Here is a 47864-nt window from a genome sequence, read left to right as displayed (position 1 = left end):
CTCGTACTGGACGTACTTGGGCTTTCGGCCGGTGCGGCGAGAGTGCGTGCCGGGCGTCGCGACGGGGCGAACGTTGCCTGCCGCGGCACTAGCCCCAGATCTTTGGCCATGAATTCCGCCCACGGTCACCGTTACGGAATTCAGTCAATCGGAACCGTAACCCCTGGCTCCCCCATTCGGGACCAGGGGTTTTCGGCGCCTGCTCGGCATCCGAACACCCGTCCTTTAGGGCGAGCTTGTCCGGATTTGTCGACGGGCGTGTAACAGCGGTTATGAGGCCCTCCGAGCGCGGAATCCCCGTTGCATGAACCACAACACCCCGCTCCCCCAGGTCCCCTCGGCGTCCCCCCGCCCGGTCCGTCACCTGTCCGACGTGCAGCGCCGCGTCACCACGGCGGCCCAGCTCCGCGCACAGGGCGTCGCGCCCGCCGAGGCGAACGAGCAGTGCCGGCCCGGCGGCCCCTGGCAGCAGCTCCTCCCCGGCGTGTACCTGCTGCACCCGGGCCCGCCGACCAGCGAGGAGCGGCTGCACGCGGTGCTGATGTACGCGGCCCGCGAGGGGGCGGCGCCCGGGGTGCCGGTCCAGCCGGGCTCCGGGGAGCCGCACCGGCCGGCGTACAGGGGGGCGATGATCACGGGGCTGGCGGCGCTGAACCTGCACGGACTGTCCTGCGCTCCGCCGCTGCTGTCCCTGGAGCACGTCGACGTCCTCGTCCCGCGGCTGCGCCGGCTGCGCTCGACGGGCTGCGCGCACGTCGTCCGCACGGCCGCGCTGCCGGTTCCCGAGCAGGCGACGGGGATTCCGGTGGCGCCGGTGCCGCGCGCGCTGGCCGACGCGGTGGCGCAGCTGACGGACGCGGGGGTGGTGCGCCGGCTGCTGTCGGAGGCGGTGCGCGGGGGGCACTGCGAACCGGCGGCGGTGGTACGGGAGTTGAACGACGCGAAGCTGCTGAGCCGGCCGCACGTGGTGGACGCCGTGGACTCGCTGCTCGCGGAGGGGCGGGCGATCGCGGAGGACCGGCTGTACACGATGGTCGTCGAGCACGGCCTGCCCGACCCGGTGTGGAACGTGGACCTCCGGCTGCCGGGCGGGCCGCACCTGGGCGGTCTGGACGCGTACTGGCCGGAGCAGGCGGTGGCGGTGGAGCTGGACACCCGGGCCCCGCGCCAGGACGAGGACGCGCTGTGGTCCGAGTACGCCCGTAAGCGGGAGCACTTCGAGCGCCTGGGCATCACGGTCGTGTACATCACGCCGAAGAAGCTGCGGGACTCGATCGAGCAGCAGGCGGCGGTGGTCCGCACGGCGCTGATGGCCGCGGGCGACCGCGACCCGGCCGCGTACGTCGTGGTGCTGCCCCGGTAGGAGGGGGACCGGGGAGGCATCAGGAGGGGAGAGGAGGGCCACCGGGCGCCGGTGGCCCTCCTGGGCTCCTGGGCTCCTGGGCTCCTGGGCTCCTGGGCTCCTGGGCTCCTGGGCTCTTAAGGTGAACCGATGAGATTACGCCCGGTGTTGGTCGTGCTGTTCCTGTTGCCGCTGCTGTGGGGGGCGGTGTCGCTGCTGAGAGCCGGTTCGGCCTACGGCATCCCGGACTGCCCGGGGATCCAGCTGGGCCCGGACGGCGAGGAGCACGCCGGCCGTATGCGACGCGCCTACACCTGCTCGATCTACTACAACCACACCGACGACTCGGCCGGCACGGCCACGTACGACCAGCTGAAGGTCGCCCAGGACCACGAACGCGGAGGCCTGTACCGCCAGGGAATCCTGCTCACCCTGTACGGACTGGCGGGCATCGGCGTCGCGACGGTCGCCACCCGCAAGCGCGCACCCGCCCGCCAGGGCCTGCCCTAGCCGAGTCCTAAGGGCTGTCCCGTAATCCCTGGTGGATCAGCGCGCGGCGTCAGATGCGGTGCATCGCAAGGCGGAGGCACGTCCGCATACTGGATGTATTCGGGCGTTCCGACAACGCGGCGAGGTGCCGTAGCTGTCGTCGCGCGCCCGCCAGGGATTGCGGGACAGCCCTTAGCCGTCCTCCCGCTGGGGGATCCGCTGGACGGAGCCCGCGTAGACCCGGTCGATGAGGGCCGCGTACGACGCGATCATGCGGGTTCTGCTGAAACGCTCCCGGGCGGCGGCCGACGCCGGGGCGAACTCGTCGCGCCGGGTCACCGCCTCCGTCCAGGCCGCCGCGACCGCCTGCGGGTCGGGCGAGGTGACGATGCCGTGGCCCGCCACGATCGCCGCGCTGTCGCCGACGTCCGTGGTCACCGGGACCGCGCCGCACATCATGCCCTCGACCAGGCACAGGGGGGCCGCCTCGCCCCAGGCGGAGGTCAGCGCGACCACGTCGGAGGCGGCGTAGACCGTCTCCATGTCGTGCCGCACCCCGAGGAGGTGAAGGCGGGCCGCACGGTCCGGCGCGCCGGCGAAGGCGTCCGCGATGTCGCCCGCGAGGCCGGGGTTGGCCGTCGTCATGCCCGCCCCGCACATCAGGACGTGCCCGTCCGGCACCGCGTCCAGCCAGGCGGCCGCCGCCGCCAGGAACAGGGGGACGTTCTTCATGCCGTCGTAGCGGGCCGCGAAGACGACGACCGGGGCCGCGGGGTCCACGTCGAGCGCCGTGCGCACCGCCAGGCGTCGCGCCGCGTCCGGGCGGAAGCGGATCAGGTCGACGCCGTTGGGGATCACGTGCAGCAGGCCCGCCGGGACGCCCGCCGCCTCGTACGCGGCCCGGGTCGACTCGGCGCAGCACACCGCCGCCGCCACCGTGCCGTCGGCGATCGCGGCCTTGAGGTCGCCGAGGGCGCGGCCCTGGTTCTCGGGGTCGGAGCGGTGCAGACAGACCACGACCGGGCGGCGCGGCAGGCCCGCCCGGGTGAGGAGCGCGAGGGGCTGTTCCTTGAGGGAGAGGACGACGTCCGCGTCGGCCGTCGCCCGCGCGGTATCGGCCAGCTCGGGGCCGGTGAAAACGGCTGGATCCACGCCCCCGCCGCCTCCCACGCCTCCCGCGCCGAACGTGCGGCCGAGCGAGGTGACGCCCACCTCGGCCGCCGTCAGCCTCCGGTAGCAGGCGTCGTCCTCCATCCGCTGGCGGGTGGCCTCGCGGTGCACCTCGCCGTGGATGCTCAGTACCCGATGGTGCTGGCCGCCTTCCCGCAGCCCCAGCACCACGTCGCTGTGCACGATCCGGGCTCCCCCGGAGAAGAAGCCCTCGTAGACCGAGAGCACCCGCAGTCCGTTTCCTCTGCGCACACGATCACCCGCCTCGCACCGATATCCAGCCATCCCCGTGAAGTGCGGGTTAGCCGATATGAGGCGGTACAGACGTTACGTCCGGATGAACTGGGCGCTTCGGATCCGGGTCTGGTGCATTACCGCGCACGCCCGTCCGCCGGCCGTTCGCGCCACAGCCCGAGCGCGAGGTCCACCAGGCCCACCCGGACCAGGGCGGGCACCGCGTCCAGGTCGTGCCAGGCGGCCAGGTCGGTGGAGCCGTTCACCTCGTTGCGCAGTTCGCCGCCGACGACCCTGCCCTCGTAGACGATGCGGACGCCGTGGTGGTCCACGGGGCCGCTCAGGCCGTCGCGGCCGAAGACGCGGCGGGAGGAGTCGATGCCGAGGAGGCCCGTCACCTCGACCCGGTAGCCGGTCTCCTCGTCCAGTTCGCGCACGACGGTGTCGAGGGGGTCCTCGCCGTGCTCCATGCCGCCGCCGGGGAGCACCCACTCCGGTGTGCCGTCGGGAGCCGGCGAGCGGGCGAGCAGAACCTGGCCGTCACGGACGCAGACGGCGTAGGCCGCCACTCTCAACTTCTTGCGCATGCAAGGACGTTAGCCGGTGGGGCACATGCCGACACGGGATTTTCCGGGCATGCGGAGCGCAGGGCTCCGGCACAGCGCGGGGACAGTCGCCGCACAGGGGGCTCGTAGAGGGTTTTCCCCATTCATCCATATCGATTCGGTCAACTCTCCCCAAACAGCAGTCCCTTGAGTAAAGCTTTGCGGTCATCCGGGGCCATGCTCCGGACGACCGTGATCAGGGCAGGGAACGGCCCGATCACGTGCCGCTCGCTCCTTTACCTACCAGGTGCCTACAAGGGATGCCGATGACCCTCACCCCCCAGCGCGAACCGATATCGGGTACCAGACGCGTGGCCCGCATAGCCGTGGCCGCCGGCCTGGTGGCCGCGCTGTCCGCGGCCGGGCCGATACCTCTGGCCTTCTCCGCCGACAGCGGGCCGACCCCGGCCGCGGCCGACCCGGGCGTGAAGTCCGCCCACGACAAGCTCGGCTCCGACGACGCCGACCTCCTCGCCGAGGCCAAGGCCGCCGGCGACAAGAACGTCACGCTGATGGTCGCGACCGCCCCCGGCCAGACCGAGCAGGTCGCCAAGGAGCTGGACGCGGTCAAGGGCGGCTCCGTGGGCCAGTCCTACGACAAGGTCGGCTACGTCCGCGCCACCCTCCCGACCGGCAAGGCCGACTCGGCGATCGCCGCCGCCGCCAAGCTGACCTCGGTGCACGCCATCGACCTGCGCCAGGACATCGTCCTCGACGATCCGACGCCGGACGCGGACTCCGCGAAGGGCGCCAAGTCCACCGCGACGAAGACCTACCCGGCGCCGAACGCGAAGACCCCCGCCGAGAACCCGTACAACCCGTCCTTCGAGACGGGCGCCGTCGACTTCGTGAAGAAGAACCCGAAGGCGGACGGCCGCGGCGTCACCATCGGCATCCTCGACTCCGGTGTGGACCTGGCGCACCCCGCGCTGCAGAAGACCACCACCGGCGAGCGCAAGATCGTCGACTGGGTCACCTCGACCGACCCGATCCTCGACGGCGACGCCTCCTGGCGCCCGATGGTGACCGCGGTCTCCGGGCCCAGCTTCACCTACGGCGGCCGCACCTGGGCGGCGAAGCCCGGCTCCTACCAGATCAACCTCTTCCGGGAGTCCGCCACCGCGGGCGGCGACGCCAAGGGCGACGTCAACCGCGACGGCGACACCACCGACGCGTGGGGCGTCCTGTACGACGCGGCCGCCGGCACGGTCACCGTCGACGTGAACAACAACGGCGACTTCACCGACGACACCGCGATGAAGCCGTACAAGGACGGCTACCAGATCGGCTACTTCGGCACCGACAACCCGGCGACCGACGTCGCCGAGCGGCAGCCGTTCGTCGTGGAGGTCCGCAAGGACGTGCCGATGGACCCGTTCGGCGGCGACTGGGTCGGCAAGACCGCCGACTTCGCCAACATCGGTCTCATCGCCAGCGAGCACGGCACGCACGTGGCCGGCATCACCGCCGCGAACAGCCTGTTCGGCGGCAAGATGAACGGCGCCGCGCCCGGCGCCAAGCTCGTCTCCTCCCGCGCCTGCGTCTTCGGCCCGGGCTGCTCCAACGTCGCCCTCACCGAGGGCATGATCGACCTGGTCGTCAACCGCGGCGTCGACATCGTCAACATGTCGATCGGCGGTCTGCCGGGCCTGAACGACGGCAACAACGCGCGCGCCGAGCTGTACACGCGCCTCATCGACACCTACGGCGTGCAGCTCGTGCTCGCCGGCGGCAACGAGGGCCCCGGCGCCAACACCATCGGCGACCCCGGTCTGGCCGACAAGGTGATCTCGGTCGGCGCGGCCATCTCCAAGGAGACCTGGGCGTCCAACTACGGCTCCCAGGTGACGAAGAAGTACGGGCTGCTGAACTTCTCCTCGCGCGGACCGCGTGAGGACGGCGGCTTCACGCCGACGCTCGTCGCCCCCGGCGCCTCGATCAACACCACGCAGACCTGGCTGGAGGGCGCCCCGGTCGCCGAGTCGGGCTACTCGCTGCCGGCCGGCTACTCCATGCTCCAGGGCACCTCGATGGCCTCCCCGCAGGCCGCGGGCGCCTCGGCGCTGCTGCTCTCGGCCGCCAAGCAGCAGAAGGTCGCGCTCACCCCGGCGACCCTGCGCACGGCGCTGACCTCGACCGCCCACCACATCAAGGGTCTCCAGGCGTACGAGGAGGGCGCGGGCGCCATCGACATCGTGGACGCCTGGAAGTCCATCAAGAAGGGCGCCACCGCCCACGACTACACCGTCAAGGCCCCGGTCGACACCGCGCTCGACCAGGCGCTGAAGACGCCGGGCTTCGGCACCGGCATCTACGACCGTGAGGGCGGCCTCAAAGCGGGCCAGAAGAAGACGTACGACGTCACCATCACCCGTACGTCCGGCGCCGACAAGGCGATCCGCCACGAGCTCCACCTCGAGAACAACGCGGCCCACACCTTCAAGATCCTCGGCTCGGACGAGGTCAAGCTGTCGCTGAACAAGCCGGTGACGGTCAGGATCCAGGCCAACCCGAAGGCCGCGGGCATCGCCAGCGCGATCCTGGAGGTCGACGACCCGAAGACCGAGGGCCTCGACAAGCAGATCCTCAACACGGTCGTCGTCTCGACGCCGGTGAAGCACACGTTCCACGTGTCGAACACCGTGCAGCGCAACAGCTTCCAGTCCTACTTCCTGACCGTGCCCGAGGGCGCCAAGTCGCTGGAGGTCGCGATCGGCGGGCTGAAGGACAAGAGCCAGACCCGGTTCATCTCGATCCACCCGTACGGCGTCGCGGTCGAGGACAGCTCCACGATCTACTGCTACAGCAACTACCCGAACACCAACGGCTGCAGGCCGGACGCCCGTTCGTACCCGAACCCGCAGGCCGGGGTCTGGGAGATCGAGGTCGAGTCGCGCCGCACCTCGCCGCTGCTCGACAACCCGTACAAGCTGGACGCCACCGTCTACGGCGCGGCCTTCGACCCGGAGACCGTGACCGTGCCCGAGGCGAAGGTCGGCACCCCGGCCGCCGCCTCCTGGAAGGTCACGAACAACTTCGCGGCCATCGACGGCAAGCTGGCCGGCGGCCCGCTCGGCTCGTCCAAGACGACCCGCCCGACCATCGCGGACCACGAGAACCAGACCACCACGGTCGAGGTCCCGGCCGGCGCCAAGTCGCTCGACGTCTCCATCGGCAACGTCTCCGACGCCTCCGCCGACCTGGACCTGACGGTCTACGACGCGGACGGCAACCAGGTCGCGCAGCAGGCCGACGGCGACTCGGAGGAGGCGGTCTCCATCCCGTCGCCCGCCGCCGGCACCTACACCATCGAGGTCGCGGGCTACTCCGTCCCGGCCGGCACCACGGCGTACGACTACGTGGACGTGTTCTTCTCGTCCGCGCTCGGCACCGTCACCGTCGACGAGTCGACGCCGGTGAAGCTCGCCACGGGCGCCTCGGCGTCGGTCTCCGCGACCGTCACCGCGCTGGCCCCCGCACCGGAGGGCCGGGCCTTCTTCGGCCAGGTCCAGCTGGTGAACGCGCGGGGCACGGTCGCGGGCATCGGCAATGTGGTGATCGAGAAGGTCACTCCGTAGCACCGTGCAGCCGTAGCACCGTGCAGTCAAGTGAGGGGCGGGCGTCCGTGAGGGCGCCCGCCCTTCGGCTGTCACGTCATGTGGCACGTCATGTGGCACGTCATGTGTCACGTCATGTGTCACGTCATGTGTCACGTCATTCGCAGGGGACGCCCTCCGCGTCGGCCAGCGCGCGGACCAGCGCCGCCCGCTCGGGGGCGATGTCGGTCTCGCCGACCGCCCACATGTCGGGGGTGGCGGACGCCTCCCCCAGGGCGACCAGGACGTGGTCGCCCTCGCCCAGCAGCGGGTCCATGTCGTCCTCCACCAGGAACTCGACCTCGGGCCGCGCGGACTTCTCCGGCTTGTAGGAGCGGGTGACGTGCAGGGTGACCCGCTCCCGGGTGGTGCCGGGCACCCGGACGACGTCCGTGACGTCCCCCTCCGCGACGAGCCGGGCGCAGGCCAGGTAGCCCGGATCGCCGAGCAGATCCCCCTTCCCGCTCGCGGACGCCTCGGCCCGCTCCTCCGACGCCGCCGCCCCGCTGTCGTCGGCGCTCTTGCTCGACTGGATGTCGGCCGCCCCCCGGCCGACCTGGACGACGACCCACCCGCCCCCGAGCACGAGGGCGCCGGCGGCCGCGACGCCCACGACGCGCAGGGCGAGCGGACGGAGGCGGCGTACCGGGGCGAGGGCCGGTTTCCCGGCGGGCTCCGGCGCCGGCTCCGTGAGGACGTCGGCGATGAGGCCGAGCTGCTCGCGCAGGAGGGCCACGTCGGCGCGGGCGGCAGGGTGGTCGGGATCGGCGCGGACCTCTTCGGAGAGGTCGCCGACGGGAACGTCCAGGATGGCGGCCAGCAGCGCGTCCATGCCGTCGTGACCGTCGTCGTAGCCGTCGTCGTGACCGTCGTCGTGCGGCTTTTCCACGTCACACCACCTCGTCCTCGTGCAGGCGGGCGCGCAGGGCCCGGACCGCCGTGTGCAGGCGGCTCTTGACCGTGCCCTCCGGGACGCCCAGCTCCCGGGCGATCGAGCGCACCGGAAGGTCGGCGTAGAAACGCAGGACGACGACCTGGCGCAGGGCGTCGGACAGGTCGTCCAGTCCCTGCGCGACGGCGAGGGAGAGCACGCTGGTGTCCTCGCCGGAGGGGTGCTCGTGCTGGCGCAGCGAGGCCAGCCGCTCCCCCAGCCGCTCCTGGCGGCGCTTGGCCCGGTGCCAGTCCATGGCGAGGTTGGACGCGACGACCGCCGCCCACGCGGAGACGTCGCGCGGGGCCTCGTACCCCTTCGCCGCCCGCTCCAGCAGCCGCAGGCGGACCTGCTGTACCCCGTCCAGCAGGTCCGCCTGTGGTACCCCGCCCAACGCGAGCACCGCCCGCACCCGGCGTTCCTGCGCCGCGTCCAGGGGGTCGCCGTGTTCGACCCCCTGGACGCGGCGGGTGATTCTGCGCAGCACAGACACCCCTCCCCTCGCCGCGTTTCCCCTACGACGCCGGTGGGGCCGGAAACGTTCAGAGGCGTACGTCACACCGGCGGGCGGGGCTGGACAGCTTGCGGCACGAGGTGACCGTAGGACGATTTCCTCCAGCTCAACAGGGGTGCGACGGGAGTTCCGGAACCGTTGCTCACCCCCAGGTGTCCCAGTCCTCGGGCATGGGGCGCAAAGAATTGGACAGGTGGACCGGGGTCGGCCGCATGATGGAAAAGCCTCGGTCAAGTGTGAGAGATAGGGAGTCGCCGTGAGGGTCGGAATCGTCGGAGCCACCGGTCAGGTCGGCACGGTCATGCGCAGGATCCTGGTCGAGCGGGACTTTCCGGTCACGGAGCTGCGTCTGTTCGCGTCGGCCCGCTCCGCCGGATCGGTCCTGGACGGCGTGACGGTGGAGGACGCGGCGACGGCCGACTACTCGGGTCTGGACATCGTGCTGTTCTCGGCGGGCGGCGCGACGTCGAAGGCGCTGGCGGAGAAGGTCGCCGCGCAGGGTCCGGTCGTGATCGACAACTCGTCGGCCTGGCGCAAGGACCCGGAGGTCCCCCTGGTCGTCTCCGAGGTGAACCCGCACGCGATCGCGAACCGCCCCAAGGGCATCATCGCCAACCCGAACTGCACGACGATGGCCGCGATGCCGGTCCTGAAGCCGCTGCACGCGGAGGCGGGTCTCGAGGCGCTGGTCGTGGCGACGTACCAGGCGGTGTCCGGCTCGGGCGTCGCGGGCGTGGCCGAGCTGCACGGCCAGGCGCAGAAGGTCGTCGCCGACGCGGACAAGCTCACCCACGACGGCGAGTCGGTCGACTACCCCGAGCCGCAGGTCTACAAGCGCCCGATCGCCTTCAACGTGATCCCGCTCGCGGGCTCGATCGTCGATGACGGGCTGAACGAGACCGACGAGGAGCAGAAGCTCCGCAACGAGTCCCGCAAGATCCTGGAGATCCCGGACCTCAAGGTCTCCGGCACCTGCGTACGCGTCCCGGTCTTCTCCGGGCACTCGCTCCAGGTCAACGCCCGCTTCGCGCGCCCTCTGTCGGCGCAGCGCGCGACGGAGCTGCTGTCCGCCGCGGAGGGCGTCGTCCTCACCGACATCCCGACCCCCCTCCAGGCGGCCGGCAAGGACCCGTCGTTCGTGGGCCGCATCCGCGAGGACGAGACGGTCGAGCACGGTCTCGCCCTCTTCGTCTCCAACGACAACCTGCGCAAGGGCGCGGCGCTGAACGCGGTCCAGATCGCGGAGCTGGTGGCGGCCGAGCTCAAGGGCTAGGGGGCTTCTGATGGATCTCCGTGGGAGAAGGAGCGGCGTTCGGTGCGTGCTCTCGGTGTGCCGGGCGAGAGTCCTCGTGGCGGAGCTACTAGGGCTTTCGCCCGGTGCGGCGAGAGTGCGTGCCGGGCGTCGCGACGCCGCGGAGATCCATCAGAAGCCCCCTAAGCCCTGACCTCGTAGAGAAAACACCCGTACTCGACGGCCCGGACGTGCACGAACGCGACGTCCGGGTCGCCGAACGCCTCCCGGAAGGCGGCGTCGAGCCCGCCGGCGTCGACGAGGGCGCCCCCGAGGATGCGCCCGTCGGCGCAGTAGCGCCGGACGGTGCGATGGGCGCCGGAAAACGGATAACCGTCCTCGCCCGACCCCGGCCCAGGCCCCGCACACCCCTCACCCTCGGCATGAACGAACACGGGCCCCTGCTCGTCGTAGGCCCCGGGCTCGGCCCCCGTCTCGGCCGCCCACCGCCGCAGGGGCGCATACGAGACGAGCGCGATCCTCTCCCCCACGGCGCTGCGCCGCAGACAGCAGCGCAGCGGCGCGCCCCCCTCCCGATCGACGAAGGACGCCACCGGCCGCCCGGCGTCGTCACGGACCCGCAGCCCGTCGAGAACACCGACGGAAATGGCCCGCACGGTGTAGTCCCGGGACGTTGTCGTAGTAGTAGCCATACCCCCACCCTCCGGCCGACCGCCCACCCACACCGGCGGCTTCCGGACGTCAAGCTCCGGCGACAGGGGTGGTGGGGTCAGTCCCGACCGGCCCCCGCCGACGCCAGCAGCGGTACCGCCAGCACCCCCAGGCCCGCAGCCACGCACAGCGCCGCAGTCAGTCCGAAGGCGTCCGAGACGCGGCCGCCGGTGAACGCGCCCAGGGCTATCGCCGTGTTGAAGACTCCGGCGAACATCGCGGACACGGCCTCGCGGGCATGCGGTTCCGCGGCCGACAGCCACGTCTGCGCGGAGACGGACACGCCGCCGTAGACCAGGCCCCACAGGACCACCAACGTGCCGGAAACGGCCGCGGACCCACCCGCGGGGATGAGGAGGGCGATCACCGCGCCCAGGGCCGCCGCGATGACGCCCAGCAGTCGTCGGGCGCTGCGGGTGGCGAACACGCCGGCGGCGAAGGTGCCCATGACGCCCGCGAGGCCGTAGCAGAGGAGCAGCGCACCGACCCGACCGGTGCCGAGACCCGGCGTGCGCTCCAGTATCGGGCGGACGTACGTGTACGCGGCGAAGTGGCCGACGATCAGCAGGGCCACCGCCGACATCCCGCGCCGTATGCGGGGCGCGCCCGCGAGACGGGCCAACTGCCGCAGTCTCAAAGGCTGTTCGGCGGGGAGCGGCGGCAGCCCGAGGGCCAGGGTCAGCGACGCTCCCGCCGCCAGGGCGGCCAGGGCCGCGAAGGACCAGCGCCAGCCGACGGCCGTGGCGAGGAGGGTGCCGGCCGGGACGCCCAGCACCGACGCCACGGCCACTCCGCTGAAGACGACCGACGTGGCCCGCCCGACCGACCGCGCCGGGACCAGCCGTACCGCGAGGCCGGCCGCGAGCGCCCACACCCCGCCGATGCAGACCCCGACCAGTGCGCGGGCGGCGAACAGGACCGGCACGTCGGGCGCGAGGGCGGAGAGGAGGTCGGCCGCGGCGAGCACGAGGAGCAACGCACACAGGACTTGGCGGCGGTCGGCACGGCGTACCGCGACCGGGAGGAGCGGCGCGGCGACGGCGGCGACCAGTCCGGGCAGGGTGAGGGTGAGGCCGGCGGTGCCCGCGGAGACGTCCAGTCCGTCGCGGAGCGGGGTGAGGAGGCCGACGGGCAGCATCTCGGTGGTGACGACGCAGAAGGTGGCTCCGCCGAGGGCGAGCACGGCGGCCCAGGGGCGGACGGGGGCCACGGGGGCGTCCGGGGACACGCTGGTGGGGGTGGTGGAGGCCATGCCTCCACCATTCAGCGCCGGCCCCGCGCTTCCCACCCCGTCCCGCGGGCCGGACACCACGGCTTCCCGCCCCGCCAGGAACGTCGTCGCCCCACGCACCCCTCCCGTGGAAGGATGGCGCAACCCACACATATCGAGGAGATGACCGCGTGCCTGGCACAAACCTGACTCGCGAAGAGGCGCAGCAGCGGGCGAAGCTGCTCACCGTTGACTCGTACGAGATCGATCTCGACCTCTCCGGCGCGCAGGAGGGCGGCACCTACAGGTCCGTGACGACGGTGCGCTTCGACGTCGCCGAAGGGGGCGCGGAGTCCTTCATCGACCTCGTCGCCCCGGCCGTCCGGGAGGTGACCCTCAACGGGGACCCGCTGGACGCGGCCACGGTGTTCAAGGACTCCCGGATCGCGCTGTCGGGGCTGCTGGAGGGCCGTAACGTCCTGCGGGTCGTCGCCGACTGCGCGTACACCAACACCGGTGAGGGGCTGCACCGGTTCGTCGATCCGGTCGACGAACAGGCCTATCTGTACACGCAGTTCGAGGTGCCGGACGCGCGCCGCGTCTTCGCCAGCTTCGAGCAGCCGGATCTCAAGGCGACCTTCCGGTTCACGGTGAAGGCCCCGAGCGGCTGGACCGTCGTCTCCAACTCGCCGACGCCCGAACCCAAGGACGACGTCTGGGAGTTCGAGCCGACGCCGCGGATCTCGTCGTACATCACCGCTCTCGTCGTCGGGCCGTACACCTCGGTCCACAGCGTGTACGAGAAGGACGGGCAGAGCGTCCCGCTCGGCATCTACTGCCGGCCGTCCCTCGCCGAGTTCCTCGACTCGGACGCGATCTTCGAGGTCACGCGGCAGGGCTTCGACTGGTTCCAGGAGAAGTTCGACTACGACTACCCGTTCAAGAAGTACGACCAGCTGTTCGTGCCGGAGTTCAACGCGGGCGCGATGGAGAACGCGGGCGCGGTCACCATCCGCGACCAGTACGTGTTCCGGTCGAAGGTGACGGACGCGGCGTACGAGGTGCGTGCCGAGACGATCCTGCACGAGCTGGCCCACATGTGGTTCGGCGACCTGGTCACCATGGAGTGGTGGAACGACCTGTGGCTGAACGAGTCGTTCGCCACCTACACGTCGATCGCCTGCCAGGCGTACGCCCCCGACTCGCGCTGGCCGCACTCGTGGACGACGTTCGCCAACTCCATGAAGACGTGGGCGTACCGGCAGGACCAGCTGCCCTCGACCCACCCGATCATGGCCGAGATCGGCGACCTGGACGACGTGCTCGTCAACTTCGACGGGATCACCTACGCCAAGGGCGCGTCCGTCCTGAAGCAGCTCGTGGCGTACGTCGGCATGGACGAGTTCTTCGTGGGCGTGCAGGCGTACTTCAAGCGGCACGCGTTCGGCAACACCCGGCTGTCCGACCTGCTCGGCGCGCTGGAGGAGACCTCCGGCCGTGACCTGGGCACCTGGTCGCAGAAGTGGCTGCAGACCGCCGGCATCAACGTCCTGCGTCCGGAGATCGAGACGGACGCCGACGGTGTCGTCACCGCGTTCGCCGTCCGCCAGGAGGCCCCGGCGCTCCCGGCGGGCGCGAAGGGCGAGCCGACGCTGCGCCCGCACCGCATCGCGGTCGGCCTGTACGACCTCGACGGCGACACCGGCAAGCTGGTGCGCCAGGAGCGCGTGGAGCTGGACGTCGACGGCGAGCTGACGGTCGTCCCGCAGCTGGTCGGCAGGCGCCGTCCGGACGTCGTCCTGCTCAACGACGACGACCTGTCGTACGCCAAGGTCCGCCTCGACGAGCAGTCGCTCGCGTTCGTCACCGAGCACCTGGGCGACTTCGAGGCCTCGCTGCCCCGCGCCCTGTGCTGGGCGTCGGCCTGGGACATGACCCGGGACGGCGAACTGCCCACCCGCGACTACCTGTCCCTGGTGCTGTCCGGCATCGGCAAGGAGTCGGACATCGGCGTGGTGCAGTCGCTGCACCGCCAGGTCAAGCTCGCCATCGACCTGTACGGCGCCCCGGCCACCCGCGAGGCCCTGCTGACCCGCTGGACCGACGCCACGCTGGCCCACCTGCGCTCGGCCGAGGCGAGCAGCGACCACCAGCTGGCGTGGGCGCGGGCGTTCGCCGCGACGGCCCGTACGCCGGAGCAGCTGGACCTTCTGGAGGCCCTGCTGGACGGTACGCAGACGATCGAGGGCCTGGCCGTCGACACCGAGCTGCGCTGGGCGTTCGTGCTGCGCCTCGCGGCGGTCGGCCGGTTCGACGAGGCGGAGATCGCCGGGGAGTACGAGCGCGACAGGACGGCGGCCGGTGAGCGGCACGCGGCGAGCGCGCGGGCCGCGCGTCCGACGCCGGAGGCCAAGGCGGAGGCGTGGGCGTCGGTCGTGGAGTCCGACAAGCTGCCCAACGCGCTCCAGGAGGCGGTCATCGGCGGCTTCGTCCAGACCGACCAGCGTGAGCTGCTCGCGTCGTACACGGAGCGGTACTTCGAGGCCGTGAAGGGTGTCTGGGACTCCCGTTCGCACGAGATCGCCCAGCAGATCGCGGTCGGTCTCTACCCGACGATCCAGGTCTCCCGGGAGACCCTGGACCGGACGGACGCCTGGCTGGCCGCGGCCGAGCCGAACGCGGCCCTGCGCCGCCTCGTCTCCGAGTCCCGCTCGGGCGTGGAGCGCGCGCTGCGGGCCCAGGCGGCCGACGCGCGATAGTTTCCGCGAAGGTGACAGCGAGGGCGCCCGGTGTCGCATCGGGTGCCCTCGCCGTCACCCGGACGCCGTCTCGCGCAGTGCCTTGCGGACGGTGCGGGGTGGGCGCGGCGCGGCCGGTCGTCCCGCCCACAGTTGGCCCGCCACCGTCGCACCGAACGCGAGTGCCATTCCCCCCAGTTGGAGCGGCGTCAGGGACTGTCCGAGGGCGGCCCAGCCGACGACGGCCGCGGTCAGCGGGGAGAGCGGGCCGAGGAAGGTGACCCGGGTCGCGCCGAGCCGGCCGATGCCACGGAACCAGAGCCAGTACGAGACGGCCGTGTTCCCGAGCGCGAGGTAGAGGTATCCGCCGATCGCGCTGCCGTCCAGGGCGGGCGGGGCTCCCTCCACGAGGAGGGCGAGCGGGGCGATGAGCAGGCCGCCCGCGGTGAGCTGCCAGCCGGTGAGCGCGAGCGGGCCGACGCCCTCGGGGCTGCCCCACTTCCTGGTGAGCACGGTGCCGGCCGACATCGAGGCGGTGGAGGCGATCGCCGCGAGCACGCCGAGCCCGTCCAGCGCCCCGGCCGACTTCAGCACGACCAGGCTGACGCCGAACGCGGCCACGGCCCCCGCGAGCAGGGTCCGCACGGTCGGCCGCTGCCCCAGCAGCAGCGCGGAGAGGCCCACGACGAACAGCGGTCCGGCCGAGCTGACGACCGCGGCCGTGCCGCCGGGCAGTCGGTAGGCGGCGAGGAAGAGGAGGGGGAAGAAGGCGCCGATGTTCAGCGCGCCGAGTATCGCGGCCTTCCCCCACCAGACGCCCCGGGGCAGCACCCGGCCGAGCGCGAGCAGCAGCAGCCCGGCGGGCAGGGCCCGCATCAGGCCGGTGAACAGGGGGCGGTCGGCGGGGAGGAACTCGGTGGTGACGGCGTAGGTGGTGCCCCAGGAGATCGGGGCGAGGGCGGTGAGCAGGACGGTGGCTGACCTCTTCATGAATGGATAGCTTAGCGCTAAGTAACTTAGCGTCAAGCCGCTTGGCGTCGATCCGCTCAGTCCCCACCCGCTTAGCGTCAAGCCACTTAGCGTCAAGCCACTTTCTTGCGGGCGACCGAACCCCGGCGGGATACTCGCCGCATGAGCAGTCAGCACCCCCCGCGCGAGGACCCCGTCGACGCGATCATCGGGCAGTGGGCGACGGTCCGGCCCGACCTCGACACCGCCGCCATGGAGGTCTTCGGCCGGATCTCCCGGCTCGCGCGCGCGATGACCGACCGCATGGAGACGGCGTACGGCGCCCTCGGCATCGGCCGCGGCGAGTTCGACGTCCTCGCCACCCTGCGCCGCTCCGGCGAGCCCTACACCCTCTCGCCCCGCCAGTTGTCGGCCACCCTGATGCTCACCACCGGCGGGATGACCGGCCGCCTCGACAAGCTGGAGCGGGCCGCCCTGCTGCGCCGCTCCCCCGACCCGCACGACCGGCGCGGCCTCCAGGTCACGCTGACGGAGAAGGGGCTGGACCTGGTGGACCGCGCGGTCGGCGCGGGCCTCGCCGTCCAGACCGAGGCGCTGACCGCCGCCCTGAACGCCGAACAGGCCGGCCGACTGGCCGACCTGTTGCGCGAGTTGCTGGTGGTCACGGAGTCGCCGGGCCGCTGAGCGCGGGGCGGAGCAGGGGGTCGCTCAGCCGTCCTCGGGCGGCCAGGGGAACCCGAGCTCCGCAGCGCGTTCGGGGCTGCCGCCGCACAGCTGTGCGTAGGTCTTCGGGTCGTCGTCGGCCAGCCGGCCCAGGGCGGCGGCGGCCTGTGCCTCGGGTGGGCCGCCGTCGTCCGGGACGGTCCAGCGGAACTGGAGCGGGTCGCCGTCCGCCGCCCCGGCCCCGAGTCCCGGTGCGTACAGGAAGGTCACCACGGTCGTGTCCGGGTCCTCGTGGCCGGTGCTGATCCAGCCCCGGCGCGCGTCCCACCGGGCGAGCAGCTCCGGCCGTTCGACCAGCCCCGCCTTGATCAGCCGGGCCGTCCTGCGGGCCCGCCAGGACCAGGAGTCGTCGGTTTCCGCCCGGGCGATCTCCGCGTCGTAGGCGGCGGCGTCGAACCGGAGCGCGGGGAGTTCGGGCGCGGGCCCTCGCGGGCCGGGGAACGTCGGCCGCTGCCACTCCTCCCACACGACCTCCGCGCCGTCGCGGCGGATGGTGACGTATAGCGCGCCGCAGCATCCCTCGGTGCACCATGCCTCCGCGAGCTGCACCCGGCGGGGCTCGGGCCCGGCCCGCAGCAGACGGTCGTCCAGGAGCCGTTCGGGAGGGTGCACGGGACCGGGCGGGAAGACGTCCGGGACGAGCGGACGCCCGTCGACGAGGATGCGGGCCTCGACGGGCTCCCGGTCCACTGGGTCGCCGGCCACGACCTCGATGCGCAGCCGGCCGACGGCGGTCGTGAACGGACGCCGTCCGGTGCGGCGGATCCAGCCGGCGCGGGCGTCGCCCGGATCCGCCTCGGCCAGGACTGCCCAGGACGGCTCCGCGAGGAGTCGCTCGAGGGATGCGAGGAGCGTCTCGCGGTAGCCGGAGGGCCAGTCCAGCAGCGCTCCCGCGCCGCTGCTCAGATCCTGGGCCAGCGAGAGCAGGGTCGCGTGGTGTTCGAGGGTCGGGGGCAGGAGGCCGGCCCGGTCGACGACCGTCTCGTACACGCTGCGCGCGTCGTGGTAGGCGAGGAGCCTGGTCGGGTCGTCGGACGAGCACGCCATCCGGACGAGGAGGCGGCCCGCCCGGGCGAGCAGGGCCGGGTCGGCGGGGTGCGCGGCGAGCAGATCGGGCAGTCGGACGGCTTCCGCGATGCGGCGGGCGGTCGCGGTGGAGAGGAAGCGGGCGTCGGCGGGGAAGGCCACCAGCTCACCGGGAACGGCCCGGCCGTCCCCCGTCCCCAGCGCCCGGACGAGCGGCAGCAGCTCGGGGCGGCGGACCGCGGAGACGAGCCAGACGACGGCGGCGGCCTGGCGGTCGAGGGCGTCGAGGGCCTGGACGGCCGGACCGGTGAGCGACCGCAGCAGTCCGAGGGCGGAGAGATACGGGACGTCCTCGGGTTCGCCGACGCGGGCGAGGAGGGCAAGGCCCGCGATGACGGCGGGCACGGCGCTGCCGGTGCGGGTCAGCCCCCTGGCCAGGGTGCGGGCCACGGCGTGCTGCTCGGCCGGCAGCGGCAGGGCGGCGACGGCGGACAGGATCAGCTGGCGATGGCGGCCCCGGACGCCCAGTTCGGCGAAACGGCGGTCCAGGGTGGCCGGATCCGTCGGCAACGGCCGCAGCTCTTCAGCGATGACGGCGGCGACGGTCTGGTAGGGCAGCCGGTTCCGGCTGTCTTCGGACTCGGCCGCTGAGGCCGGCGGGTCGGGAAGACAGAAGCCCCGGCCGGGCGGCAGCCCGTCGGGGGACTCGTGCAGCAGACGCAGCACGTGGTCGTAGAGGGCGCTCACCGAGCGCTGGGGAACTCGATTCCGTAGGTCATGCGCGAAGCCTGACAGCCCCTGCCGCGGCCTGTCGAAGGAATTACCCGCCGACAGGCCGGGGGGCTCAGTCGGTGGTCAGGCCTTGGCCTTGGCGGGCTTCGCGACGCGGTGCTCGGTCTTGGACTTGTCCAGGACCATCACCAGCCCGGTGATCACCGCGAACAGCGCCAGCGGCGCCACGACATAGAGGCCCAGCGTGTCGATGACACTCAGGCCCTGACCGGGGTCGTCACCGTCGTCGCGGGTCAGCGCGAGCGCGGGGGACGACATGAGCAGCATCATCAGCGTCGTACCGGCAGCCAGGGCGCCGGCGCGCAGGGCGTTCTTCTTGTCCACGGTGCCCAAGTTAGCGAACGACGTCGGCACGCGCGCGCCCGGGGGTGCGTAAGAGGCGCCCCGAGCGCCCGAGGCGGGCGGGGCCGAACCACCGGCCACGCCGCGCTATTCCTGCCTGCGCTCCCCGCCCGTCCTGTCCTCGTGCTCCTTGCCCTCGTCCTGCCTGAACACCTCCATCAACGCACGCAACCGAGGCGAACCCGCCAGTTCCTCCAGCGTCACCGGCTTCCCCGACGCGTCCGCGACGGGAAGCCGCCAGTTCGGATACTGATCCCAGGTGCCCGGCAGGTTCTGCGGGCGGCGGTCGCCGACGCCGTCCGGCAGCCAGACGCCGATCATGCGGGCCGGCGTGCGCAGCAGAAAGCGGTGGACGGCCTGGATCTCGGCCTCCTCCGAGGAGCGGTCGCTGCCGCCGCCGGTGCCCGCCAGCAGCCCGAGGCGGGTGAGCAGGGCGATCCACTCCCCCGTGTCGTTGGCCGCCGCCGCCCGCTCCTCCGCCAGCGGGCGGGTCAACAGGCCCAGCCGGTCGCGGAGTTCGACGTGTTCGCCGGTGAGCCGGGCGGCGGTGGAGGGCAGGTCGTGGGTGGTGGCGGTGGCCAGGCAGTCGGCGCGCCAGCGGTCGGGGGGCAGTGGGCGGCCGTCGCCGTCCCAGTCCCGTTCGAACCACAGGACCGACGTGCCGAGCACGCCCCGTTCGCGCAGCGCCTCGCGGACGCCCGGCTCGACGGTGCCGAGGTCCTCGCCGATCACCACCGAGCCCGCCCGGGAGGCCTCCAGGACCAGGACGGCGAGCATGGCCTCGGCGTCGTACCGGACGTATGCGCCCTCCGTCGGCAGCTCGCCCTGCGGGACCCACCAGAGGCGGAACAGGCCCATGACGTGGTCGATGCGCAGGGCGCCGGCGTAGCGGAAGAGGGCCCGCAGGAGTCGCCGGTAGGGCTCGTAGCCGGACGCGGCCAGCCGGTCCGGGCGCCAGGGCGGCAGGCCCCAGTCCTGGCCGCGGGCGTTGAAGGCGTCCGGCGGGGCGCCGACCGACATCCCGGCGGCGAAGTACTCCTGCTGGGCCCACGCGTCGGCGCCCCCGGGGTGCACGCCGACCGCGAGGTCGTGCACGATCCCGACCGGCATGCCCGCCTCGCGCGCGGCGCGCTGGGCATCGGTGAGCTGAGTGTCGGTGAGCCAGGCGAGCCGGGAGTGGAAGTCGACGCGGTCCATCAACTCCCCGCGGGCGCGGGCGGTTTCGGCGGACCGGGGGTCGCGGAGGCCGGACGGCCACCGCTGCCACTGCGATCCGTGCGCCTCGGCGAGCGCGCACCAGGTGGCGTGGTCCTCCAGGGCCTGGCCCTGCTCGGCGAGGAAGTCGCAGTAGGCGGCGCGCCGGCCGGGCCCGAGCGGCACCTCGGCGACCAGCTCCAGCGCCTCCCGCTTGAGCTCCCAGACGGCGTCCCGGTCGATCAACTCCCCTTTTTCCAGGACGGCTTCGCGCAGCCGTCCGGCGCGTTCGAACACCGAACGCGGGGCGTCGCCCCGGACGTACGCGAACTCGGGGACGTCCTCGACGCGCAGATGCACCGGGTCGGGGAAGCGGCGGGAGGAGGGCCGGTAGGGGGACGGATCCGTCGGCGCCCCCGACACGGCCGCGTGCAGCGGGTTGACCTGCACGAACCCGGCCCCGAGCACCCGCCCGGCCCAGCCGGCGAGCTCCCCCAGGTCCCCGAGGTCGCCCATGCCCCAGGAGCGCCGGGAGAGGAGGGAGTAGAGCTGGACGAGGAGTCCGTACGAGCGTCCCGGGGGCGTGGGCAGGCGGGGCGGGGCGACGACGAGGTGGGAGCGGCCGGTCCGCCCGTCGGGGGCGACGACCGTCAACTGGTGCACCCCGGCCGGAAGTCGCTCGAAGGAGTCCCGGTTCTCGCCCTGCTCGGTCTCGATGTGCAGCCGCGCGCCCTCGGGCAGGCCGGCGAGGGCCTCGCACGGGCTGCCGCTCCAGCACACGACCGTCGGCGGCAGCAGCCGCTCGCGCAGTTCCCGTTCCCGGACGGCGAGCGCGGCGCGCACGGCCCCCGGGGTGCCCGCGTCGACGTCGAGGGCGGCCAGGGCGCGGGTGACGGCGGCGGCCGAGGCCGTCACCGTGCGGTCCGGGGAGGGCTGGTAGGAGGTGGCGACGCCGTACAGCGCGGCGAGTCGGGCGAGTTCCTCTCCGGGGGGCGCCGTCATCTACGGCCTCGTGGAGTCTGGGTCCGCGGCGAGCGGCGGCTCGCTGGTCAGGGGCTCGGCGTCGGGCAGCGGAGGCTCGCTGGTCAGCGGGGGCTCGGCGACGGGGCTCTCCGCGTTGAAGGCACGGGTTTCTTCGAGCCGGGTGGAACGGTCCACCGGGCGTTTGGAGCGGGCCGGCGCGATCACGGTGGCCTCCTCGTGGGATACGGATCGGATACCGCAGCCCTACCCAGCGGACGCGAGGACAGACGTCCTCACCCCGTCACATCCCCACGCGGCACACCGGCTGCCCGACCCTGCCGTGCGCCCCGAAGGGCCCCGTGGCCTGGCCGGCTGCGCGGCGCCACGGGGCATGAAGAAGCCCGGATCCGTCAGGCGGAGATGCCGTCGATCCGGGCCAGGGCGTCGTCCGCGCCGTACGGCTGCAAGTACGGCAGCCAGCGCGGGTCCCTATGGCCCGTGCCGATGATGCGCCAGGCGAGGCCGGAGGGGGGAGCGGGTTTGTGGCGCAGCCGCCAGCCGATCTCGACGAGATGCCGGTCGGCCTTCACGTGGTTGCAGCGCCGACACGACGCCACGACGTTGTCCCACACGTGCTTGCCCCCACGGCTGCGCGGGATGACGTGGTCGACGCTGGTTGCGACGCCACCGCAGTACATGCACCGGCCCCCGTCGCGCGCGAAGAGCGCCCGGCGGGTAAGAGGAACGGGCCCCCGATAGGGAACCCGGACGAATCGCTTGAGCCGGACCACGCTGGGTGCGGAGACTGTGACGGTCGCGCTGTGCATAAAGGCGCCGGATTCCTCCAGGGAGATTGCCTTGTTCTCCAGGACGAGGACGAGCGCGCGGCGGAGCGGTACGACGCCGAGCGGCTCGTACGACGCGTTGAGGACCAGGACATGCGGCACGGATGCCTCCTTGGGCGTCGGCGGCGCGTGGCTCGCGCCGGGACGATCTGCAGTCAGTCTCTCCTCTTGCCTGGTGGACGCGCCACCATGTCCCGGTAACGGGCTGGGAGTGTTTTCGACCACACCCTGTCTTCTCCCCAGCAACCCGGCCTGTTCAAGCACGGGTGAGGACCGTCTCTCCTTCACGCATCTGGCCGAACCACTCACAATGCCCCGTTAGTGTGGTGGTTCTGTCCGTCCGGTGACCTTTCCGTGACCTTGCAGCGCGTGTCGCCCTTGACCGCCGCGCCGGACGGAGCAGTGCAGCACCTGGAGGTACCTGCCGTGTCCTTGCCCGCCGTCCTACTGGCCGCCGACGCGTCGCCCTCGCCGACTCCCTCGGAGTCGCCGACCGCGGTGACCGTCCCGTCCCTCCAGGACGCCCAGGAGAGCGCGACGAACGCCGCCAGCTGGGTCGAGGAGAACTGGTCGACCTGGCTGGCGATCGGGCTGCGGGTGCTGCTGATCCTGGTGATCGCGGTGGTGCTGAGAGTGGTGGTGCAGCGGGCGATCACCAAGCTGATCGACCGGATGAACCGGACCGTGGAGTCGGTGGACGGCACGGCGCTGGGCGGGCTGCTGGTCAACAACGAGCGGCGGCGTCAGCGCTCGCAGGCGATCGGCTCGGTGCTGCGCTCGGTGGCCAGCTTCCTGATCCTCGGCACGGCCGCCCTGATGGTGCTGGCCACCTTCGAGATCAATCTGGCCCCGCTGCTGGCCTCCGCCGGTGTCGCGGGCGTCGCGATCGGTTTCGGCGCGCGCAACCTGGTCACCGACTTCCTCTCCGGCGTGTTCATGATCCTGGAGGACCAGTACGGCGTCGGCGACCAGATCGACGCGGGCGTGGCCTCCGGCGAGGTCATCGAGGTGGGGCTGCGGGTGACCAAGCTGCGCGGCGACAACGGCGAGATCTGGTACGTCCGCAACGGCGAGGTCAAGCGGATCGGCAACCTCTCGCAGGGCTGGGCGACGGCCGGCGTCGACGTGACCGTCAAGTCGTCCGAGGACCTGGACCGGGTCAAGGCCACGCTGGACGGGGTCGCCGAGAAGATGAGCAAGGAAGAGCCCTGGAACGAGCTCCTGTGGAGCCCGATCGAGGTCCTCGGCCTGGACAGCGTCCTGCTCGACTCGATGGTGGTCCGCGTCTCCGCGAAGACGATGCCGGGCAAGGCCCTCTCGGTCGAGCGCGAGCTGCGCTGGCGGGTCAAGCGCGCCTTCGACGCGGCCGACATCCGCATCGTCGGCGGCGAGACCGCCACCGCCACGGAGGACCCGGCCGACCCGACGGCGGCGGTCGCGGCCCCGTCCGTGTTCTCCAACGCGGACTCTCCGCAGGTGGCGGCGGCCGCCCCGATCACTCCGCAGCGCGCGGCGGCCACGCCTCCCGCGAAGTAGGCCCGCGGGGCCCCCGTGTAACGCCCGCCGACCCCGCACCGCCCCTGCACCGCCCCTGCACCGCCCCCGAGGTAACGACTCTGTTGCCTCGGGGGCGGTTTCCGTTTTCGTGTCTTGACGCCCTCTTCGTGGCGGGTTTACCTTCCCTTCCACCGATAGGAAACTTTCCTAACAGTGGCCCGATGTGGACTTGCACACGGCGTCACTGAAAAGCTGGGCAGTTCAGAAAGGCAGGTGTCGATCCCATGGCAGGAACCGCCGGTACGCCGGGCACCCCGCGCGTCCTGCGCGCCATGAACGACCGCGCCGCGCTCGACCTCCTGCTGGCGCACGGCCCCCTGTCCCGCACCCGCATCGGCAAGCTCACCGGCCTGTCGAAGCCCACCGCCTCCCAGCTCCTGGCCCGCCTCGAAGCGGCGGGACTGGTCCTGGCCACCGGCACCACCGAGGGGCGACCCGGCCCCAACGCCCAGCTCTACGAGGTCAACCCGGCTGCCGCCCACGCCGCCGGGCTCGACGTCACCCCCGAACGCGTCCTCGCCGCCGTCGCCGACATCACCGGCCGGACCCTGGGCACGTTCGAGGTGCCCACCCCCGGCCGGAAGACCGCCGAGGCCGTCGTACGGCAGGTCACCGACGCCCTCGACGGCGCCGTGAAGGCCGCCGGCCTCATCCGGGACGACGTGCGGCGGCTCGTCGTCGCCACCCCCGGCGCCTTCGACCCCACCACCGGCCGACTGCGCTACGCCTCCCACCTGCCCGGCTGGCACTCCCCCGCGCTGCTCGACGAACTCGCCGCAGCCCTGCCGATGCCGGTGGAGTACGAGAACGACGTCAACCTCGCCGCCGTCGCCGAACAACGGCTGGGCGCGGCCCGCGACCACGAGGACTTCGTCCTGCTGTGGAACGAAGGCGGCCTCGGCGCCGCCCTCGTCCTCGGCGGCCGGCTGCACCGCGGCTGGACCGGCGGCGCGGGAGAGGTGGGTTTCCTGCCGGTTCCGGGCGCGCCCCTGGTCCGGCAGGTGACCAAGGCCAACAGCGGCGGCTTCCAGGAGCTCGCGGGCTCCCAGGCCGTCCCCCGGCTCGCCCGGGAACTCGGCATCGGCCAGATCCCGACGGGACCGTACGCCGAGGTCGCCGCCGCTCTCGTGGCGCGGGCCGCCGCCGAGGACACCGTCCTGAACCGGCTGCTGCTCCAGACGTACGCGACCCGGCTCGCGACCGGTCTCGCCTCACTCGTCTCCGTGCTCGACCCCGAACTCGTCGTCCTCAGCGGCGCCTCCCTGACGGCCGGCGGCGAGGTGCTGCGCACCCTCGTCCAGGCCGAACTGGAGGAGCTCGCCGCGTCCCGGCCGAAGCTGGTCATGGGCGACGTCACCGAACGGCCCGTGCTGCGCGGCGCGCTGGAGAGCGCGCTGGCGGCCACCCGCGACGAGGTCTTCGACACCTCGCGCTAGCCCGCGCCCCCTCGTAGATCCCTTCTCCTGCTCACAGATCCCTTCACCTCACCTCACCCTGCCCTGTCCCTGGAAGGCTCCGCCATGCCCACACGCATATCCGAAGTCGTCCGAAAGGCGGCTTTCGCCCTCACCGCCTCGACGGCCCTCCTGCTCAGCAGCACCGCCTGTACCGGCCAGTCCGCGACCGGCACCGACGACGACGCGTCGAAGGAGCAGACCATCACCTTCTGGCACGCCTGGAGCGCGCCGAACGAGGTGAAGGCCGTCAAGGCCCTGGTCGCCGGCTTCGAGAAGGCGCACCCCAACATCCATGTGAACGTCGTCGGCAACATGACCGACGACAAGATCAACCAGGCGCTGCGCGCGGGCGGCAGCAAGGCGCCCGACGTGATCTCCTCGTTCACCACCAACAACGTCGGCAAGTTCTGCTCGTCGGGCGCCCTGGTCGACCTCAACCCCTTCTTCAAGAAGGCGGACATCGACCCGGCCACCACCTTCCCCAAGGCGATGAACGAGTACACCCAGTTCGACGGCAACCGCTGTGCCGTCCCGCTGCTGGGCGACGCCTACGGCCTCTACTACAACAAGACGGCGTTCGAGAAGGCGGGCATCACCACTCCCCCGAAGACCTGGTCCGAGTTCGAGGCCGACGCCAAGAAGCTGACGATCGCCCAGGGGAACACCTTCAAGCAGCTCGGCTTCATGCCGAACTACCACGGCTGGGAGACGACCACCGAGCACTACCTCGGCCAGTTCTCCCCGACGTACTTCGACGCGGCCGGCAAGTCGACCGTCGCCACCGACCCGGCCGTCACGGCCGCCTTCACCCTCCAGAAGAAGCTGGTCGACGACCTCGGCGGCTTCAAGAAGCTGGAGACCTTCCGGTCGACGCTCGGCGACGAGTGGGGCCCGAAGCATCCCTTCCAGACCGGTCAGGTCGCCATGCAGCTCGACGGCGAGTGGCGGCTGGGCATGGCGCTGGACGCCAAGCCCGACTTCGAGATCGGCGTCGCCCCGCTGCCCGTCCCGGACGACCAGGCCGACCAGTACGGCAAGGGCTACATCACCGGCACCATCGCCGGCATCGCCGCCACCAGCAAGAAGCAGAACGCGGCCTGGGAACTCGTGAAGTACATGACCACCGACACGGACGCGGTCGTCGGCTTCTCCAACGCCATCCACAACGTGCCGTCCACGCTGGCCGCCCTGAAGTCCCCGGACCTGAAGTACGACCCGCGCTTCAAGACCTTCCTGGACATCGCCGCGAACCCCAACTCGACGTCCTCCCCGGCCTCGATCAACGGCGGCGTCTACCTCACCACCGTCCAGCAGCTGGGCTACGACTACGAGAGCGGCAAGGTCACCGATCTGAAGTCCGGCCTGGCGAAGGCGGCGGCACAGATCGACACGGACATCGCGCAGGCGAAGTAGCCGTGTCCACCACCCACACCCTGCGGGCGAAGCACCGGCGATCGACGCTGCGCACCCTCGCTTTCCTCTCGCCCTGGCTGATCGGCTTCGCGGTCTTCTTCGCGTACCCGATGATCTCGACGCTCTACTTCTCGTTCATGCACTACGACGGCTTCAAGCCGCCGACCTGGAGCGGAACGAAGAACTGGACGTACGTCTTCGAGTCCTACCCGTTCTTCTGGCCGGCCCTGCGCAACACCCTCTGGCTGGTCGTGATCATGGTGAGCCTGCGGGTCCTCTTCGGACTCGGCGTCGGCCTCCTCATCACGAAGATCAAGACGGGTACGGGCGTCTTCCGCACCCTCTTCTACCTGCCCTACCTGGCCCCTCCGGTGGCGGCCACCATGGCCTTCGCCTTCCTCCTCAACCCCGGTACGGGCCCGGTCAACTCCATCCTGGAGAAGATCGGCGTCCCGGCCCCGGCCTGGTTCAACGACCCCACCTGGTCCAAGCCGGCCCTCACCCTGCTGGCCCTGTGGGGCGTGGGCGACCTGATGGTCATCTTCATGGCCGCGCTGCTCGACGTGCCCAAGGAGCAGTACGAGGCCGCGGAGCTGGACGGGGCCACGCCCTGGCAGCGGTTCCGGTTCGTCACGCTCCCGAACATCTCGCCGATCATCATGTTCGCCGTCGTCACCGGCGTCATCCAGGCGATGCAGTACTACACCCAGCCACTCATCGCCGGAAAGGTCGCCTCGGGCGTGATCCAGGGCGCGGGCACCATGTTCGAGCCCGGCTACCCGGAGCACTCCACGCTCACCCTCCCCCAGCTCGTCTACAACCTCGGCTTCCAGCGCTTCGACTACGGCTCGGCCTGTGTCGTGGCCCTGGTCCTGTTCGCCCTGTCGATGGCGTTCACCGCGCTCCTCATGCGGCGCCGGGGCGGCCTCATCCAGGCAGGTGACTGACCACATGACCCAAGTACTGGACCGCCCGGCGGAGTTGCGGACCCCGTCCGCCTCGCCCGCCGAGCGCACCGCCCGCCGCAAGGCGCTGCTGGAATGGATCGCGATCCACTCCATCGGCGTCGCGACCGCCCTCTTCTTCACGCTCCCCTTCGTGTTCGTGTTCCTGACGTCCCTGATGAGCGACTCGCAGGCACTCAGCCGGGATCTCATCCCGCACACCTGGGAGTGGGCCAACTACAAGAAGGTCTTCGACACCCCGGGCTTCCTCACCTGGTGGAAGAACACGCTCATCTACGCCGGCCTCGGCACCGTGCTGTCCGTCGTCTCGTCGATCCCGGTGGCGTACGCGCTGGCCAAGTTCCGCTTCCGGGGCCGGAACCTGACGCTCATGCTGGTGATCTCGATGATGATGCTGCCCCCGCAGGTCGTCGTCATCCCGATGTACCTGTTCTGGGCCAAGCAGCTGGACCTGTCGGGCACGATGTGGCCGCTGATCATCCCGATGGCGTTCGGCGACGCGTTCTCCATCTTCCTGCTGCGCCAGTTCCTGACGACCATCCCGAACGAGTACGTCGACGCGGCCAAGGTGGACGGCTGCGGCGACCTGCGCACCCTGCTCAAGATCATCATCCCGATGGCCAAGCCCGGCATCGCGGCCGTGGCCCTCTTCCAGTTCTTCTACGCCTGGAACGACTACTTCGGCCCGCAGATCTACACCTCGGAGAACCCGGCCGCCTGGACGCTGTCCTACGGCCTGGAGTCCTTCAAGGGCGCGCACCACACCGACTGGAACCTCACCATGGCGGCCACCGTTCTCGTCATGGCCCCGGTGATCCTCGTGTTCTTCTTCGCGCAGAAGGCGTTCGTCGAGGGCGTCACCCTGACCGGAGTGAAGGGTTGAACCTCGTATGAAACTCACCGTGGTAGGCGGAGGCTCGACCTACACCCCCGAACTCGTCGACGGCTTCGCCCGTCTGAGGGACACCCTCCCCGTGGAGGAGCTGGTCCTCGTCGACCCGGCGGCCGAACGCCTGGAACTGGTCGGCGGCCTGGCCCGTCGCATCTTCGCGCGGCAGGGCCACCCCGGCCGGGTCGTCACCACCTCCGACCTGGACGCGGGGGTGGAGGGCGCCGACGCCGTCCTGCTCCAGCTGCGGGTCGGCGGCCAGGCGGCGCGCGAGCAGGACGAGACCTGGCCGCTGGAGTGCGGCTGCGTCGGACAGGAGACGACCGGCGCGGGCGGCCTGGCGAAGGCGCTGCGCACGGTCCCGCTGGTGCTGGACATCGCCGAACGGGTCCGCCGCACCAACCCGCACGCCTGGATCATCGACTTCACCAACCCGGTCGGCATCGTCACCCGCGCCCTGCTGAAGGAGGGCCACAAGGCGGTCGGCCTGTGCAACGTCGCGATCGGGCTGCAGCGCAAGTTCGCGGCCCTGCTCGACGTCGGCCCGGCCGACCTGCACCTGGACCACGTGGGCCTCAACCACCTCACCTGGGAGACGGGGGTGCGGCTGGGCGGCCCCGAGGGCGACGACGTCCTGCCCCGCCTGCTGACCGACCACGCGGACGCGATCGCCGCCGACCTGCGCCTGCCCCGCCCGCTCCTGGACCGCCTGGGCGTGGTCCCGTCCTACTACCTGCGCTACTACTACGCGCACGACGAGGTCGTACGGGAACTGCGCACCAAGCCGTCCAGGGCGGCGGAAGTGGCGGCGATGGAACGGCAGTTGCTGGAGATGTACGCCGACCCGACGCTCGACGAGAAGCCGGAGCTGCTCGCCAAGCGCGGCGGCGCGTTCTACTCGGAGGCCGCGGTGGACCTGGCCGCGGCGCTGCTGACCGGCACGGGCAACCCGTACCAGGTGGTGAACACCCTCAACAACGGCACCCTCCCCTTCCTCCCGGACGACGCGGTGATCGAGGTCCAGGCGGCGGTGGGCCAGAAGGGCCCGTCCCCGCTGCCCGTACCGTCCCTCGACCCCCTCTACCAGGGCCTGATGGCGAACGTGACGGCCTACGAGGACCTGGCCCTCACGGCAGCCCTGCACGGCGGCCGCGACCGGGTGTTCAAGGCCCTCCTCGCGCACCCCCTGATCGGCCAGTACGAGTACGCCGAGCAGCTGACCGACCGACTGATCGCACACAACCGGGAGCACCTCGCGTGGGCCTGACGGCAAGCGTTCTCGCCATCGACGCGGGCAACAGCAAGACGGACGTCGCCGTCGTGGCGGCCGACGGAGAGATCCTCGGCACCGCCCGCGGCGGCGGCTTCCGCCCGCCCGTGGTGGGCGTGGACGCGGCGATGGACGCGCTGGCGGACACCGTCACGCGCGCGTACCGGGCCGCCGGGGTCACCGCCGCGGCCCATGTCTCGGCCTGCCTGGCCAACGCGGACCTGCCCGTGGAGGAGGAACAACTGGCGGTCGCGCTGCACGCACGCGCGTGGGGCACGACCGTGGACGTCCGCAACGACACCTTCGCGATCCTGCGGGCCGGCGTGGCCGGACCCCGGGGCGTGGCCGTCGTCTGCGGCGCCGGCATCAACTGCGTGGGCATGCGTCCCGACGGCCGCACCGCCCGCTTCCCGGCCCTCGGCCGCCTCTCCGGTGACTGGGGAGGCGGCTGGGGCCTGGCCGAGGAGGCGATCTGGCACGCGGCACGCGCGGAGGACGGCAGGGGCGAGGCGACGACCCTGGCCCACACGCTCCCGGCGCACTTCGGTCTCTCGACCATGTACACCCTCATCGAGTCCCTGCACCTGGAGAACATCGAACCGAACCGCCGCCACGAACTGGCCCCGGTCCTCTTCAGGACGGCAGCCGACGGCGACCGCATCGCGCGCGGGATAGTCGACCGCCTGGCGCAGGAGGTGGTCACGATGGCGGTGGTCGCCCTGACCCGCCTGGAACTCCTGGAGGAGGAGACCCCGGTCCTCCTGGGCGGCGGCGTCCTGGCAGCCGGCCACGACCAACTGGACGACGGCGTACGAGAGCTGCTCGCCGCGCGGGCGCCGAAGGCGGTGCCTCAGGTGGTACGGGCACGCCCCGTGCTGGGAGCGGCGCTGCTGGGTCTGGACAGACTGGGGGCGGAAGCGGGGGTGCACGACCGGGTGCGGGCTCACTTCGAGAAACCCGGCCCGTCCGGCGATTGAGGACGAGGCCCGTCCAGGGCCGAAGCGGGGGTCTGGGGGCGGCGGCCCCCAGGGAACCGAACATCCCCTCACGGCGTATTCATGAACAGGGGTGACTGCGATCTGATCAAGATCCAGTGAAGGCCGGTGCGCAATGTCACTCCCGCCAGCGATACTTGCGGCGAGAGATGACCATGGGGGAGGTCAACAACGTGGCAAACCCGGCAACAACGACACGACCGCCAACGCGCCGCACGGCATTCGCCGAGGGCGTGGACCTGGCGCGCGCCGCGGCGAACACCGAGCCCGGACGGCTCCGGATCATCGGCGCCGTCCTCGCCCTCCTCGTCGTCGCCTTCGGCGCCGTGACGGCCTGGCAGACGGCCGACCGCGCGGCCGCCGCGGACGACGTGCTGCACAAGAGCCAGCCGCTCAGCTCGGCCGCGGCCGACATCTACCGCTCGCTGGCCGACGCCAACACGGCCGCCTCCAGCGGCTTCCTCGCGGGGGGCGAGGAGACTCCGGAGTCCCGAAAGCGGTACGAGGAGGACATCGACACGGCCGCCGCCAAGCTCGTCACCGCGGCCAACAACGCCGAACCCGGCTCGCCCTCCACGGCGTCCATCACCAAGCTGAACAAGCTGCTGCCCGAGTACATGGGCCTGGTGGAGCGCGCGCGGGCGAACAACCGGCAGGGGTACCCGGTCGGCGGCGGCTATCTGCAGTACGCGAACGAGAAGATGCAGGGCGAGATGCTCCCGGCGGCCGAGGAGCTCTACAAGACGGAGAACCGGCGCCTGCAGGCGGACTACGGCGACGCCACGCCCTACCCGTGGGCGGCGATCGCCCTGGGCGTCCTCGCGCTGGCCTCCCTGGCCTGGGCGCAGGCCCGCAACTACCGCCGTACGAACCGCGTGCTGAACCACGGCCTGGTCGCCGCCACGGCCGCCTCCACCGTCGTCCTCCTCTGGCTGGTCGTCGGCCACACCGTGGCCCGCGCGGGTCTCGAGGACTCCTACGAGCACGGCGTGCGCTCGCTGAACGTCCTGCACGACGCCCGGATCGCCTCCCTCAAGGCGCGCGGCAACGAGAACCTCACCCTGGTGGCGCGCGGCGCCGACACGGTGAAGGTGACGACCGACGGCAAAGAGGTCACGCTCGACAAGTACGACCACGAGTTCGCCACCGAGATGACCCTCCTCGGCAAGGGCCTCGCGCAGGCGGCGAAGCTGGCCGACGACCAGTCGGGCGAGAAGCCGGTCGCGTCGGCCGAGAGCAACATGGCGGAGTGGGAGAAGCGCCACACCACCGCCCGCGCGCAGGACGACAACGGCAACTACGAGCAGGCGCTGGCCCTGGTGATCGGCGGCAAGGACGCGACCGGCGCGTGCTTCGACAACGTCGACCAGAACCTGGCGGACGCGCTGGCGCACGAGCAGACCGAGTTCAAGCAGGCGGCCGGGAACGGTCTCGACGCGATGGCCGGCCTGTCGATCGGCGCCGCCGTGCTCGCCGTGCTGGGCGCGGCCGGCGCGGTCCTCGGCATCGGCCGCAGGCTGTCGGAGTACCGGTGAACGGGCGGGCGCCGGGTATCGGACCGGTGGGAGGAGGCGTGACGATGCGTGTGCGACGGGTGCGGGTCGGCCTGAAGGGCTGGGGCGGAGTGGGCGCGATGGCGGCCGTGTGCGTCCTCGCGCTGGCGTTCGTGCTGCTGCTGCCGTGGACGCAGTCCCACGGCGGGGGGAGCACGGGCCAGGGCGGTCCGGGCGCCGCCGCGGGCAGCCCGGCGGCCGACGCCACCTGCACGGCCCCGGAGAAGCAGACGCTTGCGCCGTCGACGGCGGACGGCCCGACGATCGCCGCGATCAAGGCCCGCACGGGCGAGAAGCGCAAGCTGATCGTGGGCGTCGACCAGAACAGCTTCCGCTGGGGCTACCGCGACCCCAACAACACGGGCGCGGAGCTGGAGGGCTTCGACATCGACCTGGTCCACCGGATCGCCCAGGACATCCTCGGCGACCCGGACGCCGTCCAGTTCAAGGCCATCCCGACCAACCAGCGCATCCCGGCCATCCAGGAGGGCCGGGTCGACATGGTCGTGCGCACGATGACGATCTCCTGCACCCGCCTGGCCGACGTCGCGTTCTCCGCGCCGTACTTCACCACGGGCCAGCAGGTCCTCGCCCCCAAGTCCTCGACGATCACGGGCTACAACGACACGCTGGCGAAGAAGAAGGTCTGCACGGCGACCGGTTCGACGGCCAACACCAAGCTGGCCGACGACAAGAAGGCGAACAAGATCGCCTCCACCGTCGACATCTCCACCACCGTCCCCAGCCAGCTCAACTGTCTGGTCCTGTTGCAGCTCGGCGAGGTCGACGCGGTGGTCACCGACGGCGCGCTCGCGGCCAGCCAGGCCGCCCAGGACCCGACGGTCGAACTCAAGGGCGCCCCGTTCACGACCGAGTACTACGGCGTGGCGATGAAGAAGGACGCGAGCGATCTGGTACGCCGGGTCAACCAGATCCTGGTGGGGTACCGCGCGAGCGGCTGGCAGGCGTCGTACGACAAGTGGCTGTCGGCGACACTGGGCACGGACGCGGCGAAGTCGCAGCCGCCCACGCCGCCGCAGTACCTGCGCACGAGCTGACGGACGGACCGCCGGACCACCGGGCAGGCGGAGCAGGGCAGCAGGCGACCGACACAGGACGACAGGGCAGCGAGAGGTGATCGATGGGCGTCACGGGACCTCCCGGGCCGGTGATGGACCGGGACGAGGTCGACCGTGCGCTGGCGCGGCTCGGCGCGGAGCACGAGGCGATCGAGACCTCGCTCCTCGCCCTGCAGGACCACGCGGGCCGCAGGCTTCTCGAAGGCGCCGAACTCACCGGCGTCACCAAGGAGCGCTGGGCGTCCGCGGAGGCGTCGATCACGCTGCTGTGGGCGTACTTCGACGCGTACGCCGACGCGCTGCGCGGCGCCCGTGAGATCCGCTCGCGCCGCCGCTGGTCCAGTCGCGAGGACCTGGTGGAGCTGACGGAACTGCTGCGCGGCGAGTCCGTCACGGTCGCGGGTTCGGTCACGGGATCGATCGCCGGCTCGGCAGCGGCCACCGCGGGCGCGCCGACGCTGCACGGCGCGGGCAAGCTCAGCCACAGCTTCTCCCTGAGCACCCTCGTCGACCGCATGAACGAGCTGTACGCGTCGTCGCTCGACATGGTCGTCGCCTCCGACGCGGTGTGGTCGGCACTGCCCGCGCGGATAGATTTACTGGCCGCGGAGCTCCAGCGCACCCGTCGGCTCGCGCACTCCGTCGGCGTCCGCCCGGGCGAGCACCCGGCGGGCGACGACCTGGAGCGCATCACCCACACGCTGACCGCGCTGCGCGAGCAGGTCGTGTCGGATCCGCTCGCCTACTGGGTGCCCACGCAGGGCAGTTCGGCACCGGGCGGCGGCCGTCCGGACACCACGGTCTACGACCGTGAGGCGCGCGCCCTGGAGGACGTCCGTCGGGAGATCGACGCCGTCCTGACGGTCCGTCAGGACGCCGAGCAGCGACTGGTGAAGCTGCGGGACGTCCTCAGCCGCGCCGACCGCACCCTCGCCGAGGCGCGCACCGCGCGCGGCGAGGTGCTCGCGAAGATCGCCGCGACCGAGGTGCCGGTGGTCAGCGGCCCGCCGACCGTGCTCCAGGAGCAGCTCGCGACGGCCTCCGAGTACCGCAGACACGCCCAGTGGCACCGCCTGTCCCCGCTCCTGGAGTCTCTGGAGGAGAAGGCGGAGGACGAACTGCTGCGCGCCCGGGAGTCGTTGACCGCGGTCACCCAGCCGCTGGCGGTCCGCGCGGAGCTGCGCGGCCGTCTCGACGCGTACAAGGCGAAGATCGCCCGGCACGGGCTCGCCGAGGACCCGTTCCTCATCGAGCGCTACGACGCGGCACGCCGCATGCTGTGGAGCGCGCCGTGCGATCTGCGCGTCGCCGAACAGGCCGTCCTGCGCTACCAGCAGGCGGCCGCCGAACTGCTCACGGCGCCGCGCGTGCCGGACCAGGGCGGACCTCAGGACCGTAGGGGGGAGCAGTAACCATGAGTCAGGCGGGACAGTCGTGTCAGCGGCCGGGCTGCGAGGGTTCGTACGAGGACGTGGGCGGCGGCGAGCTGTACTGCGACACCTGCGGTCTGGCCCCGGTCGTCTCGTCCGCGGGTCCCCCCTCCGGGGGAGGCATGGTCGGCTCCCCGCCGACCGGGGTGACCCGCGGCGGCAAGGGCTCCTCGGGCAGCGCGAGTTCACGCTCCAGCGGGCAGAGCGCCCGCAGCTCCCGGACGTCGTCGCAGTCGTCGAAGTCGCGCCGCTCGGTGTCCGGGCGGCTGTCGCGCTCGCTCTCGGGCACGTCGACGGGCCGCTCGGTGTCGGTGCGCAGCTCGGGCTCGACGGCCGGCTCCTCCGGGCGCGCCCGGCTCGGCGTCGGCCTGGTCTCGGTGCCGCAGGTGCCGCGTCCCGACCCGCGCGCGATGGTGCTGGAGAACCCCGAGGTGCCCGAGCGCAAGCGGTTCTGCTCGCGCTCCGACTGCGGGGCGCCGGTGGGCCGTTCGCGCGGCGAGCGCGAGGGCCGTACGGAGGGCTTCTGCACCAAGTGCGGCAACCCGTACTCCTTCGTCCCGAAGCTGAAGTCCGGCGATGTCGTGCACGGCCAGTACGAGGTCGCGGGCTGTCTGGCGCACGGCGGCCTCGGCTGGGTGTACCTGGCGGTGGACCGCGCGGTCTCCGACCGGTGGGTGGTCCTCAAGGGCCTCCTCGACACCGGTGACCAGGACGCGATGGCCGCCGCGATCTCCGAGCGGCGCTTCCTCGCGGAGATCGAGCACTCCAACATCGTCCGGATCTACAACTTCGTCGAGCACCTCGACCAGCGCACCGGCTCGCTCGACGGCTACATCGTCATGGAGTACGTCGGCGGCAAGTCCCTCAAGGAGATCGCCAACGACCGCCGCACCACGGCGGGCAAGCGGGATCCGCTGCCGGTCGAGCAGGCGTGCGCGTACGGCATCGAGGCGCTGGAGGCGCTCGGCCATCTGCACAGCCGCAACCTGCTGTACTGCGACTTCAAGGTCGACAACGCGATCCAGACCGAGGACCAGCTCAAGCTGATCGACATGGGCGCGGTCCGCAGAATGGACGACGACGAGTCGGCCATCTACGGCACGGTCGGCTACCAGGGCCCTGAGGTCGCCGAGGTCGGCCCCTCGGTCGCCTCGGACCTGTACACGGTGGGCCGTACGCTCGCCGTCCTGACGTTCGACTTCCAGGGCTACACGACCGTCTTCGTCGACTCCCTGCCCGACCCCGACAACATCGAGGTCTTCCGCCAGTACGAGTCGTTCTACCGGCTTCTCGTCCGCGCCACCGACCCCGACCCGGCCCGTAGATTCGCCTCCGCGCAGGAGATGGCGGAGCAGCTGACGGGCGTGCTGCGCGAGGTCGTCTCGTTGCAGAGCGGCCGGGCGCGGCCCGCGCTGTCGACCCTGTTCGGGCCGGAGGTCAAGGTCACCGACAGCGAGCTGTTCCCGAAGCTGGACGGCGAGGTGTCGCGGCTCGGAGCCCGGGTGGCCGAAGTCAGGTCGCGGCGGTTCTTGGGCAGTTCGGGGACGGCGGTCCTCGGCGGCGACGGCGGTACGGGCTCATCGGCCGTGCCGTCCCTCGGACTTGCTCCCGCCCCCGCCCTGGCGCCCGCGTTCGCCGGCGGCACCGCGCTGCCGGGTGCGGGCGCAGGCACCGTCCCGTCACTGCCGAGCGGCAGTGGCGCCCGCGTCGCGTCGGCAGGCGCGTCGGCAGGCTCCTCGCCGACCGTCGTGCCCGGCGCCGTCCCCGGCATCGTCAAGTCCGTGCCCGCGCCCGCCGCGGCCCTCGCGCTGCCGGTGCCGCACGTCGACCCCTCCGACCCCAACGCGGGCTTCCTCGCAGGCCTGTCGACCTCCGGTCCCGGCGAACTGATCACGGCCCTCGCGGCCGCGCCGGCGTCCTCGGTCGAGACCCGGCTGCGGCAGATCCGCGCCTGGCTGGAGAACGGCGACCACCAGGCCGCTCTCACCTCCCTCCAGACCCTGGAGGACGAACGGCCCGACGACTGGCGGGTGGTCTGGTACCGGGGCGTGGCCTCGCTGGTCACCGGCGACCACGAGGGCGCCGCGCTCTCCTTCGACGCGATCTACGACGCCTTCCCGGGCGAGCCCGCGCCCAAGTTGGCGCTCGGCCTGTGCGCGGAGGTGCTGGGGCAGCTCGACAACGCCGCCGAGTACTACCGCCTGGTGTGGTCGACCGACCCGAGCTATGTGAGCTCCGCGTTCGGCCTCGCGCGCGTGCAGCTCGCCGCGGGGGACCGCCGGGGCGCCGTCCGGACGCTGGAGTCGGTGCCGGAGTCGTCCATCCACTACACGGCGGCCCGCGTGGCGGCCGTGCGCGCCCGGCTGCGGCAGCGGACCGCCCTCGCGACCGACGTACCCTTCCTGGAGGACCTCACCGCCGCCGCGGCCCAGGTCGAGGCACTGGACGCCTACGGTCTTGACCCGACGCGGCGCGAGCAACTGTCCGCGGAAGTCCTCGGCAGCGCCCTCGACTGGATACTCTCCGGTGGCCAGGGCGCCGGCCCGGCCGCCCGGGTGCTGCTCGGCAGCGAACTGGACGAGCGGGGGCTGCGCTTCGGCCTGGAGCGCTCGTACCGCACGCTCGCCCGGCTGGCGACCGGCGGCGAGGAGAGGATCGACCTGGTGGAACGTGCCAATCGTTACCGCCCCCGGACGTGGGTGTAGTTGATGTCGCAGATGCCCCGGCAGGCCGCCCTGCCGACGTGTCCGAGCTGCGCGGAGCCGCTCGACGCGGGTGACCGTTTCTGCGGCGCCTGCGGATACGACCTGTCCGCCGTGCCGCCGCGCCCGGACGACCACCCGACCCTCACGATGAACGGCTCGACGCAGCCGGCTCCTCCGGAGGGGCCGGGGATGAGCACGGGCAGGGCCACGGGAGTCGGCGTGGGGCTGACCGGTGCGCCCGTGCCGGGTGCCGCCGGTGCGGCCCAGCCGCCGCCGGACGGCCCCGGTGCGCCGCCCCCGCCGCCTCCGCCCCCGGGGGCCCCGCTGCCGCCCGGCACCTCCCCGGCCGCCCCTGTCTCCCCCGCGTCTCCCCCGTCCCCCGCGTCTCCCGTCTCCGGTGTCCGCTTCGATCGGCCCGCGGAGCCCGACGAGTACGCGTTGCAGGCGCCGGACCCCCGGGTGGCCGCCGAGGCCGCCGCGGTGGCCGAGCCCGCCAAGGTGTGCGTGGCCTGCCGGGCCGGCCGGGTCGACGACGACGGGTACTGCGAGAACTGCGGACACGCCCAGCCGCGCGAACGGGACCACATGGAACTGGAATCGGGCCCGCTGGCCGCCGTCAGCGACCGCGGCCTGCGCCACCACCGCAACGAGGACGCCTTCGGCCTCGGCTGCACCGCCCTGCCCGACGGCTCGCCGGCCCTCGTGGCGATCGTCTGCGACGGCGTGTCCTCCGCGACCCGCCCCGACGACGCCTCCCTCGCCGCGTCGAAGGCGGCGAGCGCGGCACTGCTGGCGGCCCTGCCGCGGGGCACGCATCCGCAGGCGGCCATGCACGAGGCGATCGTCGCCGCGTCGCACGCGGTCAACGCGCTGGCCGCCGAGCCCGCCACGGCCCGTGAGCACGCCCCGCACCAGAACGCCCCCGCCTGCACCCTGGTGGGGTCGGTCGTCACACCGGGGCTGCTGGTCGTCGGCTGGGTGGGCGACAGCCGCGCCTACTGGGTCCCGGCCGACCGCAGCTCACCCCCGGCCCGGCTCACCGAGGACGACTCCTGGGCCGCGCAGATGGTCGCCGCGGGCCTGATGAGCGAGGCGGAGGCCTACGCCGACGAGCGCGCCCACGCGATCACCGGCTGGCTCGGCGCCGACGCCTACGAGCTGGAGCCGCACACCGCGTCCTTCAAACCGGACCGGCCGGGCGTGGTGGTGGTGTGCACGGACGGCCTGTGGAACTACGCGGAGGCCGCCGAGGAGATGGCCGAGGTCGTCCCGCCGGACGCCGGCGTCCGGCCCCTGCACAGCGCCCGTGTCCTGGTCGGTCACGCCCTGGACGGCGGGGGCCACGACAACGTAACAGTGGCCGTCGTGCCGTTCCCCGCCCCCGCACAGGGGGCAGGATCGGCCTGAGGCCGCAGAACGGGGAAACACGGGTGACGCGGGGTGACGCGGAGCAACACGGCGTAACACGCGCAAGCACGGGGAAGCACGCGTACGGACCGGTGGGGACCGGTCCGTATCCAGACATCGCCCTGCGAACGTAGGGTTTTCGAGGGGGATTTGAGTAGGCATGGCCAATTTCTCGAAGTCGAACGTGCCGCAGTTCTCGGTGGACGTCTATCAGAACGAGTACCTGCCGGAGGGCGGCCGCGAGGTCAACGCGATCGTCACGGTGACCTCCACCGGCGGCGGCACCGTGGGCAGCGCGGTCGCCTCGCCGCACCTCTACTCGCCGGGCGAGGGCCCGTCCGCCGCGGTGGCGGTCATGGTGGACTGCTCCGGCTCGATGGACTACCCGCCGACCAAGATGCGCAACGCCCGCGACGCCACCGCCGCCGCCGTCGACACCCTGCGCGACGGCGTGCACTTCGCGGTGATCGGCGGCACCCACGTCGCCAAGGAGGTCTACCCGGGCGGGGGCCGGCTCGCGGTCGCCGACGCGACCACCCGCGAGCAGGCCAAGCAGGCGCTGCGCCGGCTGAGCGCGGGCGGCGGCACGGCCATCGGCACCTGGCTGCGGCTGGCCGACCGGCTGCTGTCCACGGCGGACGTCGCCATCCGGCACGGCATCGTGCTCACCGACGGCCGCAACGAGCACGAATCGCCGGAGGACCTGAAGGCGGCCCTGGACTCCTGCGCCGGACGTTTCACCTGTGACGCCCGAGGCGTGGGCACCGACTGGGAAGTGAAAGAAGTCACAGGGATCGCCTCCGCCCTGCTCGGCACCGCCGACATCGTCGCCGACCCGGCCGGCCTCGCCGCCGACTTCACGCAGATGATGGAGACGGCGATGGGCAAGGAGGTCGCGGACGTCGCCCTGCGGCTGTGGACCCCGGTCGGCACCACCGTCAAGTTCGTCAAGCAGGTCGCGCCGACGGTCGAGGAGCTGACCGGACGCCGCACGGAGGCGGGCCCGCGCGCGGGCGACTACCCCACCGGTTCCTGGGGCGACGAGTCCCGCGACTACCACGTGTGCGTCGAGGTCCCGGCCGCGAGCATCGGCCAGGAGATGCTGGCCGCGCGGGTCTCGCTCGTCATCCCGCAGCCGGAGGGCAGCGTCCAGAACCTGGGCGCGCAGGGTCTCGTCCGCGCCGTGTGGACCGACGACATGGCCGCCTCGACGTCGATCAACCCCCAGGTCGCGCACTACACAGGCCAGGCCGAACTGGCACAGGTCATCCAACAGGGGTTGGATCTGCGCAAAGCGGGAGATATGGATGGAGCAACGGCCAAACTGGGCCGGGCCGTTCAGCTCGCGAGCGTCTCGGGGAACGCGGATACTGCGAAACTGCTTGCGAAGGTGGTGGACGTGGTCGATGCCACGACAGGTACTGTGCGACTGAAGGCGAAGGTCGCGGACGCCGACGAGATGACGCTCGAGACCCGGTCCACAAAGACTGTTCGTGTAAAGAAGTGACCTGAACGAGCTCTTGGGACACCGAAACAGAGAGGGGGACGCGCCGACATGCCGACCTGCCCGAACGGACACCAGTCGGGTTCCGACGACTGGTGCGAGGTCTGCGGTCACCGCATGGCCGGTGCCGTACCTCCGCCGCCTCCGCCGCCCCCCACGGTCGGCGGCTACGGCTTCCCACCGCCCCAGCCCGGCCAGGGCCAGCCCGGGCAGCCCGGTGGAGGACGGCATCTGTCGTCCGTACCGGACCACGAGCCCGAGCTCTGTCCGCAGTGCCGAACGCCCCGTGAGGGCGGCGCGCCGTTCTGCGAGGAGTGCCGGTGGAACTTCCTCACCAACACGGCGACCTCGTACATGCCGGCCGCCCCGCGCCCGCCGGCCGCCGGTCCCGGCGCTCCGGGCGGACCCGGTGGCCCCGGCGGTCCCGGCGGTCCCGGCGGTCAGTTCCCGCCGGCGCCTCCGTCCTACGGGGGCAGTGATTCGTTCGAGTACCAGGGCTCCCGCCCGTCGCAGGTGAACCGTCCCGCCGAACCGCTCCAGCCCTTCGGCGGCGAGCCGGGAGGCCCCTCGGGACGGGCAGGCGGCCCTCCGACGTTCGGCCGCGAGCCCTCGGGTCCCGGCGGTCCCGGTGGACAGGGCGGCCCCGGTGGCCCCGGCAGGCCCGGCGGTCCGTCGGCGGGCGCCTTCGGGCATGATCCGTCCGGACCCGGCGGCCGTCCCCCCGGCCCGTCCGGCGACCCCTTCGGCGGCCCGTCCGGCGACCCCTTCGGCGGCCCGCCGTCGAGCCCGCCCCAGGACCCCTACCGGCGCGAGCAGACCGGGCAGTCCTCCGACCCCTTCGGACGCGAGCCTTCCGCCGACCCCTTCGGGCGCCTGCCCTCCGGTCCCGGCGGTCGTCCGCCCGGCCCGCCCGGCTCCGGCCAGGGTGGTCCGCCCGGCTCCGGCCAGGGTGGTCCGTCCGGCTTCGGCGGCGACCCCTCACGGCCGGCTCCGCCTCCCGGGCCCACGCCCACGGCCGGCCCCGGCATGCCGGGTCAGGGCGGCCACGGTCGCCATGGCGGCGGCCAGGGCGGTCCCGGAGGCCCCGGCGGTCCGGGGGTTCCGCAGGCCTTCCAGCCGTCCGGCCCGCCGGCCCGGCCGGGCTACCCGCAGGAGACGGGCCGCCCGCAGGGCGGTCAGCCCTTCGGCGGCGGTGACGACGACTGGGTGCTCTCCCCGCCGTCGAACACGGGACCCGGCGGACCCCAGGGCGGCGGTGGCGGCTACGGCTACCCACAGCCCGGCGCCACGCAGGCACCGCCCCCGCCCGGCCCGGCGTTCCCGCAGCAGCCGACGACGTGGATGGCGACGATCGGCCCGGACCGCGCGTACTTCATGGCGATGATGCACCGCTCGGGCCCCGAGGCCGCGGGGCTGAACCTGCCCGCGTACTCGCCCGAGCAGCAGCGCACGCTCATCGGCAACCAGATCACCATCGGCCGCCGTCGCCACTCCACCGGCGAGACCCCCGACATCGACCTGTCGGTGCCTCCGGAGGACCCGGGCGTCTCGCACCAGCACGCGGTGCTGGTCCAGCAGCCGGACGGCGGCTGGGCGGTCGTCGACCAGAACTCGACGAACGGCACGACGGTCAACGGCTCGGAAGAACCGATCCAGCCGTTCGTCCCGGTACCGCTCCAGGACGGCGACCAGGTACACGTCGGCGCCTGGACGACGATCACGGTCCGCCGCGGCTAGGACCTGTCCTAAAGCGGTCCTAAAGCTCGACCGGTCCGGTGTCCGACGAACCCGGAAGGGGCCACGCGTACGGCCCCTCCGGTTCGTCGAGCCAGGCCCACGCGTGCTCGGGGCCGACCGTGATGCCGAAGCGCTCCCGGCCCGGCATGCCCTCGCGCTCCCACAGCGCGAACGCCTCCTGCGGTTCGAGGGTCTCCCGGGTCAGCGCCAGCAGGAAGTGGAACAGCTCGCTCTCCCTGGCCCGGCGCGGCACCCCGGCGAGCGCCACCGGCTCCGGCTCGGACCGCTCCGACCCGCACGGCGGCGACCCGCGCAGCGGCACGAAGTAGGCCGGGGTGTGCAGGAAGCGCCCCTCGGCCTGACCGGCGTCCCGGACGGTCAGCCCGATCAGCCCGGTGGCCAGCGGCGCCAGGATCAGGGCGCCGGGGGCGCACTGGGCCAGCCAGACCCGGGGGATCGACGTCAGCGTGCAGGTCGCGATGATCCGGTCGAAGGGGGCGCGTTCGGGGACCCCTCGCGCCCCGTCCCCGGTGACGACGGTGGGCCGGTACCCGGCGTCGGCGAGATGCCTGCGGGCCGACTCGGTGATCTCCGGATCCAGATCGACGGTGGTGACGTTCCCGTCGCCGAGCCGGTACGACAGCAGCGCCGCGTTGTAGCCCGTGCCCGCGCCGATCTCCAGCACCCGGCTGCCGTCCTCGACCCGCAGCTCGGCCAGCATCAGCGCCATCAGCGAGGGCTGGCTGCTGGACGAGACCAGCACGCCGTCGCGCAGCCGGGTGGCCAGCGGGACGTCCTCGTACGCGCCGCGCGCCCAGCGTTCCCGGGTACGCGGGTCTGGGCTCTCGCCCCAGCGCCGTTCATAGCCGCCGACGCCGCCGGCGCCGCCCACGCCTGAGACGTAGTAGTACGGCACGAAGAGGTGCCGCGGGACGTGCGCGAAGGCGGCCCGCCACCGCGGGTCGGCGTCGAAGGCCCCGCTCGCCTCGATCACCCGCACCAGCGAGGCCCGCGCGGAGACGGCGACGTCGAGCTCGTGCGCAACCATGACTCCACTGTGCGGCGCACGGCACCGGGAAGCGAGCGTGCGGACGGTGGTCCTGGGACAGGTCCTAAGCCTCGGGTCCTCCGTCTCCCCGTCTGAGACCATGGGGACGTGAAAGAGATTCGGCGCGGCACGCTTCAGGAGCAGACCTTCTACGAGCAGGTCGGTGGGGAGGAGACCTTCCGCCGACTGGTCCACCGTTTCTACCAGGGAGTCGCCGAGGACCCGATCCTGCGGCCCATGTACCCCGAGGCGGATCTCGGTCCGGCCGAGGAGCGGTTCGCGCTCTTCCTCATGCAGTACTGGGGCGGCCCGACGACCTACAGCGACAACCGCGGCCACCCGCGCCTGCGGATGCGGCACGCGCCCTTCGTCGTGGACCGGGCCGCGCACGACGCCTGGCTGAAGCACATGCGCGACGCGGTCGACGAGCTCTCCTTGCCCGAGGAGCACGACCGGACGCTGTGGAACTACCTGACGTACGCGGCGGCGTCGATGGTGAACACCCCCGAGTAGTACCGACGAGCAGTACCGACGAGCAGCGCCTGCCGTAACCGAACGGAAATGCGGCAGGGGTATTGACGCGCCCCGAAAACCGCTGCATGGTTACCGACATCGAGACATCAGATGTCTGATGTCAGATGCCAAGGAGTCGACCGGCCGGGCCGCGCCAGCACCCCGGTACGGTGGCTCCCGACCCGCACCCAGCACCCCGCTCGCCCGCCGGAGGCCCACCGATGTCGCTCTCCGAAGACCTCGCCGAACGTCTGCTCAGCGAGATCATCGACGGCACCCACCCGACGGACTCCGCGCTCCCCCCGGAGGCCGAGCTCGCCGAGCGGGCGGCCGTGAGCCGGCTCACCGTCCGCGAGGCCGTGAAGCAACTGCGCGCGCAGAACGTCGTACGGGTCGTCCGCGGCCGTGGCACCTACGTGAACCCGCCGGACCGCTGGACCGCTCTGGCGCCGGTGGTGCGTGCCGTGTCCCGCTCCTCCCACACCTCCCTGTCCGAGCGTCTGATCGAGGCCCGGCGCCTCATCGAGAACGGCGCCACGGAACTGGCCGCACTCCGCCGCGACGACACCCACCTCGCGGAGCTGCGCGAGCACCTCGCCACCATGCGAGAGGCCGCCGACGAGGCCGACACCGAGAAGTTCGTGCAGGCCGACATCGACTTCCACGCCACGGTGATGCGGGCGACGGGCAACCTCTTCGTCCCCCTCCTCTTCGAGCCCTTCGGCGCGCTGCTCGCCGAGGGCCGACGCGAGACCTCCGCGGTCCCCCAGATCCGCCTCAACGCCATCGCCCACCACGAGGACGTGCTGCGCGCCCTCGAGTCCGGCGACCCGGATCAGGCCCGCGAGGCGATGAACGCCCACATGCACCAGACGGCGACGGACTACCGCACACATGTCGTGAAGTCGGCCGAGTAACACCGGGCGACGCCGTCCGGCCTGCGACCGGCCGCGCTTCCCCCTCCCCTTACCGCTCCTCCCCTCACCGCTCCTCCCCTTACCGCTCCTCCCCTCACCCCCGTCACCCCCATCCCAGGAACCGCCATGTCCCTACCCCGTCATGCCCTCCCGGAGGGCGAGGTTCTCGCCGGACTGCCTCCCGTCAGGGAGATCGCCCCCTCCGAGGTGGCGGCCCGGCTGGAGTCGGCCCCCCGCCTCGCCGTCCTCGACGACGACCCCACCGGTACCCAGACCGTCAAGGACATCCCGGTCCTCACCACCTGGAGCGTCGAGGACCTCCGCTGGGCGCTGCGCCAGAACAGCCCGGCCTTCTTCGTCCTCACCAACACCCGCAGCCTCTCCGCCCAGGACGCCGCCACCCGCAACCGGGAGGTCGCGCGCGCCCTGCACGAGGCATCCCGGGCCGAGGGCATCCCTCATGTCATCGCCTCCCGCGGCGACTCCACGCTCCGCGGGCACTTCCCCCTGGAGACCGACGTCCTCGCCGAGGAGCTGACGGCGACCGGCGCCGCCCCGGACGGAGTCGTCCTCGTCCCGGCCTACATCGAGGCAGGCCGCCTCACCGTCGACTCGACCCACTGGATGCGGACCCCCGACGGCAAGCTCCTCCCGGTCGGCGAGAGCGAGTTCGCGAAGGACGCCACCTTCGGCTACACCTCGTCCGCCCTCCCCGACTGGGTGGAGGAGAAGACGAGGGGCCGCGTCCGCGCCGACACGGTCCTGCGCGTCACCCTCGCCGACCTGCGCACCGGCGGCCCCGCCCACGTGGCCGACCGGCTCCGCACCCTCCGGGACGGCGCGACGGCGGTCGTCGACGCCGTATGCGACGACGACCTCCGCGTCCTGGCCCTGGCACTCGCCGAAGCGGAGAAGAGCGGCACCCGTCTGCTGTACCGGGTGGGCCCCTCCTTCGTCCGCGCCCGGGCCGGCCAGGCCGCCCACCCCCCGCTCACCGCCGCCGAACTCGGCCCGCTGCGCGCTCCCTCACCGCACGGCCTGATCGTGGTCGGTTCGCATGTCTCCCTGACCACCCGCCAGTTGGACCGTCTGCGCGAGTCCACAGCCGACCTCGCCGAGTACGAACTCGACGTCGCCCGGCTCCTCGACCCGGCCGACCGCGACACGCACCTGCGCGAGATCGCCACCGCCGCGACGGCCGCCATGGCCACGGCCGACACGGTCATCCGCACCACCCGCACCGTGGTCACGGCGGCGGACCCGGACGAGAGCCTCGCGATCTCCCGCAGCGTCTCCGCGGCCCTGGTCGAGACGGTCCGGCTGATCACGGCGGCCCGCCGGCCGGCCTTCGTCGTCGCCAAGGGCGGCATCACCTCCAGCGACACCGCCACCCACGGCCTGGAGATCCGCCGTGCCTGGGCCCGCGGCACCCTGCTGCCCGGCATCGTCTCGCTCTGGCAGCCCGTCGACGGCCCGGCCGCCGGCATCCCCTACATCGTGTTCGCCGGGAACGTCGGCGGCGACGACGCCCTCGTCGACGCCCTCGCCCTGCTGAGAAGCGCCGCCCGACGCCGCTGACCGGGCTCCGGCCGCCCCACCGGAAATCACCTCGCCGCTCCCCAGAAAGGCACCGCACATCCGATGAACCCCCGTCCCCGCATCGCAGTGATCGGCCTGGGCGCCATGGGTCTCCCCATGGCCACCCGCCTCGCCGCGCATCTCCCCGTCACCGCCTACGACGTCGCCGAACCCCGGCTCGCCCGGCTCGCTGCGGCGGGCGGCACCCCCGCCGGCACCCCCGCCGACGCCGCCCGTGACGCCGACGTCGTGCTGCTCGCCGTCCGCGACCAGTCCCAGGTCGAAGCCGCCCTGTTCGGCGTCGGCGGCGCGGCCGAGACCCTGCGCCCCGGCGCCGCCGTCGTCCTCACCAGCACGGTCGGCCCGGACGCGGCCCGCGCGACGGCCGCCCGGCTCGCCGAGCACGGCGTCCGCACGGTCGACGCGCCGGTCAGCGGCGGCCCGGTCCGCGCCGGGAACGGCGATCTCCTCATCGTCGTCGGCGCCGACGACGAGGCGCTCCACCTGGCCCGCCCGGTCCTGGACCTGCTGGCCTCCACCCTCACGGTCGTCGGCCCCCGCCCCGGCGACGGCCAGGCGCTCAAGGCGATCAACCAGCTCCTCGCCGGCGTCCACATCGCCGCAGCCGCGGAGGCCGTCGCCCTCGCCCGCGGCCTCGGCCTCGACCCCGCCACGGTCGTCGAGAGCCTGCGCCACGGCGCGGCCGGTTCCTTCATGTTCGCCGACCGCGGCCCCCGCATGGTCGAGACGTACGCGAGCGACACCGCCCCCGAGGTGAAGTCCCGCCTGGACATCTTCGTGAAGGACATGGGCATCGTCACCGGCATCGCGAAGGACGCCCACGTCCCCGTCCCGCTCGCCTCCGCCGCCCAGCAGCTCTACCTCCTCGGCGAGGCGGCCGGTCTGGCCGCCCACGACGACTCGTCCCTGGTCACCGTCCTGTCCCCGAAGCCCTCGAAGTCCCTCGACACCTCCGACGCTCCCGAGGGAGGCACCCGATGAGCCACACCGCTCTCCTGCTGACAGCCGCCGTCGGCGTCGGCGTTCTGCTGCTGCTCATCCTCCGCGCCAAGGTCCAGCCGTTCGTCGCCCTGGTCGTCGTCTCCATCGGCGTCGCGCTCACCGCGGGCGTGCCGGCCGCCGACCTGGTGAAGACCATCGAGGAGGGCATGGGCTCCACCCTGGGCCACATCGCCACGATCATCGCCCTGGGCGCCATGATCGGCCGGATCATCGAACTCTCCGGCGGAGCCGCGTCGTTCGCCCACTCCCTCATCGACCGCTTCGGCTCCAAGCGCACCCCGCTCGCGCTCACGGTCGCCGGTTTCGTCCTCGGCATCCCCGTCTTCTTCGAGGTCGGCCTGATCATCCTGATGCCGATCGCGTACGGCGTCGCCCGCGCCTCCCGCAAGCCGCTCCTCGTCTACGCCCTGCCCATGGGCGCGGCCATGCTCACGGTGCACGCCTTCCTGCCCCCGCACCCCGGCGCGGTCGCCGTCACCCAGGCCATCGGCGCCGACCAGGGCCTCGTCCTGCTGCTCGGCATCCCGGTCACCGCGGTCGTCGTCCTGCTCGGCTACCTCGTCTCGCGCCGCATCACCCGCCGCGAGTACCCGATGGACCCGGCCGTGTACGCGGAGGTCTACGGCGAGGAGCCGGCAACCGAGTCCGCCGCCGGATCCGTCGCCGGGGCCGCTGCCGGGGCCGCTGCCGGATCCGGCCCCGCCGCCGCCCGGCCTCCCTCCCTCCCCGACGACGGCCACGGCACCGCGGTCCTCGCCAGACCGGCCCCGACGGCCGCCGCCGACCCGGGCGCAGGCCCGCGCCCGCCCGCCTTCGGCACGGTCCTCGCGCTGATCGTCACCCCGATCCTGCTGATCCTCGCCGGCACGCTCGGCCAGAACCTCCTGGCCGAGGGCTCCACCCTCCGTGCCGTCCTCACGGTCCTCGGCGCGCCCATGGTGGCCCTGCTGATCGACGTGGCGCTGTGCGCCTACGTCCTCGGCGCCCGCGCGGGCTGGGACCGTGCCCGCGTCGCGGACGTGATGGGCTCGGCGCTGCCGCCGGTGGCCATGGTGATCCTGGTGGCAGGCGCGGGCGGGGTCTTCGGCAAGGTGCTGGTGGCGAGCGGCATCGGCGACGCGATCGCCGACGTCCTCGACCGCACCGGCCTGCCCGCGCTCTTCCTCGCCTTCCTGACG

38 protein-coding genes (1 of these 38 only partly in view) are annotated in these 47864 nt (G+C 72.4%); 25 read left to right on the top strand and 13 right to left on the bottom strand.

Annotation, left to right across the window (positions count from 1 at the left end; all coding sequences use genetic code 11):
* Window positions 1–304: 304 nt before the first annotated feature.
* Together AB0J04_RS10245 and AB0J04_RS10240 are read left to right on the top strand one after the other, a co-directional pair.
* Window positions 305–1363, top strand: coding sequence for a hypothetical protein (locus AB0J04_RS10245; RefSeq protein ID WP_363167918.1), 1059 nt, complete (start codon window positions 305–307; stop codon window positions 1361–1363).
* 129 nt (window positions 1364–1492) lie between these two features.
* Window positions 1493–1852 carry a hypothetical protein gene (locus tag AB0J04_RS10240; RefSeq protein ID WP_363167917.1) on the top strand — a complete coding sequence of 120 codons (360 nt, stop codon included), beginning with the start codon at window positions 1493–1495 and terminating at the stop codon, window positions 1850–1852.
* 171 nt (window positions 1853–2023) lie between these two features.
* Here AB0J04_RS10240 and AB0J04_RS10235 read toward each other — a convergent pair whose 3' ends face one another.
* Both AB0J04_RS10235 and AB0J04_RS10230 read right to left on the bottom strand, forming a co-directional pair.
* Window positions 2024–3229, bottom strand: a complete 1206-nt coding sequence (locus AB0J04_RS10235; protein ID WP_363167919.1) for a glycosyltransferase — start codon at window positions 3227–3229, stop codon at window positions 2024–2026.
* Window positions 3230–3372: 143 nt separating this feature from the next.
* Window positions 3373–3822: an NUDIX hydrolase gene (locus tag AB0J04_RS10230; RefSeq protein ID WP_363167916.1), complete on the bottom strand. Its 450-nt coding sequence runs from the start codon at window positions 3820–3822 to the stop codon at window positions 3373–3375.
* Window positions 3823–4106: 284 nt separating this feature from the next.
* Here AB0J04_RS10230 and AB0J04_RS10225 point away from each other — a divergent pair, with 284 nt between their 5' ends.
* Window positions 4107–7418, top strand: coding sequence for a S8 family serine peptidase (locus AB0J04_RS10225; protein ID WP_363167915.1), 3312 nt, complete (start codon window positions 4107–4109; stop codon window positions 7416–7418).
* A 136-nt stretch (window positions 7419–7554) separates the two neighbouring features.
* Here the strand turns inward: AB0J04_RS10225 and AB0J04_RS10220 are convergent, their stop codons facing one another.
* Window positions 7555–8325 (bottom strand): hypothetical protein, encoded by a 771-nt coding sequence (locus AB0J04_RS10220; protein WP_363167914.1) that lies wholly within the window; start codon window positions 8323–8325, stop codon window positions 7555–7557.
* 1 nt (window position 8326) lies between these two features.
* A complete protein-coding gene (locus tag AB0J04_RS10215; RefSeq protein ID WP_363167913.1) occupies window positions 8327–8860 on the bottom strand; it encodes a sigma-70 family RNA polymerase sigma factor in 534 nt (177 codons plus the stop codon).
* Window positions 8861–9137: 277 nt separating this feature from the next.
* On the opposite strand from AB0J04_RS10215, the gene AB0J04_RS10210 reads away from it, so the two are divergent.
* Window positions 9138–10154, top strand: a complete 1017-nt coding sequence (locus tag AB0J04_RS10210; RefSeq protein ID WP_363167912.1) for an aspartate-semialdehyde dehydrogenase — start codon at window positions 9138–9140, stop codon at window positions 10152–10154.
* A 161-nt stretch (window positions 10155–10315) separates the two neighbouring features.
* On the opposite strand, the gene AB0J04_RS10205 is transcribed toward AB0J04_RS10210, so the two are convergent.
* Together AB0J04_RS10205 and AB0J04_RS10200 are read right to left on the bottom strand one after the other, a co-directional pair.
* Window positions 10316–10825: a DUF1203 domain-containing protein gene (locus tag AB0J04_RS10205; RefSeq protein ID WP_363167911.1), complete on the bottom strand. Its 510-nt coding sequence runs from the start codon at window positions 10823–10825 to the stop codon at window positions 10316–10318.
* 77 nt (window positions 10826–10902) lie between these two features.
* The gene (locus AB0J04_RS10200; protein ID WP_363167910.1) at window positions 10903–12096 is read right to left on the bottom strand and encodes an MFS transporter; all 1194 of its coding nucleotides are present in this window, start codon (window positions 12094–12096) and stop codon (window positions 10903–10905) included.
* A 149-nt stretch (window positions 12097–12245) separates the two neighbouring features.
* Between AB0J04_RS10200 and pepN the strand changes: the two genes are divergently transcribed.
* Window positions 12246–14813, top strand: a complete 2568-nt coding sequence (pepN, locus tag AB0J04_RS10195) for an aminopeptidase N (RefSeq protein ID WP_363167909.1) — start codon at window positions 12246–12248, stop codon at window positions 14811–14813.
* A 54-nt stretch (window positions 14814–14867) separates the two neighbouring features.
* On the opposite strand, the gene AB0J04_RS10190 is transcribed toward pepN, so the two are convergent.
* On the bottom strand, window positions 14868–15782 hold the full coding sequence (locus AB0J04_RS10190; RefSeq protein WP_363167908.1) for an EamA family transporter: 915 nt from the start codon (window positions 15780–15782) through the stop codon (window positions 14868–14870).
* A gap of 141 nt (window positions 15783–15923) precedes the next feature.
* Between AB0J04_RS10190 and AB0J04_RS10185 the strand changes: the two genes are divergently transcribed.
* Window positions 15924–16445, top strand: a complete 522-nt coding sequence (locus AB0J04_RS10185) for a MarR family transcriptional regulator (RefSeq protein ID WP_363167907.1) — start codon at window positions 15924–15926, stop codon at window positions 16443–16445.
* Window positions 16446–16469: 24 nt separating this feature from the next.
* Here the strand turns inward: AB0J04_RS10185 and AB0J04_RS10180 are convergent, their stop codons facing one another.
* From AB0J04_RS10180 to AB0J04_RS10160, 5 genes are all read right to left on the bottom strand, one after another.
* On the bottom strand, window positions 16470–18257 hold the full coding sequence (locus tag AB0J04_RS10180; RefSeq protein WP_363167906.1) for a hypothetical protein: 1788 nt from the start codon (window positions 18255–18257) through the stop codon (window positions 16470–16472).
* A 108-nt stretch (window positions 18258–18365) separates the two neighbouring features.
* Window positions 18366–18626 carry a hypothetical protein gene (locus tag AB0J04_RS10175; RefSeq protein WP_363167905.1) on the bottom strand — a complete coding sequence of 87 codons (261 nt, stop codon included), beginning with the start codon at window positions 18624–18626 and terminating at the stop codon, window positions 18366–18368.
* A 105-nt stretch (window positions 18627–18731) separates the two neighbouring features.
* Complete coding sequence (gene malQ / locus AB0J04_RS10170) at window positions 18732–20840, bottom strand: 4-alpha-glucanotransferase (RefSeq protein WP_363167904.1); 2109 nt, start codon at window positions 20838–20840, stop codon at window positions 18732–18734.
* Entirely contained in the window at window positions 20841–21026 is a 186-nt protein-coding gene (locus AB0J04_RS10165; RefSeq protein ID WP_363167920.1) for a hypothetical protein, read from the bottom strand.
* Between the two features lie 185 nt (window positions 21027–21211).
* Window positions 21212–21748, bottom strand: coding sequence for an HNH endonuclease (locus tag AB0J04_RS10160; protein WP_363167903.1), 537 nt, complete (start codon window positions 21746–21748; stop codon window positions 21212–21214).
* A 324-nt stretch (window positions 21749–22072) separates the two neighbouring features.
* Between AB0J04_RS10160 and AB0J04_RS10155 the strand changes: the two genes are divergently transcribed.
* The 14 genes from AB0J04_RS10155 (at window position 22073) to AB0J04_RS10090 (ending at window position 41607) form a co-directional block, all read left to right on the top strand.
* On the top strand, window positions 22073–23182 hold the full coding sequence (locus AB0J04_RS10155) for a mechanosensitive ion channel family protein (protein WP_363167902.1): 1110 nt from the start codon (window positions 22073–22075) through the stop codon (window positions 23180–23182).
* Between the two features lie 245 nt (window positions 23183–23427).
* A complete protein-coding gene (locus AB0J04_RS10150; RefSeq protein ID WP_363167901.1) occupies window positions 23428–24639 on the top strand; it encodes an ROK family transcriptional regulator in 1212 nt (403 codons plus the stop codon).
* Between the two features lie 84 nt (window positions 24640–24723).
* Complete coding sequence (locus tag AB0J04_RS10145; RefSeq protein ID WP_363167900.1) at window positions 24724–26073, top strand: ABC transporter substrate-binding protein; 1350 nt, start codon at window positions 24724–24726, stop codon at window positions 26071–26073.
* A gap of 2 nt (window positions 26074–26075) precedes the next feature.
* The gene (locus AB0J04_RS10140) at window positions 26076–27020 is read left to right on the top strand and encodes a sugar ABC transporter permease (RefSeq protein WP_363167899.1); all 945 of its coding nucleotides are present in this window, start codon (window positions 26076–26078) and stop codon (window positions 27018–27020) included.
* 4 nt (window positions 27021–27024) lie between these two features.
* The gene (locus AB0J04_RS10135; protein WP_363167898.1) at window positions 27025–27921 is read left to right on the top strand and encodes a carbohydrate ABC transporter permease; all 897 of its coding nucleotides are present in this window, start codon (window positions 27025–27027) and stop codon (window positions 27919–27921) included.
* A gap of 7 nt (window positions 27922–27928) precedes the next feature.
* Window positions 27929–29194: a 6-phospho-beta-glucosidase gene (locus AB0J04_RS10130; RefSeq protein ID WP_363167897.1), complete on the top strand. Its 1266-nt coding sequence runs from the start codon at window positions 27929–27931 to the stop codon at window positions 29192–29194.
* The gene (locus tag AB0J04_RS10125; RefSeq protein ID WP_363167896.1) at window positions 29185–30174 is read left to right on the top strand and encodes a BadF/BadG/BcrA/BcrD ATPase family protein; all 990 of its coding nucleotides are present in this window, start codon (window positions 29185–29187) and stop codon (window positions 30172–30174) included. The genes AB0J04_RS10130 and AB0J04_RS10125 overlap by 10 nt, the downstream gene beginning before the upstream one ends.
* Before the next feature lie 167 nt (window positions 30175–30341).
* A complete protein-coding gene (locus AB0J04_RS10120; RefSeq protein WP_363167895.1) occupies window positions 30342–31727 on the top strand; it encodes a hypothetical protein in 1386 nt (461 codons plus the stop codon).
* Between the two features lie 44 nt (window positions 31728–31771).
* Window positions 31772–32803, top strand: a complete 1032-nt coding sequence (locus AB0J04_RS10115; protein WP_363167894.1) for a glutamate ABC transporter substrate-binding protein — start codon at window positions 31772–31774, stop codon at window positions 32801–32803.
* Window positions 32804–32886: 83 nt separating this feature from the next.
* Window positions 32887–34236 (top strand): hypothetical protein, encoded by a 1350-nt coding sequence (locus tag AB0J04_RS10110; protein ID WP_363167893.1) that lies wholly within the window; start codon window positions 32887–32889, stop codon window positions 34234–34236.
* 2 nt (window positions 34237–34238) lie between these two features.
* Window positions 34239–36959 carry a tetratricopeptide repeat protein gene (locus tag AB0J04_RS10105; RefSeq protein ID WP_363167892.1) on the top strand — a complete coding sequence of 907 codons (2721 nt, stop codon included), beginning with the start codon at window positions 34239–34241 and terminating at the stop codon, window positions 36957–36959.
* Between the two features lie 3 nt (window positions 36960–36962).
* Entirely contained in the window at window positions 36963–38366 is a 1404-nt protein-coding gene (locus tag AB0J04_RS10100) for a PP2C family serine/threonine-protein phosphatase (RefSeq protein WP_363167891.1), read from the top strand.
* A gap of 160 nt (window positions 38367–38526) precedes the next feature.
* A complete protein-coding gene (locus AB0J04_RS10095) occupies window positions 38527–39873 on the top strand; it encodes a VWA domain-containing protein (protein WP_363167890.1) in 1347 nt (448 codons plus the stop codon).
* A 48-nt stretch (window positions 39874–39921) separates the two neighbouring features.
* Entirely contained in the window at window positions 39922–41607 is a 1686-nt protein-coding gene (locus AB0J04_RS10090; protein WP_363167889.1) for an FHA domain-containing protein, read from the top strand.
* A 19-nt stretch (window positions 41608–41626) separates the two neighbouring features.
* Here the strand turns inward: AB0J04_RS10090 and AB0J04_RS10085 are convergent, their stop codons facing one another.
* Window positions 41627–42655: a methyltransferase domain-containing protein gene (locus tag AB0J04_RS10085; RefSeq protein WP_363167888.1), complete on the bottom strand. Its 1029-nt coding sequence runs from the start codon at window positions 42653–42655 to the stop codon at window positions 41627–41629.
* Between the two features lie 108 nt (window positions 42656–42763).
* Between AB0J04_RS10085 and AB0J04_RS10080 the strand changes: the two genes are divergently transcribed.
* The 5 genes from AB0J04_RS10080 to AB0J04_RS10060 form a co-directional block, all read left to right on the top strand.
* Window positions 42764–43168, top strand: coding sequence for a globin (locus tag AB0J04_RS10080; protein ID WP_363167887.1), 405 nt, complete (start codon window positions 42764–42766; stop codon window positions 43166–43168).
* A 221-nt stretch (window positions 43169–43389) separates the two neighbouring features.
* Window positions 43390–44085, top strand: a complete 696-nt coding sequence (locus tag AB0J04_RS10075) for a FadR/GntR family transcriptional regulator (RefSeq protein WP_363167886.1) — start codon at window positions 43390–43392, stop codon at window positions 44083–44085.
* 126 nt (window positions 44086–44211) lie between these two features.
* Complete coding sequence (locus AB0J04_RS10070) at window positions 44212–45663, top strand: four-carbon acid sugar kinase family protein (protein ID WP_363167885.1); 1452 nt, start codon at window positions 44212–44214, stop codon at window positions 45661–45663.
* A gap of 63 nt (window positions 45664–45726) precedes the next feature.
* On the top strand, window positions 45727–46665 hold the full coding sequence (locus AB0J04_RS10065) for an NAD(P)-dependent oxidoreductase (RefSeq protein ID WP_363167884.1): 939 nt from the start codon (window positions 45727–45729) through the stop codon (window positions 46663–46665).
* Window positions 46662–47864, top strand: the 5' portion of a protein-coding gene (locus tag AB0J04_RS10060) for an SLC13 family permease (RefSeq protein ID WP_363167883.1). The gene runs 297 nt beyond the window's last position; 1203 of the gene's 1500 nt are visible here — the first part of the coding sequence; its start codon is at window positions 46662–46664; its stop codon lies beyond the right edge, outside the window. Before AB0J04_RS10065 ends, AB0J04_RS10060 begins: the two co-directional genes overlap by 4 nt.

Source organism: Streptomyces sp. NPDC050263, assembly GCF_040655955.1.
Taxonomy (GTDB): Bacteria; Actinomycetota; Actinomycetes; order Streptomycetales; family Streptomycetaceae; genus Streptomyces.
This window is presented reverse-complemented; position numbering and strand designations above follow the sequence as displayed.

Bases quoted from the DNA above. Each gene is read 5' to 3' on its own strand.
- AB0J04_RS10190 (WP_363167908.1), bottom strand. From the start codon at position 15,782: ATGAAGAGGTCAGCCACCGTCCTGCTCACCGCCCTCGCCCCGATCTCC.
- AB0J04_RS10245 (WP_363167918.1), top strand. From the start codon at position 305: ATGAACCACAACACCCCGCTCCCCCAGGTCCCCTCGGCGTCCCCCCGC.
- AB0J04_RS10100 (WP_363167891.1), top strand. From the start codon at position 36,963: ATGTCGCAGATGCCCCGGCAGGCCGCCCTGCCGACGTGTCCGAGCTGC.
- AB0J04_RS10075 (WP_363167886.1), top strand. From the start codon at position 43,390: ATGTCGCTCTCCGAAGACCTCGCCGAACGTCTGCTCAGCGAGATCATC.
- AB0J04_RS10105 (WP_363167892.1), top strand. From the start codon at position 34,239: ATGAGTCAGGCGGGACAGTCGTGTCAGCGGCCGGGCTGCGAGGGTTCG.
- AB0J04_RS10070 (WP_363167885.1), top strand. From the start codon at position 44,212: ATGTCCCTACCCCGTCATGCCCTCCCGGAGGGCGAGGTTCTCGCCGGA.
- AB0J04_RS10240 (WP_363167917.1), top strand. From the start codon at position 1,493: ATGAGATTACGCCCGGTGTTGGTCGTGCTGTTCCTGTTGCCGCTGCTG.
- AB0J04_RS10110 (WP_363167893.1), top strand. From the start codon at position 32,887: ATGGGCGTCACGGGACCTCCCGGGCCGGTGATGGACCGGGACGAGGTC.
- AB0J04_RS10150 (WP_363167901.1), top strand. From the start codon at position 23,428: ATGGCAGGAACCGCCGGTACGCCGGGCACCCCGCGCGTCCTGCGCGCC.
- AB0J04_RS10130 (WP_363167897.1), top strand. From the start codon at position 27,929: ATGAAACTCACCGTGGTAGGCGGAGGCTCGACCTACACCCCCGAACTC.
- malQ (WP_363167904.1), bottom strand. From the start codon at position 20,840: ATGACGGCGCCCCCCGGAGAGGAACTCGCCCGACTCGCCGCGCTGTAC.
- AB0J04_RS10085 (WP_363167888.1), bottom strand. From the start codon at position 42,655: ATGGTTGCGCACGAGCTCGACGTCGCCGTCTCCGCGCGGGCCTCGCTG.
- AB0J04_RS10135 (WP_363167898.1), top strand. From the start codon at position 27,025: ATGACCCAAGTACTGGACCGCCCGGCGGAGTTGCGGACCCCGTCCGCC.
- AB0J04_RS10200 (WP_363167910.1), bottom strand. From the start codon at position 12,096: ATGGCCTCCACCACCCCCACCAGCGTGTCCCCGGACGCCCCCGTGGCC.
- AB0J04_RS10145 (WP_363167900.1), top strand. From the start codon at position 24,724: ATGCCCACACGCATATCCGAAGTCGTCCGAAAGGCGGCTTTCGCCCTC.
- AB0J04_RS10065 (WP_363167884.1), top strand. From the start codon at position 45,727: ATGAACCCCCGTCCCCGCATCGCAGTGATCGGCCTGGGCGCCATGGGT.
- AB0J04_RS10120 (WP_363167895.1), top strand. From the start codon at position 30,342: ATGACCATGGGGGAGGTCAACAACGTGGCAAACCCGGCAACAACGACA.
- AB0J04_RS10185 (WP_363167907.1), top strand. From the start codon at position 15,924: ATGAGCAGTCAGCACCCCCCGCGCGAGGACCCCGTCGACGCGATCATC.
- AB0J04_RS10090 (WP_363167889.1), top strand. From the start codon at position 39,922: ATGCCGACCTGCCCGAACGGACACCAGTCGGGTTCCGACGACTGGTGC.
- AB0J04_RS10230 (WP_363167916.1), bottom strand. From the start codon at position 3,822: ATGCGCAAGAAGTTGAGAGTGGCGGCCTACGCCGTCTGCGTCCGTGAC.
- AB0J04_RS10205 (WP_363167911.1), bottom strand. From the start codon at position 10,825: ATGGCTACTACTACGACAACGTCCCGGGACTACACCGTGCGGGCCATT.
- AB0J04_RS10115 (WP_363167894.1), top strand. From the start codon at position 31,772: ATGCGTGTGCGACGGGTGCGGGTCGGCCTGAAGGGCTGGGGCGGAGTG.
- AB0J04_RS10225 (WP_363167915.1), top strand. From the start codon at position 4,107: ATGACCCTCACCCCCCAGCGCGAACCGATATCGGGTACCAGACGCGTG.
- AB0J04_RS10095 (WP_363167890.1), top strand. From the start codon at position 38,527: ATGGCCAATTTCTCGAAGTCGAACGTGCCGCAGTTCTCGGTGGACGTC.